Source organism: Hyphomicrobium sp., assembly GCF_003987855.1.
Classification (GTDB): domain Bacteria; phylum Pseudomonadota; class Alphaproteobacteria; order Rhizobiales; family Hyphomicrobiaceae; genus Hyphomicrobium_B.
In genome coordinates this window covers 113,535-159,685 of sequence record NZ_RXIZ01000006.1, presented here as the reverse complement: position 1 = coordinate 159,685, position 46,151 = coordinate 113,535, and the positions used below count along the sequence as shown (strand labels likewise).

The 46,151-nt window shown below is 59.6% G+C and carries 46 protein-coding genes, 2 tRNA genes and 1 pseudogene (1 of these 49 only partly in view); 36 read left to right on the top strand and 13 right to left on the bottom strand.

Annotation, left to right across the window (positions count from 1 at the left end):
• Nucleotides 1-511: pseudogene (locus EKK30_RS05200) on the bottom strand (hypothetical protein); the annotation flags it as partial.
• Between the two features lie 386 nt (nt 512-897).
• On the opposite strand from EKK30_RS05200, the gene EKK30_RS05195 reads away from it, so the two are divergent.
• From EKK30_RS05195 to cueR, 15 genes are all read left to right on the top strand, one after another.
• Entirely contained in the window at nt 898-1,254 is a 357-nt protein-coding gene (locus EKK30_RS05195) for a hypothetical protein (protein ID WP_290981273.1), read from the top strand.
• A gap of 144 nt (nt 1,255-1,398) precedes the next feature.
• Nucleotides 1,399-2,841, top strand: coding sequence for a multicopper oxidase family protein (locus EKK30_RS05190; RefSeq protein ID WP_290981270.1), 1,443 nt, complete (start codon nt 1,399-1,401; stop codon nt 2,839-2,841).
• A gap of 33 nt (nt 2,842-2,874) precedes the next feature.
• On the top strand, nt 2,875-3,315 hold the full coding sequence (locus EKK30_RS05185) for a DUF411 domain-containing protein (RefSeq protein WP_290981267.1): 441 nt from the start codon (nt 2,875-2,877) through the stop codon (nt 3,313-3,315).
• A gap of 25 nt (nt 3,316-3,340) precedes the next feature.
• A complete protein-coding gene (locus EKK30_RS05180) occupies nt 3,341-3,958 on the top strand; it encodes a DsbE family thiol:disulfide interchange protein (protein WP_366927320.1) in 618 nt (205 codons plus the stop codon).
• Complete coding sequence (locus EKK30_RS05175) at nt 3,955-4,107, top strand: hypothetical protein (RefSeq protein WP_290981264.1); 153 nt, start codon at nt 3,955-3,957, stop codon at nt 4,105-4,107. The genes EKK30_RS05180 and EKK30_RS05175 overlap by 4 nt, the downstream gene beginning before the upstream one ends.
• The gene (locus EKK30_RS05170) at nt 4,104-4,484 is read left to right on the top strand and encodes a hypothetical protein (protein ID WP_290981261.1); all 381 of its coding nucleotides are present in this window, start codon (nt 4,104-4,106) and stop codon (nt 4,482-4,484) included. Before EKK30_RS05175 ends, EKK30_RS05170 begins: the two co-directional genes overlap by 4 nt.
• Nucleotides 4,485-4,488: 4 nt before the next feature.
• Nucleotides 4,489-5,178, top strand: a complete 690-nt coding sequence (locus EKK30_RS05165) for an SCO family protein (protein ID WP_290981258.1) — start codon at nt 4,489-4,491, stop codon at nt 5,176-5,178.
• 2 nt (nt 5,179-5,180) lie between these two features.
• A complete protein-coding gene (locus tag EKK30_RS05160; RefSeq protein WP_290981255.1) occupies nt 5,181-5,981 on the top strand; it encodes a DsbA family protein in 801 nt (266 codons plus the stop codon).
• Nucleotides 5,982-6,004: 23 nt separating this feature from the next.
• The gene (locus tag EKK30_RS05155) at nt 6,005-8,209 is read left to right on the top strand and encodes a protein-disulfide reductase DsbD domain-containing protein (RefSeq protein ID WP_290981252.1); all 2,205 of its coding nucleotides are present in this window, start codon (nt 6,005-6,007) and stop codon (nt 8,207-8,209) included.
• Between the two features lie 44 nt (nt 8,210-8,253).
• Nucleotides 8,254-9,999: a sulfite exporter TauE/SafE family protein gene (locus EKK30_RS05150; protein WP_290981249.1), complete on the top strand. Its 1,746-nt coding sequence runs from the start codon at nt 8,254-8,256 to the stop codon at nt 9,997-9,999.
• 19 nt (nt 10,000-10,018) lie between these two features.
• On the top strand, nt 10,019-10,396 hold the full coding sequence (locus EKK30_RS05145; RefSeq protein WP_290981246.1) for a hypothetical protein: 378 nt from the start codon (nt 10,019-10,021) through the stop codon (nt 10,394-10,396).
• Nucleotides 10,393-11,007, top strand: a complete 615-nt coding sequence (locus EKK30_RS05140; protein ID WP_290981244.1) for a class I SAM-dependent methyltransferase — start codon at nt 10,393-10,395, stop codon at nt 11,005-11,007. The genes EKK30_RS05145 and EKK30_RS05140 overlap by 4 nt, the downstream gene beginning before the upstream one ends.
• A gap of 82 nt (nt 11,008-11,089) precedes the next feature.
• On the top strand, nt 11,090-11,323 hold the full coding sequence (locus tag EKK30_RS05135) for a heavy metal-associated domain-containing protein (RefSeq protein WP_290981241.1): 234 nt from the start codon (nt 11,090-11,092) through the stop codon (nt 11,321-11,323).
• A gap of 12 nt (nt 11,324-11,335) precedes the next feature.
• Nucleotides 11,336-13,741 carry a heavy metal translocating P-type ATPase gene (locus EKK30_RS05130; protein ID WP_290981238.1) on the top strand — a complete coding sequence of 802 codons (2,406 nt, stop codon included), beginning with the start codon at nt 11,336-11,338 and terminating at the stop codon, nt 13,739-13,741.
• Nucleotide 13,742: 1 nt separating this feature from the next.
• Complete coding sequence (gene cueR / locus EKK30_RS05125; RefSeq protein WP_290981235.1) at nt 13,743-14,156, top strand: Cu(I)-responsive transcriptional regulator; 414 nt, start codon at nt 13,743-13,745, stop codon at nt 14,154-14,156.
• A 779-nt stretch (nt 14,157-14,935) separates the two neighbouring features.
• Here cueR and EKK30_RS05120 read toward each other — a convergent pair.
• A tRNA-Leu gene (locus EKK30_RS05120) sits at nt 14,936-15,021 on the bottom strand.
• Complete coding sequence (locus EKK30_RS05115) at nt 15,022-15,240, bottom strand: hypothetical protein (RefSeq protein ID WP_290981339.1); 219 nt, start codon at nt 15,238-15,240, stop codon at nt 15,022-15,024.
• Between EKK30_RS05115 and EKK30_RS05110 the strand changes: the two genes are divergently transcribed.
• Nucleotides 15,215-16,189 (top strand): complex I NDUFA9 subunit family protein, encoded by a 975-nt coding sequence (locus tag EKK30_RS05110; protein WP_290981232.1) that lies wholly within the window; start codon nt 15,215-15,217, stop codon nt 16,187-16,189. The genes EKK30_RS05115 and EKK30_RS05110 overlap by 26 nt on opposite strands.
• A 68-nt stretch (nt 16,190-16,257) precedes the next feature.
• On the opposite strand, the gene EKK30_RS05105 is transcribed toward EKK30_RS05110, so the two are convergent.
• Both EKK30_RS05105 and EKK30_RS05100 read right to left on the bottom strand, forming a co-directional pair.
• Nucleotides 16,258-16,545, bottom strand: a complete 288-nt coding sequence (locus EKK30_RS05105; protein WP_290981229.1) for a DUF1150 domain-containing protein — start codon at nt 16,543-16,545, stop codon at nt 16,258-16,260.
• 140 nt (nt 16,546-16,685) lie between these two features.
• Nucleotides 16,686-17,129, bottom strand: a complete 444-nt coding sequence (locus tag EKK30_RS05100; protein ID WP_290981226.1) for an Hsp20 family protein — start codon at nt 17,127-17,129, stop codon at nt 16,686-16,688.
• A 259-nt stretch (nt 17,130-17,388) separates the two neighbouring features.
• Here EKK30_RS05100 and EKK30_RS05095 point away from each other — a divergent pair, with 259 nt between their 5' ends.
• Together EKK30_RS05095 and pqqA are read left to right on the top strand one after the other, a co-directional pair.
• A complete protein-coding gene (locus tag EKK30_RS05095) occupies nt 17,389-18,072 on the top strand; it encodes a hypothetical protein (RefSeq protein WP_290981223.1) in 684 nt (227 codons plus the stop codon).
• A 150-nt stretch (nt 18,073-18,222) separates the two neighbouring features.
• Entirely contained in the window at nt 18,223-18,312 is a 90-nt protein-coding gene (pqqA, locus tag EKK30_RS05090) for a pyrroloquinoline quinone precursor peptide PqqA (RefSeq protein ID WP_045838205.1), read from the top strand.
• Nucleotides 18,313-18,383: 71 nt separating this feature from the next.
• Here the strand turns inward: pqqA and EKK30_RS05085 are convergent, their stop codons facing one another.
• From EKK30_RS05085 to EKK30_RS05065, 5 genes are all read right to left on the bottom strand, one after another.
• Nucleotides 18,384-20,201, bottom strand: coding sequence for an ATP-binding cassette domain-containing protein (locus EKK30_RS05085; protein WP_290981217.1), 1,818 nt, complete (start codon nt 20,199-20,201; stop codon nt 18,384-18,386).
• Nucleotides 20,202-20,263: 62 nt separating this feature from the next.
• Nucleotides 20,264-20,479 (bottom strand): YbdD/YjiX family protein, encoded by a 216-nt coding sequence (locus tag EKK30_RS05080; RefSeq protein ID WP_290981214.1) that lies wholly within the window; start codon nt 20,477-20,479, stop codon nt 20,264-20,266.
• Nucleotides 20,480-20,481: 2 nt separating this feature from the next.
• Nucleotides 20,482-22,533: a carbon starvation CstA family protein gene (locus tag EKK30_RS05075; protein ID WP_290981211.1), complete on the bottom strand. Its 2,052-nt coding sequence runs from the start codon at nt 22,531-22,533 to the stop codon at nt 20,482-20,484.
• Nucleotides 22,534-22,669: 136 nt separating this feature from the next.
• Nucleotides 22,670-22,745, bottom strand: a tRNA-Ala gene (locus EKK30_RS05070).
• Nucleotides 22,746-22,834: 89 nt separating this feature from the next.
• Nucleotides 22,835-23,215 carry a TIGR02300 family protein gene (locus EKK30_RS05065; RefSeq protein WP_290981208.1) on the bottom strand — a complete coding sequence of 127 codons (381 nt, stop codon included), beginning with the start codon at nt 23,213-23,215 and terminating at the stop codon, nt 22,835-22,837.
• A gap of 233 nt (nt 23,216-23,448) precedes the next feature.
• Here EKK30_RS05065 and aroA point away from each other — a divergent pair, with 233 nt between their 5' ends.
• Nucleotides 23,449-24,789 (top strand): 3-phosphoshikimate 1-carboxyvinyltransferase, encoded by a 1,341-nt coding sequence (aroA, locus tag EKK30_RS05060; RefSeq protein WP_290981205.1) that lies wholly within the window; start codon nt 23,449-23,451, stop codon nt 24,787-24,789.
• A gap of 2 nt (nt 24,790-24,791) precedes the next feature.
• Nucleotides 24,792-25,418, top strand: coding sequence for a (d)CMP kinase (gene cmk, locus EKK30_RS05055; protein ID WP_290981334.1), 627 nt, complete (start codon nt 24,792-24,794; stop codon nt 25,416-25,418).
• 20 nt (nt 25,419-25,438) lie between these two features.
• Here the strand turns inward: cmk and EKK30_RS05050 are convergent, their stop codons facing one another.
• The gene (locus EKK30_RS05050; RefSeq protein WP_290981202.1) at nt 25,439-25,687 is read right to left on the bottom strand and encodes a PepSY domain-containing protein; all 249 of its coding nucleotides are present in this window, start codon (nt 25,685-25,687) and stop codon (nt 25,439-25,441) included.
• Nucleotides 25,688-25,904: 217 nt separating this feature from the next.
• Here EKK30_RS05050 and aceE point away from each other — a divergent pair, with 217 nt between their 5' ends.
• The 16 genes from aceE (at nt 25,905) to EKK30_RS04970 (ending at nt 44,021) form a co-directional block, all read left to right on the top strand.
• Complete coding sequence (aceE, locus tag EKK30_RS05045) at nt 25,905-28,580, top strand: pyruvate dehydrogenase (acetyl-transferring), homodimeric type (protein WP_290981200.1); 2,676 nt, start codon at nt 25,905-25,907, stop codon at nt 28,578-28,580.
• 17 nt (nt 28,581-28,597) lie between these two features.
• Nucleotides 28,598-29,863 carry a 2-oxo acid dehydrogenase subunit E2 gene (locus tag EKK30_RS05040; RefSeq protein ID WP_290981198.1) on the top strand — a complete coding sequence of 422 codons (1,266 nt, stop codon included), beginning with the start codon at nt 28,598-28,600 and terminating at the stop codon, nt 29,861-29,863.
• A 9-nt stretch (nt 29,864-29,872) separates the two neighbouring features.
• Nucleotides 29,873-31,621, top strand: a complete 1,749-nt coding sequence (lpdA, locus tag EKK30_RS05035) for a dihydrolipoyl dehydrogenase (protein WP_290981196.1) — start codon at nt 29,873-29,875, stop codon at nt 31,619-31,621.
• A gap of 284 nt (nt 31,622-31,905) precedes the next feature.
• Nucleotides 31,906-33,627 (top strand): 30S ribosomal protein S1, encoded by a 1,722-nt coding sequence (rpsA, locus tag EKK30_RS05030; RefSeq protein ID WP_290981193.1) that lies wholly within the window; start codon nt 31,906-31,908, stop codon nt 33,625-33,627.
• Between the two features lie 179 nt (nt 33,628-33,806).
• Entirely contained in the window at nt 33,807-34,772 is a 966-nt protein-coding gene (gene sppA / locus EKK30_RS05025; protein WP_290981191.1) for a signal peptide peptidase SppA, read from the top strand.
• 33 nt (nt 34,773-34,805) lie between these two features.
• A complete protein-coding gene (gene ihfB, locus EKK30_RS05020; RefSeq protein ID WP_290981188.1) occupies nt 34,806-35,096 on the top strand; it encodes an integration host factor subunit beta in 291 nt (96 codons plus the stop codon).
• A gap of 41 nt (nt 35,097-35,137) precedes the next feature.
• On the top strand, nt 35,138-35,488 hold the full coding sequence (locus tag EKK30_RS05015) for a hypothetical protein (protein WP_290981185.1): 351 nt from the start codon (nt 35,138-35,140) through the stop codon (nt 35,486-35,488).
• A gap of 12 nt (nt 35,489-35,500) precedes the next feature.
• Complete coding sequence (locus EKK30_RS05010; protein ID WP_290981182.1) at nt 35,501-35,740, top strand: hypothetical protein; 240 nt, start codon at nt 35,501-35,503, stop codon at nt 35,738-35,740.
• Nucleotides 35,741-35,753: 13 nt separating this feature from the next.
• Entirely contained in the window at nt 35,754-36,404 is a 651-nt protein-coding gene (locus tag EKK30_RS05005; RefSeq protein ID WP_290981179.1) for a phosphoribosylanthranilate isomerase, read from the top strand.
• A 55-nt stretch (nt 36,405-36,459) separates the two neighbouring features.
• A complete protein-coding gene (trpB, locus tag EKK30_RS05000) occupies nt 36,460-37,701 on the top strand; it encodes a tryptophan synthase subunit beta (protein WP_290981176.1) in 1,242 nt (413 codons plus the stop codon).
• Nucleotides 37,702-37,703: 2 nt separating this feature from the next.
• Entirely contained in the window at nt 37,704-38,534 is an 831-nt protein-coding gene (gene trpA, locus EKK30_RS04995) for a tryptophan synthase subunit alpha (RefSeq protein WP_290981174.1), read from the top strand.
• A gap of 178 nt (nt 38,535-38,712) precedes the next feature.
• A complete protein-coding gene (accD, locus tag EKK30_RS04990) occupies nt 38,713-39,792 on the top strand; it encodes an acetyl-CoA carboxylase, carboxyltransferase subunit beta (RefSeq protein WP_290981171.1) in 1,080 nt (359 codons plus the stop codon).
• 30 nt (nt 39,793-39,822) lie between these two features.
• The gene (locus tag EKK30_RS04985; protein WP_290981168.1) at nt 39,823-41,172 is read left to right on the top strand and encodes a folylpolyglutamate synthase/dihydrofolate synthase family protein; all 1,350 of its coding nucleotides are present in this window, start codon (nt 39,823-39,825) and stop codon (nt 41,170-41,172) included.
• Nucleotides 41,173-41,405: 233 nt separating this feature from the next.
• Complete coding sequence (adh, locus tag EKK30_RS04980; RefSeq protein ID WP_290981167.1) at nt 41,406-42,926, top strand: aldehyde dehydrogenase; 1,521 nt, start codon at nt 41,406-41,408, stop codon at nt 42,924-42,926.
• A gap of 79 nt (nt 42,927-43,005) precedes the next feature.
• Complete coding sequence (locus EKK30_RS04975; protein WP_290981164.1) at nt 43,006-43,401, top strand: DUF779 domain-containing protein; 396 nt, start codon at nt 43,006-43,008, stop codon at nt 43,399-43,401.
• A gap of 20 nt (nt 43,402-43,421) precedes the next feature.
• Nucleotides 43,422-44,021: a cysteine hydrolase family protein gene (locus EKK30_RS04970; protein WP_290981161.1), complete on the top strand. Its 600-nt coding sequence runs from the start codon at nt 43,422-43,424 to the stop codon at nt 44,019-44,021.
• A 62-nt stretch (nt 44,022-44,083) separates the two neighbouring features.
• Here the strand turns inward: EKK30_RS04970 and trxA are convergent, their stop codons facing one another.
• Together trxA and addA are read right to left on the bottom strand one after the other, a co-directional pair.
• On the bottom strand, nt 44,084-44,416 hold the full coding sequence (trxA, locus tag EKK30_RS04965) for a thioredoxin (RefSeq protein WP_290981158.1): 333 nt from the start codon (nt 44,414-44,416) through the stop codon (nt 44,084-44,086).
• A gap of 96 nt (nt 44,417-44,512) precedes the next feature.
• Nucleotides 44,513-46,151 carry the final stretch of a double-strand break repair helicase AddA gene (addA, locus tag EKK30_RS04960; protein ID WP_290981155.1) on the bottom strand. It continues 1,946 nt past the right edge of the window, so 1,639 of the gene's 3,585 nt are visible here — the last part of the coding sequence; the start codon falls outside the window, past its right edge; its stop codon occupies nt 44,513-44,515.

The following is a 46,151-nucleotide window of genomic DNA, read 5'->3' as shown; positions in this document are numbered from 1 at the left end:
TCTCGTTGATCCAGTTGAAGGCGACGTTGAAGCGATCGGTGATGTCGTGTCCGACAATGAGCTTTGTCTCAAGCTCATGTTCTGTCCCCGCCGGACTTTCCGGCGTATCCGTCCGTCCGACGACAGAGAGGATATAGCGGCTTTCCGGCTCCTTCTGCTCGTATTCGGCATAGAGCACGGGATTGAAGAACGTTTCCTCTCTGAACAGCCGAACCCGATTCTCGAAACGGAAACTGGCGTAGTCGTAGTTCTCGCCGTAGGTCTTCGCGCCCTCAAGATAGACGGATGTCGTCCAGAGATCTGTGACGCCGTATTCGATTTCGAAGAGTTGCGCGGTGTAGTCCTTCTCGCCCTGTCCAACACGTGCGAAGTCGGAGAAGACCTCAATTTCGGTCTCCCCCTTCTCCTCCATGTAGTGATTGTAGAGCACGAAGTTGGCGTCGTTGCCGGCGCGCGCCGGCGCTGCGGCGGTTATGGCAGCCGCGGTGACTAGCGCACAGATCAACGCCATCACTTGTCGCGTTCGTTCCCTCAACCAGAGCCTCGCGCTTGACCGAACCAAATTGAAATTCGCATTCACGAATAAAATGTCTACAGTGCATGTCAACAATTATTGTTCACGGTGCTGCATAAATTGCGGTCATGGCGATCACGACGCCTCGTTCGTGGGGCCGCGTGCTCTCAGCGCGGTATAGGAACAAGAAACCGTGGATAAGGGTCATAGCGAACATTGATGACTCGACGTGGTGTCATGGGGATCACAAACGGGCCCGCCAGAGCGCCGGCCCCTATTGTCAAACTGACACTTTCAACCGGCAGCGGACCTCTATTTGATCCACCATCCCGCCGCGCGACGGCTTGTTATTGGCCCATTTTGGCGCCATACTGCGCGCTGCCATGAAACGCTGGTCGGCTCAAAAACTCGTCGCTTTGTGCCTTGCGGTCTTTGTCACCGTGGGGATGGGCGTTTCCGTCATTGAGGCGAGTGGCATGTCGGCAAAAATGCCGATGGTGGCCCACATGGTCATGTCGGGACACGACGGTTGTCAGGGCTGTCTCGGCAGCGGCGATGACGGCATGAAGACGATGGCCTGCCGAGCTGTCTGCGCGACGCCGGTCTTTGCGGTGCTCTCGGAGTCAGCGTCCGTTCCGACCGTTCAGAAACCCATTTTCAATGCGGCGCGCGATCCGCTCCTTCGAGGAAGAGAATCGCCGCCCGATCCTTACCCTCCGAAACCCACCGACATCGGCTGACGCCACGGCCGTCGCGCCTCTAGCGACCGCGCCGGGCGATTGAACGCGTGCGCGCCTGTTTTCGCAGGCAGCGGGCAACGTGGTGATAACAGATCATCAAGCGCCGACGCGTTCCGTCATCCACGATGATCGGAAGTATCGAACGTGAACACCGAATCCAATACCCGCGTGTCGCGCCGGAGTTTGCTCCAGGCCGGTGCCAGTCTTGCGTTAATCAGGGCGCTGCGGTCGCGGCCGGTGCGAGCCGATGTGCCAAACGGCTATCGGATCGTCGCAGCGCCAACCCGCGCGAGTCTCGCGGGCCTGGGCAATCCGCAAACCGAGGTCTGGGCCTACAACGGTACGGTGCCCGGTCCGGTCGTCCACCTGCGTCAAGGCGAACCGGCTCGCATCGTCATCGAAAACCGGCTCGAACAGGACACCACCGTCCACTGGCACGGCATTCGGCTGCCGAATGCGATGGACGGTGTGCCCGGCCTTACCCAGCCGCCGATCAAACCTGGCGAGAGCTTTACATACGCGTTAACGCCGCCTGACGCAGGGAGCTTCTGGTATCACTCGCACGCCAACAGCCTCGAGCAGCTCGGCAGGGGCCTTGCCGGGGCCGTCGTCGTCGAAGAGCGCGTCCCCGTCGCAGTCGACCGTGACATCCTCTGGTTCCTGGCGGACTGGCGCCTGACGTCTGAAGCCCACATCGCCTCCGGGTTCGGCAACCAGATGGAAGCGGCGATGTCTGGCCGGGTCGGCAACGCGGTCACACTGAATGGCATGGTGTCGGAGGAGGAACCGGTCCGCGCCGGCGAGCGCATTCGCCTCCGCCTCGTCAATGGGTCGCTCGCGCGCATCATGGCGCTGCGCTTCGAAGGGCATAGGCCCGTGATCGTGGCGATCGACGGCCAGCCCTGCGAGCCCCATGAGCCTGAAGGCGGCCGCCTTCTCCTCGGTCCCGCCATGCGTATCGACGTCGTGCTTGACATGCAGGGCGAGCCGGGGCGCCGCTACCGCGTCATCGACGATTTCTACGACGGCCTGTCGTATTGGCTGACGCAGCTCGCCTATGGAGAGAAGCCGCCGCTCCGCAGGCATCCTCTCGATGCGCCGCTCAACCTGCCACGCAATCCCTCTCCGGACCCCGATCTCGTCACCGCCGAACGTCACGAGTTGACGCTCCAGGGCGGCATGATGGGCGGCGGCACCATGATAGGCATGGGCGGGATGATGGGCGGTGGCATGATGGGCATGGGCGGCGGTGCCGCCTGGGCCATCAACGGGATGTCGATGATCGGCGACGGTCATGCCGGCATGGAACCCGCCCTCACATTCCAGCGCGGACGCAGCGTCGTGTTGAGTCTGCGCAACCAGACCGCCTGGTGGCACCCGATGCATTTCCACGGCCACAGCTTCCGGGTGCTCACCCGGAACAGTGCGCCGGTACCCCATCGTCAATGGCAGGACACCGTCCTGATGGCACCGAGGGACACGGTCGAGGTCGCCTTCGTCGCCGACAATCCTGGTGACTGGATGCTGCACTGCCACGTCATGGACCACCAGGTGTCCGGCCTGATGACCGTACTGCGCGTTGCCTGAAACCGAACTGTGATTACTCAATGGATAAAGAGCATGAACCGTACCACCCGCCTCGCCGGCTTCGTCGCACTGGTCGCGTTTTCGACGCCGGCAATCGCCGAGCCGATCCACGCGATCCTCTACAAGAACCCGCAGTGCAGCTGTTGTGAGAAATACGCCGCCTATCTGCGGCACAACGGCTTCGATGTTGAGGTGAAGCCGACCAACGATCTTGCCGAAATCAGCAGCAAGGCCGGCGTGCCGGAACGGATGGAAGGCTGCCACACCATGTTCATCAATGGGTATGTGATTGATGGCCACGTGCCCGTGGACATTGTCCGCAAGCTCCTCTCGGAAAAGCCCGCGATCGCCGGCATCACGCTGCCCGGCATGCCGTCTGGCTCACCGGGCATGGTCGGCGCCAAGACGGAGAAGTTCGTGATTTATGCCGTCACGAAAGACGGCAACGCGCCGACTGTCTACGCGGCGGAGTGATTGAGTACCGCATGAGGTCAACGCGATGACGCGCAACATCACAACAGACCGTACCGGAGAAATGGATAGTAGTTCGGCCGGCGTCGTCTCACGGCGCCGGCTGCTCTATGCCATCCCCGCCATTGGGTTCGGGGGGCTTGCCGCCATCTTCGCCTGGGGCATCGGACGTGATCCGAGCCAGCTTCCGTCGACGCTGGTCGGCAAGCCTGTGCCGAAGTTCAGCTTGCCGCCCGTCCAAGGCCGGACGCTGGGCTTATCGAGCCGCGACCTCTACGGCGAGGTCTCCCTCGTCAACGTCTTCGCCTCCTGGTGCCTCGAATGTCGGGCCGAGCACCCGCTCCTCCTGCGCTTGGCCCAGGACAAGACGGTGCCGATCCATGGCATCAGCTATAAGGACCGGCCCGAGGATGCCGCCCGGTGGCTGAACACACTAGGTGATCCCTATACCCGCACTGGCGCCGACCGTGACGGCCGTGTCGCCATCGACTGGGGCGTCTATGGCGTGCCTGAGACTTTCGTCGTCGGCGCCGATGGACGCGTCGCCTACAAGCAGATCGGTGCGGTCACCGAGCAGGCGTTGAGCGAGACGATCCTGCCGCTGGTCGAGCGGCTGCGCCGGCAGGCGAAGGGAGGCTCGCCATGAGATGGCTCTCCCTCGCCGTTGTCGCGTTCATGGCTGTGGTTGGGCCGCCCGAATGGGACGCGCCGGATATGGTCGCGTTCTTGAAATCGATCATCGCCGAGAAACTTGGCTGGTTTGCCGTCCTTTCACAGAAGGAAGATCTCTCATGACCAATTCGGATTCGACGGTCGTTTCATCCGGACCATCGCTCGAGTCACGCCTCGGCCATCTGGGCCGCGCTCTTCGCAGCCGGCGGGGCCTCATCGTACTCGCTGCCGCTGCGCTGGCTCTCGGCGTCGGCTTCAACTGGAGCTGGCTCGTGGCGGCTGGCATTGCACCCCTGCTTCTGAGTGCGTTGCCCTGCGCCGTCATGTGCGCGCTAGGGATTTGCATGACGCAGATGGCCGGCCGCTCGAGCCGGAGCGCGTCCGCCGCCCTACCGTCCGATCCGGCCGCTCCTTCGGCTTCGCTTCCGACGACCGGAACGTCGTGTTGCTCCCCGCAACCAGGCGGCGATCGGGCGTCCGCTGACGCTCCGACGCGGTGACGTCATGCATATCGTGGGTCCAGCCGTGGTCGCCGTTGCCTTGATGACAGCATTCACCGCGCCGGTTCTGGCGCATTCGCTGGAAGAGATCGACCAGAACCTCCGCGACAAGGAGCAATATTTCCAGCCGGTCGACAGCGAAGCCCCCGCCTTCACGTTGCAGGACGCGGACGGCCGCGTCGTCCGCCTCACAGACCTGCGTGGCAAGGTCGTCATCCTCAATTTCATCTACACGCACTGTCGGGACGTGTGTCCGCTGCACTCCGAGCGCATCGCCCAGATCCAGTCCATGATCAACCAGACTCCGATGAAGGCGATGGTCCAATTCGTTACCATCACGACCGACCCGAAGCGCGACAACGGCCAGGTGCTCCGCGACTACGGCAAGGCTCACGGCTTGGACCCGGTCAACTGGACCTTTCTGACGGCCTCACCCGGAGAGCCCGACAACACGACCCGCAAGATCGCCGAGGCCTACGGTCTCAAGTTCACCGCGGGCGACGATGGCACGCAGATGCACGGCATCGTGACCCACGTGATCGATCAGGACGGCCGAATGCGCGCCCGCTTCCATGGACTGCAATTCGAACCGCTCAATCTCGTGATGTTCGTCAACGCGCTCACCAACCGGGTGCAGGAGCCCCACGTGCACCACGATACGAGCTTCTGGAGCAAGCTGAAGGAGATGTTCTGATCATGCGAGATACACCCGATCCCTCATCTTCGTCAGCGGAGCAAGGCCGAGGCTTCCGAAAGCTGGTGACCGTTTCTCTCGTTCTGTCGGCGATATCGGTTGCTCTGTCCGCTCTGGCCTTGCTGTTTGCCACCGGCACGCTCCCGCTCCTGGGGCAAGCCAGCTTCGAGCGCCAGGCTCGCGCTTACATCCTCGCCAACCCCGAGACCATCGTTCAATCTGTCAACACTCTGCAGTCCCGTCAGGCTGCGGCGGAAGAAAGCGAGGGCACCGCCGCTTTGACGCAACGGCGCGCCGAAGTCTTCGAAGATCCCGCGTCCCCAATCGGCGCCAACGCGCACGGCGACGTCACGCTCGTCGAGTTCTTTGATTACAACTGCCCCTATTGCCGCAAGGCTGCGCCGATACTCGATGACCTCGAACAGGCCGACAAGGGATTGCGCCTCGTCTTCAAGGAATTTCCAATCCTCGGCGCCGGCTCCGCCTTCGCGGCCCGCGCGGCACTCGCAAGCCAGAAGCAGGGGAAATATCTCGCCTTCCACAAGGCCATGATGACGTACAGCGGGCAGATCACTGAAAGCTCGGCCATGGAGATAGCGACGAGTGTCGGTCTCGACGTCGAGCGTTTGAAAAAGGACATGAACGAACCTGCAATCGACGATCAGATCAAACGCAATCTCGCACTGGCGGAAGCCCTTCATATCTCGGGCACGCCGACCTTCATCGCCGGCAAGGAAATCGTGCGCTCCTTGGTCGACACCGACACGATGAAGCGCGTGATTGCTACAGCGCGCAAAGGTTAGAGCCGATGTCTGAGAGCTCTCGAATGAACGCGTCTACGGCCTTCTCGGCGGGGATGAACTTGTTTGTCTCTTTTTGCGCGCTTATCGATCCGAGATCAAAGAATTGGCGCGCGCCGTGCGCCTCGCGGATCCGCTGGCAGAACGCGTTTGCGCTGAGTCTTCTCCTCCTGGCCGCATTTCCGCAGATGGCGCAAGCGGCAGCGACCCCATGGATGGGCGATGCCCACGCTGTTGCCCGCTTGATAACGGCGGTACAAGCGACCGGCTCCGCGAAGACGATTGATGGAGGCCTCGAGATCCGACTTGCGCCGGGTTGGCATACCTATTGGCGCACACCCGGCGATGCCGGTGTTCCCCTCGGCATCGATTGGACTGGCTCCGAGAACTTGGCAGGCGCGAGGATTTCTTGGCCCGCGCCAAAACGGCTGGTCGTCTCCGATCTACAGAATAACGTTTACGAGCATCACGTCGTATTTCCCATATCGTTTGAACTAACGCAGCCCGGCGCACCCCTGAAGCTCCACGCGGCGGTCGAATATGCCGCCTGCGCCGAAGTGTGCGTACCCTATGCGGCGAACTTCGACGTCGTCGTGCCCGCCGGGCTCGCCACACCCAGTCCTGAGGCAACGTTGGTCGCTGAAAGCGCGGCGCAAATTCCCGGACCGCGCTCAACCGCCGGTCTGATCCTGCAATCGGCAACGGTCAGTCCTCACGAGCCGGATGCGATCCTGACCGTCCGTCTTCGTTCAAGCGGCAAACCTTTCTTGGCACCGGACATCTTTGTCGAGGGTTTTGACCGAGGCTCGGCCGGCAGCCCGAAGCTCAGTCTAGGCGCCTGGGGGCAGGAAGCGCTTTTCTCGATACCCATTCAGGGCGCGGACACGGCGTATCTTTCCGCGCGGCCTCTTACCTTCACGATCGTAGACGGCGGGCGCTCCGCTGAGTTCAGCGCAACGCCGAAAGTCGGCCGGCCGGCAAACAGCGACAGTGAAGTGTTTGTGATTTTCGCGGTCGCGCTCCTCGGCGGATTGATACTCAATGTCATGCCCTGTGTGCTGCCAGTTCTGTCGCTGAAATTGCTCGCGGTCGTCGGTCAGGCAGGCGCGAGCCGCCGGCAAATACGTCTCGGGCTCTTGGCGACGGCTTTGGGGATATTTGCGTCGTTCGGGCTTCTGGCCGGCGTCCTGGCCGGACTTAAGTTGGGCGGCAACGTCATCGCCTGGGGCATCCAATTTCAGTGGCCGTGGTTCGTGGCGGGAATGGCGGTGTTGACGACGCTTTTCGCCGCGAACCTCTGGGGTTGGTTGCCCATCTCCTTGCCTCAATTTGTCTATGCCGCCCTGCCGTCTGGACCAGCCGGTCAGCAGCATAAATTCCTGGGCGCCTTTCTGACGGGAGCTTTCGCAACTTTGCTGGCCACGCCATGCTCGGCACCTTTTGTCGGCACGGCAATCGGATTTGCACTCGCTGCAGGTCCTGGAGAAATATTCGCGGTCTTTTCTGCTCTCGCGCTTGGCTTTGCTTCTCCGTACCTCATCATCGGGGCATTCCCTGGCTTGGTTCGGTTTCTGCCCAAACCCGGACCATGGATGCTTGTCCTGCGAAGGCTTCTCGGGCTCGCCCTCGTCGGCACGGCGGCGTGGCTGCTTTTTGTGTTGGCCGAGCTCGTCGGCGCAAACATTGCGCTTATCACCGCGACGACGCTCGCGGCCGCGGTTCTCCTGCTGGCACTCCAATCCACGCGACAGTCATCGCCCACGGCAGCGCTCGGGTTGAGAGCGAGCAACGTTGCCCTCGTCGCGGTGGCCCTGCTCGCACCGGTCTTCGCCAATGCCTCATCCGCGGCTCCCCCGGACATCGCCACCAAATGGCGCCCTTTCAATCTGTCAGAAATCAAACGGCTCATCGCGGAAAGACGAGTCGTATTCGTGCACGTGACGGCCGCGTGGTGCCTGACCTGCAAAGTCAATGAAGCCACGGCGCTCGATCGCGAGCCTATTTCAACTCGCCTCTTCGGCACCTCGGTTGTGGCTATGCGGGCAGATTGGACAAAGTCGAACTCGGCAGTGGCTGCATATCTCCAAAGCTTTGGCCGTTATGGCGTCCCGTTTGATGTCGTCTACGGACCCGGACGGCCGAATGGAGAACCGTTGCCCGAATTGCTAACCGCCGATGTCGTGAACGGCGCCCTCGACCGGGCGTCGGCCACTCAGAACACCGCGAGGTAGCCAATCCAACGCTCGTCCGTCCCTGACACCTGAAAGAGTCGACCATGTCGAAAAAGTCATTGCGGGAAGTAGCATTGCAAATCCACGGGATGCATTGCGCCAATTGCGCGGTGCTGATCGAGCGCGAGTTCAAGAAAATTGACGGCGTTGCGCATGTTCGCGCGGATCATGTTACCGGCAGGGCCGAACTGCGTTGCTATCGCAAGCCGCCTTTGGCCGATCTGCAAAAAGCGCTGAAGGAGCACGGCTATACCCTTTCGCCACGATTTCCGAACAAAGAAAAATCGATCAAGCCGGTTCCCGAGAACACCCAGCAAAATTATCTCGAGATCGGCGTCATTTTCCTCGTGATCGTTGCCGCGTATCTCATCCTCAAGCAGTTGAATGTCCTGCCGACGCTCGCGATTTCGGATGACATGAGCTACGGCTTTGTATTTCTCATCGGCCTCGTCGCCGCGACGTCGACGTGCCTCGCGGTGACAGGCGGCTTACTTCTCGCGGTGGCCGCAAAATACAATGAACGCTTTCCGGATCTTTCCGGCGTCGAGAAGCTCAAACCCAATCTCTATTTCAATGCCGGAAGACTCATTTCCTACACTGTACTCGGCGGGGCGGTCGGCGCCATAGGCTCGGCACTGACGCTTTCCACACGCGCCACTGGCGTTGTCTCAATCGCCGCGAGCGTTGTGATGATCGTTCTTGGCTTTCAACTCCTCAAGCTGTTTCCGTGGATGCGCAGGTTCCAGCCGACGCTGCCGAAAGTTCTTGCACACAAGATTCACGATCTGAGCGTGAAAGACAGCAAGTTCACGCCACTTCTGCTCGGCGCCTCGACGTTTTTCCTGCCTTGCGGCTTCACGCAGGCGCTGCAACTCTACGTGCTTTCCAAGGGAGAGGCGACGACCGGCGCGCTCACCATGTTGGTGTTCGCGCTTGGCACATTGCCGACGCTCATGTCGCTTTCGCTCGTTTCGAGCTTTGCGAAGGGCAACTTTCAGCACTATTTCGTCAAATTTGCCGGCGTGTTGGTCATCCTCGTCGGCGCGTTCAATTTCAACAATGGCATGGCGCTTACCGGCATCAATATGGCTTCGCTGCTGAATCCAATCGGCGCGCGATCCAGGTTGGCGCAATCCGCCGTGCCCGCCCGGGTCGTGAACGGTAAGCAAATCGTTGATATGCAGGCCGTCGGCCTCGAATACACACCGGCGAACTTCAAGGTCGTTCAAGGCGTACCGGTCGAGTGGCACATAGACGGCAGCCAAGCCGTAGGCTGCGCACAGGTCTTGGTGGTTCCAAGCCTCGGCCTCGCGAAATACCTCAGTCCTAGCGCTCCGACCGTCGTAACGTTTGTGCCGAAAGAGACGGGTTCTATCGGATTCAGCTGCTCGATGGGTATGACGACATGGGGAGCAAGCTTCGAGGTTGTGCCCAACACCGCAGGGATCGTTCCTGCGAAGGTCGAGGAGACACCGTCGGCGAATGTACCCGAATGTAGCTCACCGAGCGCATGCGCGAACGTTCAGAAAGTTTCGCTCGATGTCTCCGAAGAGCGAGGCATCTATCCGCAGTCCGTCACGGTCAAAAAGGGCGCACCGGTGGAACTTACGATCAACGATCACGTGCCGCTCGGAGGCTGTATGTCCGTATGGGTCATTCCCAAATACAACGTTACGATCCCGATGGCCGTCGGCACGGTCAGGGCGAGGTTCACGCCGACAGAGACGGGCGTCGCGCAGATCACCTGCAGTATGGGCAGCTGGATGGCCGAAGTCGACGTAACCGACTAGACACCGCGAGGAGGCGCCGATGTTGTTTGCGATTGGGGACTATGTTGCCGGTGCCTTGATCGGCGTCGCGACCTCGCTTGCCGCGCGCCTTATCGTCTGGCCTGGGATGGACATGGTGATCGCCATGCTCATCGGAATGGGCGTGGGTCTCATTGTGCACGTCGTCATCGGGTTTTCGCTCGCTCCGATACTGGGAATGTTCGAGACGATGGTGCCCGGATCGTTGACAGGTATGTACGGAGGAATGCTGTTCGCGATGCGCGACTCCATGGCCGCAGGCTCGCGCACGCTACTTGCCGCGGGCGCCGTCGGTGCCGTCTTCGGTATCGTCGTGACCGCCGCCGTCAAACTTTATAACCGCGCTCTGCGCGGACCGGTGCTGGAGACCGGAAAATGACGGAACACGCGACGGATTTTGAGACGCAAAAGAAATGGGATAACGCGAGTAGGACGTTCGATATTGTTTCGTTTGCCGAAGATAAGAGGTTAGGCCCAGACAAACGGCGCATGCTCAGCAAAGTCCAGGGCAAGATACTGCATGTGGCAGCCGGCACCGGCAACGACTTCAAGTTTCTACCGCCAGGCAAGGACGTCATCTCGATCGACATAAGTCCGAAGATGCTGGAGCGGGCAAGGCCAAAAGCGGCGGCTTATGATGGACACATCGAGCTTCTCCAGGCGGACGTCCGTCAATTGGACGATCCTGACGATACCTTCGACACCGTTGCCACGGTCTTTACCTTTTGCTCGGTGCCGACCCCTATTGCAGGACTCGCCGAATTGCATCGCGTGCTGAAACCCGGTGGCCAGATTCTCATGTTCGAGCATGTCCGAAGCACGATCGGACCACTCGCCGTCATGCTCGATCTGATGACCCCGCTCACCAGGAAAATTGGACCGGAACTGAACCGCGACACTGTCGGCAATGTGCAGAAGGCGTGTTTCCGCCTCCGCCGCGTTGAAAACGTCTATCTCGACGTCGTGAAGATTATCGAGGCGATCAGGTAGAGGCCTGTTTCTAAGGCCTTGACCTTCCATCTACTGGAAGGCCTATCTACCTTCCAGCTGACTGGAACCCAGGGATTCACTCATGGACAAGCAGAAAGTCGAGACGGGCCAACTGACACTCGCGATCACCGGCATGACGTGCCAAGGGTGTGCCAACACCGTCCAAAAGGTGTTGTCGCGGGTCTCCGGCACCGATCACGCGGTGGTCGATCTCGGCACAGCACGCGCCATCGTCCAGGGAACGGCGCGGCCGGAAGCCCTCGTCGCTGCCGTTCAAGCCGCAGGCTTTGGCGCCCAACTGTCATCCAGCACATGAACGGACCCCACCATGAATGTTCGTGACACGATTGAGGCCGACACCCAACACGTCGTCTTACCCATCGAAGGGATGACATGCGCGTCCTGCGTCGGTCGCGTTGAGAAAGCGCTTGGCGCGCTGCCGGGCGTCGCGGCGGTCGTCAACTTGTCGAGCGAGCAGGCCGATGTGCATTTCGATCCCGCACTGACCGATGCGGATGCGCTCGCCGACTCGGTAGCTAAAGCGGGTTACGAGATACGCCGCGAAAAACGCGAACTCGCGATCTCCGGCATGACCTGCGCGACGTGCGTCGGCCGCGTCGAAAAAGCATTATTGGCCGTTCCGGGCGTCACCCGCGCCGAGGTCAATCTCGCGAGCGAAAAGGCAACCGTCGAAGGGATTTCCGGTCTGTTGCGACCGGCCGACCTCGTCGCCGCGCTCAAGCGCGCGGGCTATGACGGCGATCTCCTGACCGGAGACGATGCGCGCGATCGCCAAATCGAAGCAGCCGAGGAAGAACGTCAGCGCCGCGAGACATGGCGTGTGGCACTCGCGCTCCTGCTCAGCGCGCCCTTGTTGCTGTCCATGGTCGGAATCGTGCTGCCGGGATGGCTTGCCTTTGCGCTGGCGACGCCCGTGCAATTTATTATTGGGGGACGGTTTTACGTCGCTGCCTGGAAGGCCCTGCGTGCCGGAACCGGCAACATGGATCTACTGGTCTCGCTCGGCACCTCTGCGGCATATTTCTATAGCGTCTATTTGCTGCTCGCCGGACTGAAAGACGGACATCTCTACTTTGAGGCGTCCGCGGTCGTGATTGCGCTCATCAGCCTGGGCAAGTGGCTTGAGCTGCGCGCCAAGCGCTCGACGACGGCCGCCATACGGGCATTGCTATCGCTTCGCCCGGAGCGGGCGCGCATCGAACGTGACGGCGGCGAAATCGACGTGCCGGTGTCCGCTATCTCCCTTGGCGATGTCGTGGTTGTGAGGCCTGGCGAAAAGCTGCCTGTCGACGGCGTCGTTTTATCCGGCCGCAGCGATGTCGATGAGAGCCTGCTGACGGGCGAAAGCCTCCCCGTCGCCAAGACTGTCACCGACAAGGTCATTGGGGGTTCGATCAACGGCGGCGGGCTCTTGCGCGTAAGAACGAGTGCGCTCGGCGCGCAATCGACGTTGTCGAAGATCATTGCCCTTGTCGGGAATGCCCAGACGAAGAAGGCGCCGTTGCAGCGTCTGGTCGATCGCGTGTCGGCAATCTTCGTTCCGGTTGTCCTTCTGGTTGCGCTGGTGACATTTCTCGGTTGGTGGCTGATCGCCGGAGACTTTGGCGGAGGCGTCATAGCTGCCGTATCCGTTATGGTGATCGCGTGCCCTTGTTCGCTTGGCCTTGCAACGCCGACCGCCCTGATGGTCGGCACCGGCGCCGCGGCACGGGCCGGCATTCTCATCCGGGACATCGAGGCGCTCGAACGCGTGCACAAGCTCGATGCGGTGATTTTGGACAAGACTGGCACCGTGACCGAGGGAAAGCCGGCCGTCACGGACATCGTTCCCTTAGGAGTAAGCGAGCAGGAATTGCTTACCTTGGCGGCTGCGGCACAAACCGGAAGCGAGCACCCCCTAGCCCGTGCGGTGCTTGCCAAAGCGGCCAACCTGAAGCTGCCGTCGATCGAACATTTTCAAAGCCATGGTGGCCTTGGATTGACCGCGACGGTCGGTGGCGCAGAGGTGGCGATAGGCAATCGTCGCCTGATGGAACAACACGGTGTCAAATATGACGACCTGGCCGATACGGCGTCGAAGCTTGAGGAGCAGGGTCGAACCGTGATGTGGATCGGAGCGATTGATGCCGCGCCGAAGCTCTTAGGCATCCTTGCTGTCGCCGATCCCATCAAGAAGACCGCGCGTCTGGCAGTCGACAATCTTCTCAAGGCCGGTATCGAGACTATTCTCGTGACCGGGGACAACGAACGCACCGCGCATGCGATCGCCAGCCAGCTTGGCATTGCGAATGTCCTTGCTGGCGTCCTTCCCGCCGGTAAGGCCGTGGAAGTCGAACGTCTTCAGGCCGACGGTCGACATGTCGGCATGGTGGGGGATGGCGTCAACGATGCGCCGGCTCTTGCCGCGGCAGATGTCGGCATCGCGATGGGGACGGGCACGGATGTCGCCATGCAGACAGCGGGAATCACGCTCATGCGTGGCGATCCGTTGCTGATTGGCGATGCCATTGCGGTCAGCAAGGCCACGTACCGCAAGATACGCCAAGGACTCTTTTGGGCCTTTTTCTACAACGTCGTCGCCATGCCGGCCGCGGCATTTGGCTTGCTCAGCCCGATGATCGCAGGTGCCGCGATGGCGCTATCGTCCGTCACCGTTGTCGCCAATGCGCTTTTGTTGCGTCGCTGGCGACCGCAGGCAGGAGGCAGAGCGTAGAATGTCCGATCACATAGGCATGACCATCGGCGAAGTGGCTCAGCGTTCGGGCGTGCCGGCGAAGACAATCCGATACTACGAAGATGCAGGCGTAATTGGCCGCGCGCTGCGTGGCGAGAACAAGTACCGCACTTACAGTGACTCCGATGTGCAAACGCTGCGCTTTATTCACCGCGCGAGGAGCTTGGGCTTCTCCTTAAAGGAAGTCACCGACCTCCTCGCGCTTTATCGCAATCGGCGCCGCACGAGCCGTGAGGTAAAGAAGATTGCGCTGGCGCATGTCGCCGAAATCGATCGCAAGATCGCGGAACTGACTGCAATCAGAAAAACCATTGCCAATCTGGCGGAACGCTGCCGCGGAGACGACCGGCCAGACTGTCCGATACTCGACGAGTTTGAAGCCTTAGACCTTTGAAATCTCGACCCAAGTCCACGAGGCTAAAAGCTCCGTAAACTTTCTTTCATCAGGTCCATGCTGGCCACCATCGCGGTCGTTCTTCCGGACCGGCCCCGTGTGGAATCTCAGCATGCAAATTCGGTGGGTTCCGGTCCCGGCCCGCATCGAGAACGGCGACGACACCCTCTACAGCAAGCCACTACTTTCAGCGCCCGAGCCGAAAGCCCAGCGTGATTTACAGTACGCAAACAAATTCCTTGGCGGCCGAGCCCTGGACAGCAGGTGATTGCATCACTACAATCGCAGTTGGTGGTGTTGATTGCTAGCAAACATCGCCGTTCCCTGAGGAGCGCCGGTCATTTTCACGCGTGATCGGCGCTTTTTGCTTCGCATCGTGACCGAGGGAAAGGGCGGCAGTGCGAGCGAAGCCGAGCGTGCAAAGAAAGAAGCCGAGATCTTGCCAATGGCGCTAGGCGCGCTCTGGCTACGGAGACGGCGGCGAAGGTTTGTGCCTGTCCAGGCGGACTCTTGAGGGGATACAGGTGGACATGACCAGGCCTCCATTACATGGAGCCCGGTGACAGCCAGAGATGATCCGGAGAAGCAGACGGTCCAGCCCGAACGCTAGACCCGCTCCATTTAGTGTCGCATAGTCGTAATAAAGCATACCGCAACTGACACGGCAGAGCCCTTCCCAGCGGCTCAACACTAACTAAGAAGCTGACTAACTAACGGTCTATCTTGATGTCTCGCAAGACCCATGTTTCGGGCCTTTCGGCAGGGTTTACGGACGGGTGTGGTGCCCAGAAGAGGACTCGAACCTCCACGCCTTGTGAGCGCTAGTACCTGAAACTAGTGCGTCTACCAATTCCGCCATCTGGGCTTATGGGTGTGAGGTAAATTGTACCGCGCCGGAAGTCAATTGAGTGGTGATCGCGGCCAATGGACCGCTCCCATCGCCCGGCGCCACAGCCGTTTTGGCGGCTACCGCGGCTTTCCGAAGCTTCACAGTGGGTGCTTCGATGGGATAGATGATCCCTTGCTTGAAGAACTGAAGCGACGCGACGAGGATTGCGATGGCAGAGAACGGGAAACTAGCCACTGTTTTCGGAGGCTCCGGTTTCGTCGGGCGTCACATCGTGTGGTCGCTTGCGCGGAAGGGCTATCGCGTTCGCGCTGCGGTTAGAAGGCCTGACCTCGCGGGTTATCTGCAACCCATGGGGGTGGTTGGTCAAATATTTCCGGTCCAGGCAAACCTTCGATTCCCAGATTCGGTCGCGAGGGCTGTAGAGGGCGCTGACGTCGTCGTGAACGCGGTTGGGGTTCTTTCCCCAACTGGTGCGCAGACCTTCGATGCCATCCACACAGAAGGAGCAGGGCACGTGGCTCGCGCTGCCCGTGAGGCCGGCGCTCAGCGACTGGTTCACATCTCTGCGATTGGGGCTGACAAAGCCTCGCCCGCAAAATACGCGCAGACGAAGGCACTTGGTGAAGATGCAACGTTCGCGGCGTTTGCTCAGGCGATCGTTCTCCGACCATCGATCGTTTTTGGCCCAGAAGACGAGTTTTTTAATCGCTTCGCGGCTCTCGCGCGCATCAGTCCATTTCTCCCGCTTATCGGAGGCGGGCGCACCAAGTTTCAGCCAGTGTTTGCAGGCGACCTCGGGCATGCCGCCGCCTCAGCGGGGACTGGTAGCGGCGTCCCAGGGACGATTTACGAAATCGGCGGACCGGAGGTTTGGAGCTTCAAAGATCTTCTCAGGGTGATCCTTGAATATTCGGAGCGCAAGCGCCTGCTTCTGCCGGTGCCGTTCTGGGCGGCCAAGCTTATCGCCGCATTGACCTGGCCGCTCCCGAACGCGGTACGCCCGATGACTTTAGACCAGGTGAGATTGCTGCAGTCCGACAACATTGTTTCGGATAGCGCGAAGCGCGAAGGGCGGACGCTCGAGGCGCTTGACGTCCCGCACCCCGCGGCGATCGAAGGCATCGTCCCCGATTATCTGGAGCGCTTCCGGCCCCGCGGGCAGTACGCCAGCTACCATCCGTAAGCCCTGCCAACCATCGGGCCGCCGTTTAGCGGCCCTATGGGTGGGCTGAGCCCAGAAAACACCGCCCCTCAGTGCAGGGGAGCGATTGACAATTCGTCCTCCTGAGCGTGCCCAATGGCCGCTTGAAGCGTATCAGTTAGCGCAATCGGCGTACCGTCGGCGGCATGCAGGGAGAACAGCGGGATCCCCTTGGGCAGGCCTTCGATCTGAGGAAACATCTCGAGCGCTTCATCGGAGGTTAACGTCTTGATGTAAGCGACCTCGCCGCCACCGAGCCGTGCAAGCTCAAGTTCGCTCATAACCGGCCCGACGGTGTCGTGCAGATCGGGGACTTTCACTGTTGCCTTAGTATTCATGACGCTCTTCCTCCTTGTGTCGAGGTCGGGCTCTCGTCGCAGTTCAGTATGATAACCCTTCTAGGGGGTATCCCGATCCGCTCGTCTGCTCCGATCCTCCGACGATTCGGTCGCCGGCGCTGTGACGGGAAAGACTCAGGTTAGGGCTGGCTTTTAGCGGCGTTGGCAGTCCCGATCTCAATACGGCGCACGAGGCGTTCCGGTTCAAGCCGCTGGAGATCCACGGCAAGAAGTCCGTTCGCAAGCTGCGCGCTCTTGACTTCGATTCCATCGGCCAGAACGAACGTCCGGGAAAACTGTCGGGACGCGATGCCGCGGTACAAATAATCCCGAGACTTATCTTCCTGCTGCCTGCCTCGGACCGTGAGCTGCTTGTCTTCGAGCGTTACCTCAAGCTCATCGCGGGTAAAGCCGGCGACTGCCAGAGTAATGCGCAAGAGCTCCCCCGCGTCCGCCTCTTTGGCGATCCGTTCGATGTTGTAAGGAGGGTAGCCGTCGCCGCCTTTGGTGGCGCGATCAACCAACCTCTCGATTTCCTCGAAACCCAGGAGAAGAGGATTGGACAATGCTGTCAGACGAGTCATTTGAAGGTCCTTAAGTAAGCGACCGACGTTCCTATTAACGGATGCCCTCGGGCCATCCCTGTCGCCGGCCATTGGCCCGGCGACATAGGCAAGATATGGGGACCGGAGACTGCTCTTCAAGCATCCTGGCACGGTCGGCCGTGTCCGCGGAGCCGCAGGGGGAGGAAAATTACCAAGGTTCGGAATTCCGCCTTAGTACCGCCCGCGTGACCCGCGAAGACGCTCCGCCTTTTCAGCTCTATTTTCGCGTGGGGAATTCATGAAGCCCGTCACCGTCCTGCTCGCCTCGATGTTGTCTTTGCTCCCCCTGTTGCCGGCCGAACAGGCGGCGGCAGAGACTGCTGCCACGAAACCTGCCGGCGACTCCGGGAGCGTTCTCGGCGACCCGGATGGCCCGCTTACGCCGGAGGAGAAGGCGGAAAAGGATGCCCGCCAGGCCTGCAAGATCGACCTCTGTCGCGCCTTCCACTCAAAGGAATCTACCGGTGACATCGCCTGCCATGTGATCAAAAGCTGGCGCAAGGAGCAGTTGGTTAAGCTGGTGGGCAAGGTCAAGGTGAGTTGGCCATACGAAGGCGCGCATTGTTCCACCGACCTCAACATCAAGCGCGGGGACCTGGTGAAGGCGATGAGCGAGCCCAAAGCGGAGCTGCAACTCGCCCAGCATAAAGTCGTCTGCTCGATCGCCAGCGATAAGCAAGGCGCAACTGATTTCTCATTCGAGCTGGCGCCGAAGGTGTTTTTCGAGAACGGCAAAGCCGTAAAGGCGGAAGCGCACTGGGGTAAGATCGAGGCTCCAACTCTGATCAAAAGCGCTCTTTGGACTGCCACGGCCGCTGACAATACCGTGAACATTCTCTCGGGCTCGATTGTCGAAGAAGTGAACACCTTCATTGGCAAGCGCTGCGACGAGGTCAAAGATCAATGGGCGGCCAAACAATAGGGGGCATTTCGCGTCGCCCGAGTGCCAACTGTTATATTGTTATTAGGGTCGCTTATGGCTGCTTATCGGAAATTCGATTGGCCGGTTGCTGCCGAAGTCCTGTAGGAAGGCTGCCGTTGAAGCGTGGACTAACCAGTCTTGGAGGAACCCATGAAGACGTGGTCGAAGCCCGAAGTTCGTGAGCAGGAAGTTGGTCTCGAAGTGACCAGCTATCTTCCGGCTGAGATCGACCTCATCTAATCAGATGATGTCGGCTTAGGTCGAACTGGGAGCGACGACCGAGCATTCGGTCGTCGCTTTTGTTTGTGCGATCAGCCGGGATTTTCCAGCGCTTCGCGTCTTTCTTCAAGTTCGAGCCATAGGGTTTCCGCGGCCTCCAATCGAGCCTGGGCCTCTCCAAGCCGCGCGGTCGCCTTTTCGAAAGCGGGGCGGTCCTTGGCGAACAAGTTCGCGTCCGCGAGTTTAGCCGCGAGACTCTTGATCTCCGCTTCGAGCTTCGCGATCTCGTCCGGCAAGGTGGTGAGCGCGTGCTTGTCTTTGAATGACAATTTTTGGCGGGACTGCCGAGCAGCGGTCTCGGCGTTCGGGGGCGCTGAACCAGAGGATGTTGCTGGCGATCGTGGCTCCTTACGGAGAGTATCGCCTTTGCGCTGCGCCAGCATATCTGAATAGCCGCCGGCATATTCCGTCCATTCACCGTTGCCGGTGGGGGCTAATACGCTCGTGACAATACGATCAAGGAAATCGCGATCGTGGCTCACCAGCAGAATCGTGCCGGAATAGTCCGACAGCAGCTCCTGCAGTAGATCAAGGGTTTCGAGGTCCAGATCGTTCGTCGGCTCGTCGAGGACTAGGACGTTCGATGGTTTTGCAAGCGCTCGCGCCAACATCAGCCGTGCCCGTTCTCCTCCGGAGAGGACCCTAATTGGGGACAAACGCTGCTCGGGAAGAAAAAGAAAATCCTTCATATAGCTCGCAACATGGCGAGCCTTGCCGTTGATAACGACCTGATCACCTCTTCCGCCCGTCAGCGCGTCGGACACGGTCCAATTGGGGTCGAGTTCGTCACGCCGCTGATCGAGTGCAACGACCTCAAGATTGGCTCCGTGACGGATCGTGCCGGAGTCTGGTGTCTCCTGCCCTATCAGCAACTTGATCAGGGTCGTCTTGCCGGCACCGTTGGGGCCAACGATGCCGAGCCTGTCGCCTCGCATAATGCGAAGGTTCAACTCCTTGACGATGTTCAGGTCTGCGTAGCTTTTCGAGATGCCTATCGCTTCGACGACGAGCTTTCCTGAGGTGCTGCCTTCCGCGACATCGAGCCGAACGTTGCCGACCACGTGGCGTTGTTCGCGTACTTCCTGGCGCATGGTACGAAGCTCGCGGACGCGGCGAACATTTCGCTTGCGCCGCCCCGTGACGCCGCCGTGCATCCATTGATCTTCTCGAACGATTTTGCGATCGAGCTTGTGGCGCTCGATCTCTTCCTCCTCAAGCACCTTGTCGCGCCAGTCTTCGAAAGCGCCGAAGCCCTGGTCGAGCCGCCTCGTCTTGCCTCGATCGAGCCAAACGGTTGCCCGCGAGAGATTTTCCAAAAACCTCCGGTCGTGGCTAATCAGGAGCAGTGCTGATCGCATGCCGAGCAACGTGCTCTCCAGCCATTCGATGGCGGTGAGATCCAAATGGTTCGTCGGCTCGTCAAGAAGGAGCACGTCGGGCCTTGCTGCTATCACCCGGGCGAGAGCTGCACGGCGCGCTTCGCCGCCCGATAGTTTTTGCGGGTCCATCTCTCCCGTTAGCCCGAGTTCAGCGAGGAGATACTCGGCTTGATAGGGGTCGTCAGCTGAACCAAGACCTGCGACGACATAATCTCGGACGTTGGCGAAACCCGCGAAGTCCACTTCCTGCGGAAGATAGCGGACGCTGGCAGAGGGATGCACGAAGCGTTCCCCTTTGTCGGGATCGGCGAGACCGGCCGCGATTTTCAGTAGCGTCGACTTGCCGGAGCCGTTGCGTCCGACAAGGCAGATTTTATCGCCGGGCGCGACGGTGAGTTCCGCGCCTTCCAATAGTGGCGTGCCGCCAAATGTTAAGTGGATGTCTTTCAGGGTGATCAAAGGAGGGGCCATGGGCACCTCGTAGCTGGGGACGCGTATCGGATCAATCGCATCCTTGCTACGGCGACGTTTGGTCAGCAGCAGCGGCCGATTTTGGCGCCGTCATTGCCATAGCGGCTGGTTTGGCGTTCCCGAAAGAATTCTTCGTAAGTCATCACCGGTTCGCCCGGATGAATTTGGCGGCGATGCGTGACGTAGGCATTGTAGTCGGGAAGGCCCACCATCAGCTGCGCGGTCTGCGCGATGCGGCGCAGGAGCTTCGACACGCGGGGGAGGCGATTGGTTTCCATTCTTATTCCGCTGGCACCGTGGCCGCCTCTTGCGTGGATATCGCGGGATCAGCCAGTGCCTTCAGAATGGCCGCGATGCCGAAGCATCCCATGGCGATAACCAGAGCACCTAAAAGCGCGGTCAGCGTAGCATTGACGTGATCGTTGAAGATTATGCGATTCATGTCCGCGAGCGTCTTGGCGGGCGCGAGAACTTGCGCCGTTTGCGCGGCCTGCGAAAACTTTTCAGCGTGAGCCAAGAACCCGATCGCGGGATTGTGACTGAATAGTTTTTGCCAAGCCGCCGTCAGCGTGCAGATGCCGAGCCAGATCGCCGGGAGCCCTGTCACCCAGGCATAGCGTTCACGCTTCATCTTGAAAAGGATGATTGTCGCCAGCATCAGCGCAATGCAGGCGAGCATCTGGTTCGAGATACCAAACAGCGGCCACAAGGTGTTTATACCGCCAAGGGGATCAACAACACCCTGGTAAAGAAAATAGCCCCACGCCGAGACGGCGATTGCAGTAGCGATGATGTTGGCGCTCCACGACCTCGTCGCTTTAAACGACGGAATTGCAGTTCCAATCAGATCCTGGATCATGAAGCGCGAGACGCGAGTTCCGGCGTCGATGGTGGTCAGGATGAAGAGTGCTTCGAAGAGAATGGCGAAATGGTACCAAAAGGCCATCAAAGCCTTTCCGCCAATCGCATTCGAAAGAATTTCAGCCATGCCCACGGCAAGCGTTGGCGCGCCGCCGGTTCGGGAGAGAATGCTTGCCTCTCCGACATCGGCGGCGGCCTGCCTGAGAAGGTCGGGTGTGATGGTGAAGCCCCAATTCGAGATCGCGGTCGCGGCGGATTCGGGCGAAGTGCCGATCAATGCTGCGGGGCTATTCAGCGCAAAATAGATGCCCGGATCGAGCGTGGTGGCAGCCACCAGCGCCATGATGGCGACGAAGCCTTCCATCAACATTGCGCCGTAACCGATGACGCGCGCGTCCGCCTCGTTGTCGATCATCTTAGGTGTGGTGCCTGAGGAAATCAGAGCGTGAAATCCGGAGATGGCTCCACAGGCTATGGTGATGAACAGGAACGGAAAGAGCGAGCCGGAAAACACCGGGCCATTACCGTCGACGAACTTCGTCACCGCCGGCATCTTGAGATCTGGCAGAACGAGAAAGATTCCGATGGCCAGACCAATGATCGTGCCGATCTTCAAAAACGTCGAAAGGTAGTCGCGGGGCGCGAGGAGCGCCCATACGGGCAAAACGGAAGCAAAAAATCCGTATGCGATGAGCATCATCGATAGGTCTTCGCCGGAATAATCAAAGTAGGCCGCAAGCGAGGGGGCTTCAGCTACGTGGCGGCCATAAACCAGCGAGAGCATCAATAGCGCAAAGCCGAGCAACGACATTTCACCGATGCGGCCCGGCCGCGCGAAGCGGCCGTAAAGACCCATCAGGACGGCGATCGGGATCGTCATCGCGACCGTGAACGTCGCCCAGGGACTGTGGGTCAATGCTTTGACGACCACCAAGGCCAGGACGGCGAGCAGAATCATCATGATGACCAGAACGCCGAACATGGCGAGAGCCCCCGGAAGAGGCCCGAGTTCCACCCGGATCATTTCACCGAGCGAGCGCCCGTCGCGCCGAACGGACGCCCACAGCACGACGAAGTCCTGGACCGCTCCGGCAAATATCGCGCCCACAATCAGCCAGAAAGTGCCCGGCAGATAGCCCATCTGTGCCGCGAGGACAGGCCCGACCAGCGGGCCGGCGCCGGCGATGGCCGCAAAATGATGCCCAAACAGAACGGTCTTGTCCGTCGGGCAATAATCGAGACCGTCGTTGAAGCGGTGCGCGGGGGTCGGTCTGCCCGCGTCAAGCCGCACTACATCCCGTGCGATGAACCGCGCGTACGTGCGCTCGGCCAGGACATATGAGCAAATTGCAGCGGCCACGAGCCAGAACGCGTTGATCGTTTCGCCGCGGGATAATGCGATGGTGCCGAGCGATAAGGCTCCAAGCAGGCCGACTGCGGTCCAGACGAGCTTACTCTTGGTGATCGTCATTGTTCTCCGCGCTCGGCGCTTGCGATTACCGGGGGCTGGCCGCCCATCGCTGAGGCGAAACTACATTAAACGCGGCGCTTAGCCATCAATTGGGCAGGCCTCCGCTCGCGGCTGATCAGCCTAAATGGCGAAGGACTGGTGGAGCTAACCGGGATCGAACCGGTGACCTCTTGCATGCCATGCAAGCGCTCTCCCAGCTGAGCTATAGCCCCGAACCATCATGCCGACAGGGCTGGTACCTGCCGGAGATCCGCCTGATAAGTCGTCTTTGCAGAAACTGCAAGGACGTTCGACACCTTTATTAGGGCTCTTCGTCGCCCTCGCCGGCAGGGCCGCCGATGATGTTGGAGACATCGCCGCCCTCTTCCTCTTCTTCTTCAAGGAAGGTTTCATCGTCTTCAGTGGTGCCGGCGTCATCGGCCTCGACATCGACGAGCGCCTCTTCGCCCTCGACTGCCGGCAACTCGCCATCTGCATCGTCGACGACAACCGCCTTCTTGGCCTTTTTCGCTGCGAGATCGCGTTGTTCTGCCTGAAGGGCTGCCAGTGCTGCGGGCGACGACGCGATCACGTATTTGCTGCCGCAAAACGGACAGATGATCGGATCGTGCGCCAGATCATAGAAGCGCTCGTCGCAGTTCTGACAGGTGCGCTTCGTCCCGCGCTCTTGCTTGGTCGCCATCGGTCGTGCCTCGGTTATCGGAAATTCAAGGGAGCCCGTCTGCCATAGGCGGTGCTGCCTGTCAAAACGAAAAGGTGGGAGCATCCCCGGATGCGTCAAGACCTTTGCCACGGAAAGCTTGACCTCAGCTCCGCGGTGCCGTTGACAGAGCGCCGCGGTCGAGTGTCTATCCAGCCTTGGACCCCTGAAAATCCGTCGTCCGCGCTGCTTTTCAACGACTTGGAACGTCTGCCTTGAATCCTCATTCGATATCGAAGCCGCTTTCGGCCCTTAAGGCAGGCCCCCTGAAGGGGCGGGTTCGCGTTCCGGGCGACAAGTCGATTTCCCACCGCGCGCTCATATTCGGGGCTCTTGCTACCGGCACCACCCGGATCAGGGGGCTTCTGGAAGCCGAAGACGTCATCAATACCGCTCGGGCCGTTCAGGCTCTGGGAGCGGTAGCGGGCAAGCACCGCGACATCTGGGAGGTTCGCGGCCGTGGCGTTGGCGGCTTGCGTGCGCCAGAGGGGCCGCTCGATTTCGGCAATTCAGGAACGGGCACCCGCTTGATGATGGGCGTCGTCGCAGGCCATCCATTTACGGTCACGATGACCGGCGACGCCTCTTTGTCGCGGCGGCCGATGCGCCGAGTGTTGGCCCCGCTGCTCGAGATGGGGCTTGAAATCCTCGAGCCGGGAAAGGAGACGCTGCCGCTCACGCTCAAGGGCACTCATGAATTGATGCCGATCGTCTATCGGCTCCCCGTGCCTTCGGCACAGGTGAAGAGTGCCGTTCTGATCGCCGGCCTTCACGCGGCGGGAAAAACGACCGTCATCGAACGGGAGGCCACGCGAGACCACACGGAACGCATGCTTCGCCATTTCGGTGCGACCGTCGCGACAGAGGCGAAAGGGGAGGAAACTCACATCACCGTAGACGGTGATGCTGAACTTTCCGGAAAGGACATCCTGGTTCCAGGCGATCCGTCGTCCGCCGCTTTCCTGGCAGCGGCCGCGTTGATCGTGCCCGGCTCTGACATCACGATCGAAGGCGTACTCACCAACCCCACACGCACTGGGCTGTATTTGACCCTGCAAGAGATGGGCGGTGACGTGACGTTCGAGAATAGCCGCGACGAAGGCGGCGAGCCGGTAGCGGACATTCGGGTGCGTGCGTCGCGTCTCAAGGGCGTTCGTGTGCCGGCAGAACGCGCACCGTCGATGATCGACGAGTATCCTGTACTTGCCTCAATCGCAGCGTTCGCGGAAGGCGAGACTCGCATGGATGGGCTTGCCGAACTCAAGGTCAAGGAAAGCGATCGACTTCAGGCCACAGCGGCGGGGTTGGCGGTGAACGGGGCGAAAGTGCAGGTCGAAGGCGATTCGCTCATTGTAACTGGGGCAAGCGGCCTAAAAGGTGGCGGGCTCGTCGCTACACACCTCGACCATCGCATCGCTATGTCGTTTCTGACAGCGGGGCTTGCGAGCGAGGCATCCATTGTCGTCGACGATTCGACCATGATTGCGACTAGCTTTCCCGAGTTTAGGCCGCTCATGGAGCAGCTAGGTGCACACTATCGCGAGGATGGTCGGTGACATTGATCATTGCCATCGACGGCCCCGCCGCGTCCGGGAAGGGGACGCTCGCCAAGCGCATTGCGGCGCATTTCGGTTTGGCATGGCTTGATACGGGGCTTCTCTATCGCGCGGTGGCGCGAGACGTACTTGCGAACGGTGGAGACCTCGAGGATGTTGCCGCAGCCGAAGCGGCGGCGCGATCGGTCCTTGCGGTGTCTCTGAGCGATCCAAGCCTCCGAGGCCCGAAAGCGGGCGATGCAGCGTCAATCGTTGCAAAGTTTCCAGAAGTCCGGGCTGCGCTTCTTGACTATCAGCGCGCGTTCGCTGCTCAAGACGATGGTGCCGTTCTCGACGGGCGAGATATAGGGACAATCGTTTGTCCAGACGCGCATGTAAAAATATTCGTCACTGCCTCTGACGAAGCGCGCGCACGCCGCCGCTATCTGGAGCATCAGGCGCGCGGCGAAGATGTTGCTTACGAGGATCTCTTGGTCGACATTCGCCAAAGAGACGCGCGCGATCGGGACCGTGCCGCTGCACCTATGGTGGCGGCTCACGATGCACTAAGGTTGGATACGACCGAACTCGACCCTGATCAGGCATTCGATGCCGTGATTGAACTCATTCGATCAAAGATTGGTTCATAGCGCATTACGGGTTGATTGGGTCAGTCTCTGTCGACTTCTTCCTTCAGGAGTTCGCCCGTGTGCGGGTTGACCTCGAACTCCGTGATCACGCCGTTGCGCACGCCCTTGCCCTCCCAGTGCCCATCATCTGCCTGAAGGCCGGTAACGTTCGTGTAGCCCGCAGCTTCTAATTTCTGAATTACCTGGTCCTCGGGCATCCAATCGGCACCCGGAACGTCGCTATCGGCAAAGGCGGCTGCGCTTCCCGCCATGTCAAGCGCTACCGCCAAGACTAACGCTCTTCGCATCTCGCGTACTCCGACAGGGTTGTGGAACGTGGAAGCGCAACGGAAGCCGTCCCGCAAAGTTCCAGTCCCTTCACTCGTCGAAGGGCATTCCCGAGGCATCGCAAGATTCAAATTCCGTAACCACATCAACTTGGCAGTTTAAGCACCAGCATGCTTTTTATGCTAAGCCTAGCTCTCTAGGATCGCGGACAAGGTCGTCATGGGCAAAAACGAACAGAAGTCTCCCAAGGCTGATGATCCGGAGATGCAAGACTGGCGCGAGTCTATTTCTTCGGTCATTGCCTATGAGGGCACGGAACGAGCCGACGACATTCTTGAAGAAGTCGTGGAGCGCGCACGGGCGAGTGGCGCCGCAATCCCGTTCGCGTGGAGCACGGCCTACATCAACACCATCTCAGTCAAGGACGAGGCTCGTATTCCGGGCGATCGTGACCTTGAGCATCGCATAGCGGCGGCCATCCGGTGGAATGCGGCGGCGATGGTGTTGCGCGCGAATAAGGAATCAACAGAGCTCGGCGGCCACATCGCCAGCTATCAGTCAGCCGCTATACTTTATGAGACCGGCTTCAATCATTTTTGGCACGCGCCGTCCGAAGAGCATGGCGGCGATTTGGTCCTTATCCAAGGTCATTCCTCACCTGGAATTTACGCCCGCGCTTTTCTCGAAGGCCGTCTGACGGAAGATCAACTCCTTCAATTTCGCCAGGAAGTCGGAGGGCGAGGTCTATCATCCTATCCGCATCCCTGGCTGATGCCGGACTTCTGGCAGTTTCCCACGGTTTCGATGGGGCTCGGGCCGCTCATGGCGATCTACCAAGCTCGCTTTCTGAAGTACCTCCATGCTCGTGGATTGGCGAACACGGAGAACCGCAAAGTTTGGGTGTTCTGCGGCGACGGCGAAATGGACGAACCCGAGAGCCTTGGCGCAATCTCGCTCGCCGGACGAGAGAAGCTCGACAACCTCATCTTCGTCATCAACTGCAACCTCCAACGCCTTGATGGCCCGGTTCGCGGCAACGGCAAGATTATCCAGGAACTCGAACGCAACTTTCGCGGCGCTGGGTGGAATGTCATCAAAGTCGTCTGGGGCTCGCAATGGGACGAGCTTCTCGCACGCGATACGACGGGTAAACTCCGCCACTTGATGGAGGAGTGTGTCGACGGCGAATATCAAGTCTTCAAGTCGCGTGACGGGGCTTTCATTCGCAAACACTTCTTCGGGCGGTATCCTGAGACTGCGGCGCTCGTCGAAGATTGGTCTGATGAAAAGATTTGGCGACTGACGCGCGGAGGGCATGATCCTTCAAAGGTCTATGCTGCATACGCCGCCGCGACCGAACACAAGAACCAGCCGACATGCATCCTAGCCAAAACCGTCAAGGGATATGGCATGGGCGCGGCCGGTGAAGGAACGATGCTTGCACACCAATCCAAGAAAATGGATGTGGACGCGCTCCGTCACTTTCGCGACCGTTTCAAGGTGCCGGTCAGCGATCAGCAGATCGGAGAGTTGTCGTTTATTCGTTTCGAAAAAGGATCGCCAGAAGACGAATATTTGCATGCGATGCGATCGAAGCTCGGCGGATATCTGCCGCAGCGCCGGCGTAAATCGACTGCGCTCGAAGCCCCGCCGCTGTCGCTCTTTGAATCTCAGCTCAAGGGGTCAGATGGGCGCGAGATATCTACGACGATGGCATTCGTGCGAATCCTGACCGCGCTGATGCGCGAGAAGGAACTTGGCCGGCGCATCGTGCCTATTGTCCCGGATGAGAGCCGGACGTTCGGCATGGAAGGCATGTTCCGGCAGTTCGGGATCTTCAGTCAGGTCGGTCAGCTCTACCGCCCGCAAGATGCCGACCAGCTCATGTTCTACAAGGAAGACAAGTCCGGGCAGATGCTTCAGGAGGGCATCAACGAGGCTGGTGCCATGGCGTCCTGGATCGCGGCGGCGACCAGCTATGCGACTTCGAATGTGCCGATGGTGCCCTTCTACATCTTCTATTCGATGTTCGGCTTCCAGCGCGTGGGGGATCTGGCTTGGGCCGCAGGCGACGAGCGTTCGCGCGGGTTTCTTCTCGGGGGGACGTCCGGGCGGACAACTCTCAATGGCGAAGGCCTGCAACACGAGGATGGGCATAGCCACCTTCTGGCAGCGACCATCCCGAACTGCATCTCGTATGACCCGACGTTCAACTATGAGGTCGCTGTCATCATTCAGAACGGCCTCAAGCGCATGCTGAGCGATCAGGAGGACGTGTTTTTCTATCTGACGCTGCTGAATGAAAACTACGAACATCCCCCGATGCCCGCAGGCGTAGAGGATGGCATCATCAAAGGCATGTATCTTTTCCGCGAGGCCGCCAAAGACGCGAAGGGCCACAAGGTGCAGCTCATGGGATCAGGTGCGATCCTGCGAGAGGTCATCGCTGCAGCCGATCTGTTGCGGGACGATTGGGGTGTCGAGGCCGACATCTGGAGCGTCACGAGCTTCACCGAGTTAGCGCGTGAAGCCCGTGATGTCGAACGTTGGAACTTACTGCACCCCACCGAGCCGCCGCGAGTGCCTTACGTTGCGAAGATGATCTCCAGTCGCGGTGAAGCGCCGGTTGTTGCCTCGACCGACTATATGAAGCTTTATGCCGAGCAGGTGCGCCCTGCGGTTCCGAACAAGTATTCGGTGCTCGGCACCGATGGTTTCGGGCGGTCAGACTATCGCCGGACGTTACGGTATTTCTTCGAAGTGGATCGGCATTTCGTGACAATAGCGGCGCTGAAGGCACTTGCAGACGAAAACAAGTTACCCTCGATCAAAGTTTCGGATGCCATAGCGAAGTACGGCATCGATCCAGAGAAGCCCAACCCTGCCCATAGCTGAAACGCACAGGTTTGTTCATGCCGCTCGTAGACGTGAAGGTGCCGAACATCGGCGACTTCGAGAATGTGCCGATCATCGAGATCCAAGTGAAGACGGGCGATGAGGTCAACGCCGACGATACGCTGATCACGCTCGAGAGCGATAAGGCGTCCATGGACGTACCCTCCCCTGCGAAAGGCAGAGTAGCGGAAGTCCTCGTTGGAATAGGCGATAAGGTGAGCGAGGGGACCGCGATCTTGCGTCTCGATACCGGCGGCGAGACGCCAAATTCAAACTCTAATACAAAAAGCAAAAGCTTTGGCGTTGAGGCAACGGCGACGACGCCAAAGTCAATGCCTACCTCGCGTACGGAAGAACAAACTGCAGAAGCGTTGCCGCCGGCAGACTTCGGCTCGGTTTTTGCAACTCCGTCTGTGCGCCGGATTGCCCGCGAGCTTGACGTCGACTTGGCTAAGGTGAAGGGCACGGGCGATAAGGGCCGGATTACGAAGGAGGATGTGAAGGCCTTTATTGCGCGTAGTGGCGCACCATCATCAGGCGTAACCAGCGGTATCCCGGAAATTCCGGCGCAGGACTTCGCCAAATACGGGCCGATCGAGACCAAGCCGATGTCGCGCTTGAAGCGGCTGACAGGGCCAAATCTTCATCGCGCTTGGCTGAACGTTCCCCATGTCACCAACTCGGATGACGCGGACATCACCGAACTCGACGAGTATCGCAAAGAACTGGATGGAACCGCCAAGTCAAAGGGATATCGGGTAACGCTTGTCGCCTTCCTGCTGAAGGCTTCCGTGTCGGCCCTCAAAGAATATCCCGAGGTCAATGCCTCTCTGGCGCCGAGCAAGGATGCGCTCATTTTGAAGCGCTACTACAACATCGGTGTTGCAGTCGATACTCCCGATGGGCTCGTCGTGCCGGTAATAAAAGACGTCGATCGCAAGGGAATACTCGAACTCAGCCAGGAACTGACTGCGGTGTCAGCCCGGATGCGCGATGGCAAGATCACGCCGGCGGACATTCAAGGCGCGACATTCTCCATCTCAAGTCTTGGAGGCATTGGAGGGACGAACTTCACACCCATCGTCAATGCGCCGGAAGTCGCCATTCTCGGCGCGGTTCGGGCACAAATGCGACCGGTTTGGGATGGCTCAGTTTTCCAACCGAGATTGATGCTACCTCTTTGCCTCTCTTACGATCATCGCGTCGTCGACGGCGCGCTGGCGGCCCGGTTCCTGCGCAAGATCTGCGATGCGCTCGCCGACGTCAGGCAGCTGGTTCTGTAGGCTGCACACATGAGCAAGAAAGAAATCCGGGTCCCAGATCTAGGCGACTTCCAGAACGTGCCGATCATCGAAGTTCATGTGAAGCCTGGAGCGACGGTGACTGCGGAAGATCCGCTCATTACGCTCGAGAGCGACAAGGCGTCCTTTGACGTGCCCGCGCCGGAAGGCGGCAAGATCATCGATCTTCTGGTGAAGGTGGGCGACCAAGTTAGCGAAGGCACTCCGATCCTGACGCTCGACACCGGCGAGGTTGCGGCGGAGGCAAAGATCGGTTCGGCTTCGACGGAAGAGCCGTCGGAAGAGGTTTCAGTAAGCGAATACGCCGGCGACTCCGAACACGTATGCGATGTTCTCGTGCTCGGTGCTGGGCCGGGCGGCTATTCCGCAGCCTTCCGTGCGGCGGATCTCGGGGCAAAAACAATTCTGGTCGATCGGTGGCCGGCTCTCGGTGGTGTTTGCCTCAACGTGGGCTGCATTCCCTCGAAGGCGCTGCTGCACACGGCTTTCGTTATCGACGCTGCTGCGGCGATGTCCAAGCATGGCGTGACGTTCGCTGCCCCGAAGATCGATTTAAAGAAGCTCGCGGGGTATAAGGATGCCGTGGTCGGGAAGCTGACCGGTGGCCTGGCATCGATGGCCAAAGCGCGGAAGGTGACCACTCTGCGGGGAACCGGCACGTTCGTCGGCGCGCATCACGTGAAGGTGCGCTTCGAGGACGGGGTCGAAGAGACGGTGCGTTTCGAGAAGGCGATCATCGCTGCGGGTTCGGAAGCCGTGGCGTTGCCGTTCATGCCGGCCGATCCACGCATCGTCGATTCAACTGGGGCGCTTGAGCTTCGGCAAGTGCCAGAGAGGATGCTCGTCATCGGGGGCGGCATCATCGGTCTTGAGATGGCGACGGTTTATTCGACGCTTGGCGCTCGTGTTGATGTCGTCGAACTGCTTGACGGCCTTATGCCCGGTGCTGATCGCGATCTGGTCAATACCTGGCAAAAGGTCAACGCGCGGCGCTTCGACAAGGTGATGCTGAAGACTAAGGTGATCGGGGCGGAAGCGAAGTCCGACGGTATTCACATTTCATTCGAAGGTGAGAACGCGCCGATCGAACCGCAGCGCTATGGTCTCGTGTTGGTGGCTGTCGGCCGAAAGCCAAACGGCAAAAACATCGGTGCCGAGACTGCCGGGGTCATCGTCACGGATCGTGGCTTTATTCCCGTCGGCAAAGATATGCGCACGAGCGCGCCGCACATCTTCGCCATTGGCGACATTGCGGACGAGCCGATGTTGGCCCACAAGGCAGTGCATCAAGGGCATGTCGCGGCGGAGAATGCTGCGGGTAAAAAAAGCTTCTTCGATGTGCGGCAGATCCCGTCGGTTGCCTACACGGATCCGGAAATCGCCTGGGCGGGTCTGACGGAGACCGAAGCAAAGGCGCAGGGCGTTCCTTATAAGAAGGCCGTTTTTCCCTGGGCTGCCTCGGGGCGCGCTATTGCCAACGGCCGAGATGAGGGCTTCACCAAGCTGCTTTTTAACGAGGCGACGGACCGGATCATTGGCGGGGGGATCGTAGGGACGGAAGCCGGCAACCTCATTTCAGAGATCTGCCTTGCCATCGAAATGGGGGCTGATGCCGTGGATATAGGGAAAACGATCCATCCCCATCCCACGCTTTCGGAATCGGTCGGCATGGCCGCCGAGGTGGCGGAGGGGATCTGCACCGACCTGATGCCGCCGAAGCAACCGCGTCACAAGAGTTAAAGCCGCCGGCCCTTGCGTTTATACAGTGTCTTGGCTATATCCAGCGCCATTCGACATCGCTGTCGGGTTGGTCATGAGGAAGATCAGCCGGTTGGGTGCCCCATAGGGGTCCCGAATTTTGACCGGCGGGGCTGCGGCTCATCACGGCGATATCTGATTCAGAGACATCAGCGCCAATAAACCGGGCATCGCGTTCACGCGGGTCGGGCAAATGGCGTTTTCAACCATCAACGCAACACTCCCGGTCATGCGCCGGGGACATCGTCATCAACCTAGGAGACCTAATGTCAGCCGAAGTCGCCACTAAAGAACTCAACCCGTCGCGCGAAGACTTTGCCGCGCTCCTCGCTGAAAGCCTTGCCAAGGACGACCTGTTCGAGGGTTCCGTCGTCAAGGGAAAGATCGTCGGCATCGAAAAGGACATGGCGATCATCGACGTCGGCCTGAAGATGGAAGGCCGCGTCGCTATGAAGGAGTTCGGCCTCGGCGGAAAGCCCAGCGAGCTCAAAGTCGGCGACACCGTCGAAGTCTACCTTGAGCGCGTGGAAAATGCGCTCGGTGAAGCAGTCCTATCGCGCGACAAGGCTCGCCGCGAAGAGAGCTGGACTCGTCTGGAACGTCTCTACGAAAAGGGCGAGAAAGTTACCGGCGTGATCTTCAACAAGGTCAAGGGCGGGTTCACTGTCGATCTCGACGGCGCGGTGGCATTCCTTCCGGGTTCGCAGGTGGACATTCGTCCGGTTCGCGACATCGGGCCGCTAATGCACCAGCAGCAGCCCTTCCAGATCCTCAAAATGGATCGCCGTCGCGGCAATATTGTCGTTTCTCGTCGTTCGGTTCTCGAAGAGAGCCGCGCCGAGCAGCGTACCGAGATCGTCGCCCGGCTTGCCGAAGGTCAGATCATCGACGGCCTCGTCAAGAACATCACCGACTATGGCGCGTTCATCGACCTCGGCGGCATCGATGGCCTGCTGCATGTCACCGACATGGCTTGGCGTCGCGTCAATCATCCCTCTGAGATTCTCAATGTCGGCGACACGGTGAAGGTGCAGATCATCCGCATCAACCCGGAGACGCAGCGTATCTCGCTCGGCATGAAGCAGCTTCAGTCCGATCCGTGGTCTTCCATCGAGTCGAAGTACCCGATCGGTGCGAAGGTGAAGGGCACCGTCACGAACATCGCTGATTACGGCGCGTTCGTTGAGCTGGAACCGGGCGTCGAGGGTCTTATCCACGTCTCGGAGATGAGCTGGACGAAGAAAAACACCCATCCCGGCAAGATCGTCTCCACCAGCCAGCAGGTCGAGGTTCAGGTTCTCGAGGTTGACCCGCAGAAGCGGCGTATCTCGCTTGGTCTGAAGCAGACCCAGGAAAATCCGTGGGATTCGTTCCTCACGCAGCACCCGAAGGGTTCTGTGGTCGAAGGTCCGATCCGTAACATCACGGAATTCGGTCTGTTCATCGGTCTCGATAACGGCATCGATGGCATGGTGCACCTGTCGGATCTCGATTGGCAGAAGCCGGGCGACGAGGTCATCAAGGACTACAAGAAGGGCGACAACGTCAAAGCTGTCGTCCTCGACGTCGATGGCTCGAAGGAGCGAATCTCCCTCGGCATCAAGCAGCTTGCCGGCGACCCGGCGGATGCGATGGCGAAGTACAAGAAGGGCGATACCGTCACGAGCACGGTCACGTCGGTCAGCGAAGCCGGCATCGAGGTCAAGATTGCCGACAGCGAGCTCACCTCGTTCATCAAGCGCGGCGATCTCTCTCGCGATCGGTCGGAGCAGCGTCCTGAGCGCTTCAACGTGGGCGATAAGGTCGATGCGGCTGTGATCTCGGTCGATAAGGCAGCACGCCGCATCGCCGTCTCGATCAAAGCCCTGGAACTCGCTGAAGAGAAGCAGGCCGTCGCTCAGTATGGCTCGTCCGACTCGGGTGCTTCGCTCGGCGACATCTTCAAGGCGGCCATCAAGAAGCGCGAGGGCGCCGAGGAGAACGAGTAAGCTCGGGATCCGGTTCGATGATTATCAGGCGCGCGGCAGCTTCTGTCGCGCGCTTAACTTTTGTATGAGACGCCGCAGGCATTCCCGTTGCTCGCGGACCAAACCTTGCCTACGTTCCCGCAGAATACCGGCGCCGATCCCGTTCTTCCCAGCAGCGTGGCGCAGAAGAGGCTCACTAGATGCTCGAAACGGAAACAGTTCTAGATCGCCGGAAACTCCGCCGGTCGGTGTCGATCTGGCGCGGGGCCGGCCTAGCGGCGGTCGCGGTCGCCCTCGGTGCGCTGGCGCTGGGCAACAATAAGCTTGCCTCCCTGGCCGGCGAAAAGCAGATCGCCCGCATCACCATAGAAGGTACGGTCACCGAAGATCGCGACCAGCTCAAGATGCTCAAGGATATCGCCGACGATAGCAGCGTCGCCGGGGTCTTGATGTTTGTGAACAGTCCCGGTGGCACCACGACGGGTGGCGAAGCTCTCTACGAGGGGCTGCGGCAGCTTTCGAAGAAGAAGCCGATCGTTGCCCAATTCGGCACTGTAGCGGCTTCCGCCGCCTATATTGCGGGCCTGGCGACTGATCACATCGTCGCCAGAGGCAACTCCATTACAGGTTCCGTGGGGGTTATCGTGCAATGGCCGGAGGTGGTCCAGCTCCTCGACAAAATCGGGGTCAAGGTCAACGAGGTGAAGAGTGGGCCTCTCAAGGCCTCGCCGTCGCCTTTTGAGCCTCTGGACGACGCCAGTAAGAAAGTTGCTGAGAATATGGTCAGCGACGGTTTCAAATGGTTCGTGGGGCTGGTCGAAACTCGCCGGGGGGTCAAGGCGGCTGACATCCCAGGTCTGCTCGACGGGCGCATTTTCTCCGGCCGGGAAGCCCTTCAGGCAAAACTCGTCGACGAGATCGGGGGGGAAGACGAAGCCGTCAAATGGCTCAAAGACGTAAAAGGCGTGCCTCAGACCGCCAAAGTGGCGGACTGGAAGCCCGGTTCGGGCAGCAATTATGGCTTCGCCGGCATGTCCGCGGGGATTGCAGGCTGGTTGCTTGGGCCGGCAGCAGCGGATGCAACAAATTTTTTGCTTCGTGATCGGACGATTTCAACTCTCGGACTTGACGGTCTTCTCTCAGTTTGGCACCCTTCTGAAAAATAACGATAATTGTCTATCGGTGCTGGGGAGCGAAACGTGATCAAGTCCGAGCTGGTGCAAAAAATCGCGACTGCCAATCCGCATCTTTATCATCGCGATGTCGAGCGCATCGTGAATGTCATCTTCGATGAGATCGTCGATGCGCTTTCGCGCGGGGATCGTGTTGAACTCCGCGGTTTCGGCGCATTCACGGTGAAACATCGGGCATCTAGGCAGGGAAGAAATCCCCGTACTGGGTCGACTGTCGCAGTTGCGGAGAAGTTCGTTCCATTCTTCAAGACTGGCAAAGAGCTTCGCGACCGGCTCAACAAACTCAACGGCCACTGAGCGCAACGCTCAGTTCCGGCGAATGCCGAAAGAGGTAGGTCATGTTCAGGCGCATTCTGTCGCTTCTTATCGGCTTTCCGATCGGTATCCTGCTGATTGCTATCGCGGTTTCCAATCGCCAACCGGTGGATCTGATACTCGATCCGTTTCGGCCTGAAACTCCGGCGCTTTCGATCGAGCTGCCATTCTACATTTACCTGCTGGCAGCCCTGGTTGTCGGCGTCGTTCTTGGCGGGGTGGCTACTTGGATGGGGCAGAGCCGCTGGCGTCAAACCGCACGAACGCAGGGCCGTCGTGCTGCGCGCTGGCAAGCGGAAGCCGATCGCCTTTTGCGCGAGCATGAGGCGCCTGCCCAGCCGGCCAATCGTGCGCTTGCGGTCTCTGGCCGCTGATCCGGGACGAATATGACTTTCGATGCTCTAACGCTGTTCGGCCTCGTGGCTGTCAGCCTCATGCTCCTCTTCTATGCGTTCGAAGACAGCAGCCCATGGTGCATTCTTGGGTTCGCGATTTCTTGCGCTCTTGGCTCGACCTATGGATTTCTTCAGGGCGCGTGGCCTTTCGGGCTGGTTGAAGGCGTTTGGACCTTCATCGCATTGAAACGCTGGCAAAAGCGGCGTCTCACTGGTACTCCGACGGCCTGAAACATGAAGTTCCATGAGCATAATCACGAAAATCTGCGGGATCACGAGCCAGGACGCGTTGGACGCGGCCATCAGCGGCGGTGCGGACTGCATTGGTCTCGTGTTTTTCTCGAAAAGTCCGCGGCACCTCGAAATATCGCAGGCAAGTGATCTCGCGAACCGCGCGCGAGGCAAAGCGAAAGTCATTGCCCTCACTGTCGACGCCAGCGACGATGCGCTTGCAGAGATCGTGCAGCTGGTAGCGCCCGATGCGTTACAGCTTCACGGTTCGGAGACACCGGAACGGGTCGCGGTCATCAAACGGCGATTTCAGCGCGAGGTGATCAAGGCCATTCCGGTCGCCACCGCCGATGACGTGGCGAGAGCGCAAGACTATAGAGGCGTTGCGGATCTCATTCTTTTCGACGCTAAGGGCGTTTCGGGCGGTGATCTGCCGGGAGGTAATGGGCGTACATTCGATTGGTCGGCGCTTGATGGCTGGTCGGCAGAAATTCCGTTTATGCTATCTGGCGGGCTCAACCCGGAGAATGTGACTGCAGCCATCGCGCGTACGCATCCTGCTGCCGTCGACGTTTCCTCCGGTGTAGAGTCCTCTCCGGGCGTCAAGGATCCACAGCGCATCCATCGCTTTCTTCAGGCAGCAAAGACCGCTAAGCAAATCTAGACATTCCATCTCCTTCTGGGGCGACGGGCAAAGCGAGGCCGTTACGGCAAACGACATGGCAACCAAATCACAAAAAACGGCGGAAGCCGCTCTCAACAGCTTTGCTACTGGCCCCGACGATCGTGGCTTCTTCGGCATCTTCGGCGGCCGCTTTGTCGCCGAAACGCTTATGCCCCTCATCCTCGATCTTGAGCGCGCCTATGAGACGGCAAAGAATGATCCGGAGTTTCAACGCGAACTCGATCATCTCAGTCTTCATTACGCCGGCCGGCCAAGTCCGCTCTATTACGCCGAGCGCATGACCGCCGAACTCGGCGGCGCCAAGATCTATTTCAAGCGCGAAGAACTCAATCATACCGGCTCGCACAAGATTAATAACTGCCTCGGTCAGATCTTGCTTGCGCGGCGCATGGGTAAGACGCGGATTATCGCGGAAACTGGCGCCGGCCAGCACGGCGTGGCGGTTGCTACGGTGTGTGCGAAGTACGGCATGCCCTGCGAGATCTATATGGGTGCCACCGACGTCGAGCGGCAGGCGCCAAATGTTGCGCGCATGTCGTTGCTGGGGGCAAAGCTCAATCCCGTAACGTCAGGCGCCGGTACCCTGAAGGACGCGATGAACGAAGCATTGCGTGACTGGGTAACGAACGTTCACGACACGTATTATCTCATCGGCACGGCTGCGGGTCCGCATCCCTATCCGGCGATGGTTCGCGATTTTCAAGCGATCATCGGCAACGAAGTTCGCGCCCAGATGATGGAGGCCGAGGGGCGGCTTCCGGACACGCTTGTCGCCTGCATCGGTGGTGGCTCGAACGCGATCGGCCTTTTTCACCCATTCCTTGATGACAAAGATGTTGCGATCTATGGCGTCGAAGCTGGCGGCCACGGCCTTAATGTCGAAAACGGTCACGCCGCTTCAATGACGGGCGGATCGCCGGGCGTTCTGCATGGAAATCGCACCTATCTCCTGCAGGATGGTGATGGTCAGATTCTCGAAGGACACTCGATTTCGGCGGGCCTCGATTATCCCGGCGTCGGCCCGGAGCACTCTTGGCTCAAGGATATCGGGCGCGTCAGTTACGTCGCCATAACGGATAAGGAAGCGCTTGAAGCTTTGCAGTTGTGCACGAAGCTCGAGGGGATCATTCCCGCGCTAGAGCCTAGTCATGCGCTGGGCCTTGTTATCAAGCTCGCGCCGAAGCTGCCGAAGGACAATCTGCTTGTGATCAACCTGTCCGGCCGTGGTGATAAAGATCTGTTCACCGTCGCGAAGCACCTGGGCATGAAGATCTGACGATGACCAAACACGAAACCCGTATTGACGCGCGATTTGCGGCGCTCAGGAAAGATAAGCGCCCGGCGCTTATCACGTTTGTCACCGCGGGCGATCCCGACTTCGAGACGAGCAAGGCGCTTCTGGACGATCTCGTGGAGGCAGGCGCTGACATCATTGAGCTTGGGATGCCGTTTTCAGATCCGATGGCCGATGGACCGGCGATCCAGGCGTCCTCGCAGCGGGCCCTCAAAGCCGGTCAGAACATGCACAAGACGTTGCAAATCGTGCGTGACTTTCGGGCGCGCGATCAAGCCACGCCTATCGTTCTGATGGGTTATTACAACCCGATTTACGTGTACGGCAACGAACGCTTCATAAAGGATGCCAAGGCCGCAGGTGTCGACGGTCTGATTGTCGTCGACGTGCCGCCGGAAGCGGACGACGAGCTATGTCTGCCGGCTCTGAAGGCGGGCCTCAATTTCATCCGCCTAGCTACGCCGACAACCGATAAGGAACGGCTGCCTGCGGTTCTAAAGAATACCTCCGGGTTCGTTTACTACGTCTCGATCACCGGCATCACCGGTACCGCCGCGCCCGTCGTGGCAGACGTTCACAATCAAGTGAAGAGGATTAAGTCGTCCACGCCACTTCCGGTTGTGGTTGGTTTCGGCGTGCGGTCGGGGGAGCAGGCCCGGGCAATCTCGAAGGGTGCAGACGGCGTGGTCGTCGGTTCGGCTATTGTCTCGACGATCGAAAAGTCTTTAGGATTGAAGGGTGAGCCGACTTCGGACACGCGCAAACGCGTCACTGAGCTTGTGCGCGAATTAAGCTCGGCCCTAAGCGCCGACTAGCGCTTTTCCCCGATAGGCTCTATTGGATACGGCCTTCGGTGACCCCAGGTGTGGGGCACAAACTAGCGCCGGGTCCGCCGCTTCGCGCTAACACCGAGAGGGCTGCAAGGGGCGCCATCGTGCCCGCATTTGGATGCGGTAGGCACGCCTATGTCGGCTTATGAGGAGCCAAGAGGACGTGAACTGGATCAATAACGTCGTCCGCCCGAAGATTAGCGGGCTTTTGTCGACGGCGAAGCGTGACGTGCCGGACAATCTCTGGGTGAAATGCCCGGAGTCGGGCCAGATGGTCTTTTACAAAGACCTCGAGGCTAACCAGTTCGTTGTGCCTGGCTCGAATTATCATATGCGTATGGGATCGCAGCAGCGGCTCCAATACCTGTTCGATGGCGGCGAATATCGGACTGTTGCGGTTCCATCAGTCCAGCAGGATCCGCTGAAGTTTAGGGACGGTCGCAAGTACACCGATCGCCTCAAGGACGCGAAGGCTGAAACTAAGCTCGAAGATGCGGTGCTTGTTGGCGAAGGCCAGCTCGAAGGATCGCCGATCGTCGCGGCCGCGCAGGATTTCCGCTTCATGGCCGGATCGCTCGGCATGGCTGCCGGCGAGGCGATCATCGCTGGAATGCTGCGCGCTGTTGAGCTCAAGACGCCCTTCATTCTTTTTGCTGCTTCGGGTGGCGCGCGCATGCAGGAAGGCATCCTGTCGCTCATGCAGATGCCTCGCACGACGATTGCCGTGCAGCGCCTGAGGGATGCGCGGCTGCCTTACATCGTCGTACTCACCGACCCGACGACGGGCGGGGTAACGGCGTCCTACGCCATGCTAGGCGATGTGCACATTGCGGAACCTGGGGCTCTGATCTGCTTCGCGGGTCCCCGCGTTATTCAGCAGACAATCCGCGAGCAATTGCCCGACGGCTTCCAGCGGGCAGAATATCTGTTGTCGCATGGCATGATCGATATGGTCGTGCATCGCCACCAGATGCGCGAGACCCTTGCCAGGGTCTGCCGTCTTCTCATGAGCGGCGCAGAAGTGAAGCCGGCAAAAGAGCCGCGTAAGATGAACGGCAAGTCGCACGCGAACGGGTCATCCGTTGACAGCAACGTCATCGAAACGGCGGCGCGTGAAAGCGGTGTTATCGAGCCTGAGATCGTGCCAAACAGCCAACGTTTTGATCCTGGCAAGGCCGACAAGTCTAAGCGCGATGATGCGAGCGCTTCGGGGCCGCAAAAGGATGCCCCGCGAAGCGTCTAACGAACTCCAGAAAAATAAGCGGGGCACGCTATGACCTCGTCGACGACCCGGCGGACCAGCGACTCGCTTCTTGCCGACATGATGCTCCTGCATCCGAAGTTGATCGACTTGTCCCTCGGCCGTGTCGAGCGGCTGCTGGGAAAGCTTGGGCATCCTGAGAAGAAGCTTCCGCCCGTCGTTCATATCGCCGGCACCAACGGTAAGGGCTCGGTGACCGCGTACCTCCGGGCATTCACCGAGGCCGCTGGCAAGCGGGCGCATGTCTATACGTCGCCGCATCTCGTGCGATTTCACGAGCGCATCGCGCTGGCGGGAGCAGGCGGTAAAGCTCACGCGATCGATGAAGACTATCTTGTTGACGTGCTGACCCGCGTGCATGCCGTCAACGACGGCGATGACATCACTCAATTCGAGATCACAACCGCAGCGGCGTTTCTCGCCTTTTCCGAGCAGCCGGCTGACGTGCTCTTGCTGGAAGTCGGCCTGGGGGGACGGCTCGATGCAACGAACGTGATCGCTCAGCCCGCGCTGACCGTCATTACCCCAATTTCGATGGACCATGCCGAGAAGCTTGGACCGACGCTCGCTAAGATCGCTTTCGAGAAAGCTGGAATTCTGAAGCGGGCCGTTCCGGGGATCATCTCGCAACAGACGGACGACGTGCTTTCTGTGCTCGAAACGCGAGCACGGACAGTGGGCGCCCCGTTGACCGTGTGGGGTCGTGATTACGATGCCTATGAACAGGCCGGGCGCCTCATCGTACAACGCGAAGACAGGCTGCTGGACCTCCCGCTTCCAGCGCTCATTGGGCGCCATCAGATTGTCAATGCCGGAACCGCCGTTGCCGCCGCGCTCGTCCTAGGTGAGACCGTGCCTGCTCTCTCAGTCGATGAGCGCGCCCTCGAGACGGGGTTGCGTACCGTGGAATGGCCGGCGCGTATGCAGCGTCTGACCTCTGGCCCTCTTCCTGAGCTCTTGGGGGACGAGACCGAGCTCTGGCTCGATGGGGGACACAACCCGGCAGCGGGCGATATGCTCGCCGACACGCTTGCGGCGCTCGATGAGAAGTCTCCCAAGCCCGTTTACCTCGTCGTCGGCATGATGGGCGGGAAAGATGCCCTCGGCTTCCTGGCGCCTTTCCGCGGCCTGGTGCGGGCGATCTATACCGTGCCGATCCCCGGCGCGCACGAAGCCCCGCACAGCCAGGAGGACCTCGCCGAATTGGCCCGCGGGGCAGGTATGCAGGCCCTGGATCGCAAAAACGTGATTGATGCGCTGCAAACGATTGCAGGACTTTCTGCTGGTCCTAAGCGCGTCTTGATCTGCGGATCGCTTTATCTTGCTGGTCACGTCCTTTCCCTTCAGCAGGGTCTGCATTAAGTTCGATGCAAGACCAAAGGCCGACTTGGCCTAGGTCAATGGTGAGGATCGTATTCGACTTATTTTGGGGTTCGAAGGGCTAGAAAATACGCTAGCTTGCGCCCGGCTATATCGATCTGACCGCTCGCTTCAATGCGGTCTATCGGACGATCGGGTCCCAACACCGAAGATACGCGATTTCCATCACCATCAAGAAGATCGCCCACAGGCGTCATTTCCCGGAGGAGACGATTATGCAGCACGTAGCTATGGACAAGCTCAAAGGCCGGCAAATCATCAAGCCGCGCTACGATAACTTCATTGGCGGCAAGTGGGTCGCGCCGGTCCGCGGGCAATATTTTTCCAATGTGACGCCGATCACGGGCCAACAAGTTTGCGAGGTCGCGCGCTCGACGGCCGAGGATATCGAGCTCGCGCTCGATGCGGCTCATAAAGCTCGTGTGTCCTGGGGCAACAGTTCGCCGGCGGTGCGGGCACGCGTGCTCGCGAAGATCGCCGATCGGATGGAAGAGAACCTGGATATCATCGCGCTCTGCGAAACGATCGACAACGGCAAGCCGATCCGCGAGACGACGCACGCCGACCTTCCGCTGGCCATCGATCATTTCCGCTATTTCGCGGGCTGCATCCGTGCCCAGGAAGGCTCAATCGCAGAGATCGATCACGACACCGTCGCCTATCATTATCATGAGCCGCTCGGCGTGGTCGGACAGATCATCCCGTGGAACTTCCCGCTCTTGATGGCCGTGTGGAAGCTTGCACCAGCCCTCGCCGCAGGCAATTGCGTGGTGCTGAAGCCTGCGGAACAGACGCCTATGTCGATCATGGTGCTCATGGATCTCATCGGCGATATTCTGCCTGAAGGCGTCGTCAACGTCGTCAATGGCTTTGGCATTGAAGCGGGTAAACCGCTCGCTCAGAACAAGCGCATTGCGAAGATCGCATTTACCGGCGAGACGACGACGGGTCGCCTCATCATGCAATACGCGTCGGAAAACATCATCCCTTGCACGTTGGAGCTTGGCGGCAAGTCTCCGAACATCTTCTTCGCCGACGTCATGGATGCGGATGACGAATATTTCGACAAGTGCCTCGAAGGCTTCACCATGTTTGCCTTGAACCAGGGCGAGGTGTGCACCTGTCCGAGCCGTGCGCTCATTCAGCGTTCGATCTATGAGAAGTTCATGGCACGTGCTCTGGAGCGCGTCGTGAAGATCAAGCAGGGGCACCCGATGGATGCCTCCACGATGATCGGCGCTCAGGCTTCGAACGATCAGCTCGAAAAGATCTTGAGCTACATCGAGATCGGCAAGGGTGAGGGCGCTCGGGTGCTTACAGGCGGTCGTCGTGCCAATCTCGGCGGCGAGCTTGCAAGCGGCTACTACGTTGAGCCGACGGTTCTCGAAGGCCACAACAAGATGCGCGTCTTCCAGGAGGAAATCTTCGGACCGGTCGTTTCGGTCACGACGTTCGAAGACGATGATGAAGCCCTCGCGATCGCCAACGATACGCTTTATGGCCTCGGTTCCGGCGTTTGGACCCGCAACGGCACGCGCGCATATCGCATGGGTCGCGGCATCCAGGCCGGACGCGTTTGGACGAACTGCTATCACGCTTATCCGGCGCATGCGGCATTCGGCGGCTACAAGCAGTCGGGCATCGGCCGTGAGACGCACAAGATGATGCTCGATCACTATCAGCAGACGAAGAACATCCTCGTCAGCTACAGCCCGAAGGCGCTCGGCTTCTTCTGATGCGTCCTTAGTGTGTAGATTTGGGGCATGCGCCGTGTTCCGGTGCATGCCCTTTTCGCTTTTCAGCAGGAGATGACTGATGGTCGATCGCGTCACTGCGACACCGGACACGCTCAAGCTCATCAAGAAGCTCGAAGGTATTCACGGCCCGCTTCTCTTCCATCAATCCGGCGGGTGTTGCGACGGAAGTGCGCCAATGTGCTATCCGCGCGGAGAGTTCAAGGTAGGCGCACAAGATGTCTACATGGGCGAGATCGGCGGTCAGCCGTTCTACATGGGCCGGTCGCAATTCGAATATTGGCAGCACACGCACTTGATCATTGACGTCGTTCCGGGAAGAGGCTCCGGTTTTTCGGTCGAGAGTCCAGAGGGTGTCCGATTTCTTACCCGATCCCGGATCTATTCGGACGCGGAGACCGACGAACTCGATTCACTGGGTCCACCGCCGACAGGCGTCGAGCATCCGCCCATTTGATCGAGAAGGAAACCTGACCAATGGCAGCTTCACGCACCCTGCGCGATATTACCGGAATGGGCGAGACGCCTGCGCGTGTCGGCAATTCGGCGCTCGTTTTGATCGATTGTCAGAACACGTATCGCGAAGGCATCATGCAGCTTGAAGGCGTGGAACCCGCCCTCGAGCAATGCCGCGACCTCCTTTTGCGTTATCGGGAGGCTGGCAGACCCGTCATTCACATCCAGCATGATGAGGGTCCGGGTACGCCCTACGATGTCCGCGAGCGGATCGGCGCCATCGCTGACGTCGTGGCGCCAAGAGAGGGTGAGGACGTTGTTGTGAAGACTTATCCGAGCTCTTTCGAGAAGACGAACCTAGATGATCTGCTGAAGGCGCATGGAGTTGAAGATATTGCGCTGGTCGGTTTCATGACGCACGTTTGCGTAAGTTCGACGGCGAGAGCCGCGTTCAACCATGGTTATCGGCCGACGGTGATCGGAAATGCGACGGCAACGAGATCACTGCCGAATCCTTCAGGCGGTGTGGTGTCTGCCAAGACCTTGCACGAAGCGAGTCTCGCGGGCCTCAACGACATCTTCGCAGTCGTAGTGTCTAGCGCCGATCAAATTCCAGACTGATCCGCTTAAACGAAAAGCCCCGCGGTAATGCGGGGCTTTTCTTATTCGAAGTTCGACTAGACTTAAACGGAAGCGGAGACGCTCGAGTTGATCCAGTCTTCGAGCTTCTTCTTCTGAACGATCGCGCCGGTGTGCTGAGCTGCGACTTTACCGTCCTTGAAGACCAGCAGTGTCGGCATAGCACGAATGCCATAATGGCCGGTCACCTGAGGGTTTTCGTCGACATCGACTTTGACGACCTTCACTTTGCCCGCCATTTCCTTGGCGACTTGGTCAAGGGCCGGAGCCATGGCCTTGCACGGACCGCACCACTGGGCATGAAAGTCCACGACAACAGGTTCGCTGGACTTCAAGACTTCGGCTTCGAAGCTTGCATCTGTCACTGCGCTAGACATCTGATTATTCTCCATTTCCGGGCTGGATTTCATCACCAGACCCGTTTGCCTCGGTTGCGGGCAATTCAAAAACCGACCCAAGAAGTAGGGATTGGCTCAAACAGCGTCAAGGCTCCCCAAATCCAGGCTCCAAAGGCGGGTGGTAAAAGCGTCGAGAACGTTGGCAGGAACTTCCATGAGTCGCGGCCCATCCGTCCAGAGGAGTGCGGCGCGGACAAGCTTATCGGGATAAATTTCGCTTAGCGCCAAGCGGTAGGCGGCCAGCTGATAAAGATAAGCGTCTGCAACTTGATGCACTTCCGCGGGCGGCGGTCGGTTCGTCTTGTAATCGACGATCAGGACTTCGTCGTCCGTTATAGCGATGCGATCAATCTGCCCGGAAAGGTCGAGCGCTGGGCCCGCTCCGGAGGGTCGAGGGATAACGGCAGCCAGAGGCGCCTCGGCGACGCTTCCCGGTCCAAAGATTGCGTGGAAGCGGGGGTCTCTTAGAACCGCGAGCGTTTCGCTGACTATATTGGCGCGGATTTTTGTTCCAAGCGCTGCACCGCGTTTCTCGACAAACGACGTGGCGATTTCCGCCCAACGCTTGGCATCGACCTCGGGTAGATGCTGAAGGAGAGCGTGGGTGATCGTGCCGCGAAGAAAGCGGTCCGCGCCTCCTGACGCAAGCGGCGACGGGTTGTCGTTCGTCGATCCAGCATCACGTTTCGGCGGGAAGGATGGCTCGCCTTCTAAGTCCGGCGCATAGGGCTCAAGGCGCGATGGCGCGAGCGGCACCGATAGTTTTGGCTCTGCAGGGGCCCGTGTGTTGGCGAAGTCGGGCCGGGCGAGCGCTTGGCCGGCGACGCCTTTTTCATGTTTTGGCTTTTCAGGAGCTGCCACTTGTGGCGTTTCCCGACGCCAGATTTTCTTGCCGTTGTCGCCGACAATCTCTGTCATTGTTGGAGTGAGCGCGTCCGACATGAGCTCATACCAGCAGCCAGCAGCCCTGCCCTTCTTCCCTTCGAACCCAGAAATGTAGAGCCTGTCTCTCGCTCGGGTCATCGCGACGTAGAGCAGACGATTGCGCTCCTCCGCCTCTCGGGCGTCCTTCTCTGCGCGCGCGTTCGCCACCGCCGGAATTTTAGATGTACCCTTGACGGTCCAGACGATCGGCTGCGGAAGCTCTTCCGGACCGCCGAGGTCAAGCTTTATCAGCCGCGAGACGGCATCTTCGCCCGAGGCGGTGGTGCAGGTATCGGGAAGAAAGACAATCGGCGCTTCCAACCCTTTAGCACCGTGGACTGTCATGACGCGAACCTCGTCCCGACCATGGTCCATGTCGCGTTTCACCTCAGGATTGGCAGCGCGGAGCTTTGCCAAGAACTGGGTCAGCGACGGCGGATCACTTTCATCATAGGACAGGGCGAGATCGAGGAATTCGTCGATCACGTCTGCCGCTTCAAGTCCAAGGCGATTGAGCATTCGTTCGCGCATGCCATCCCTCTCCAGGATGCCGGCGAAGAATTCGAACGGGGGCATGAAGTCGGCTTTCGCGCGCCACCGCTTCAACGTCTCCGTTGCGAATGCGAATTCAGGCTTGTCGCCAGACCTGTCAATCAACGCGCGCCACAGCGTTTTCGCGCCGCGTTCACGCGTGATCGCGAGAAGGTCGTGATCGTCGAGATCGAACAGCGGGCTCTTGAGAACAGTCGCGAGCGCCAGGTCGTCTTCCGGCAATGTCAGAAAATCCCCG

What these genes read in the sequence shown, in the direction of transcription:
- EKK30_RS05195 (WP_290981273.1), top strand. Translation starts at nt 898, where the DNA reads ATGAAACGCTGGTCGGCTCAAAAACTCGTCGCTTTGTGCCTTGCGGTC.
- EKK30_RS05185 (WP_290981267.1), top strand. Translation starts at nt 2,875, where the DNA reads ATGAACCGTACCACCCGCCTCGCCGGCTTCGTCGCACTGGTCGCGTTT.
- EKK30_RS05180 (WP_366927320.1), top strand. Translation starts at nt 3,341, where the DNA reads ATGACGCGCAACATCACAACAGACCGTACCGGAGAAATGGATAGTAGT.
- EKK30_RS05175 (WP_290981264.1), top strand. Translation starts at nt 3,955, where the DNA reads ATGAGATGGCTCTCCCTCGCCGTTGTCGCGTTCATGGCTGTGGTTGGG.
- EKK30_RS05170 (WP_290981261.1), top strand. Translation starts at nt 4,104, where the DNA reads ATGACCAATTCGGATTCGACGGTCGTTTCATCCGGACCATCGCTCGAG.
- EKK30_RS05165 (WP_290981258.1), top strand. Translation starts at nt 4,489, where the DNA reads ATGCATATCGTGGGTCCAGCCGTGGTCGCCGTTGCCTTGATGACAGCA.
- EKK30_RS05160 (WP_290981255.1), top strand. Translation starts at nt 5,181, where the DNA reads ATGCGAGATACACCCGATCCCTCATCTTCGTCAGCGGAGCAAGGCCGA.
- EKK30_RS05155 (WP_290981252.1), top strand. Translation starts at nt 6,005, where the DNA reads ATGAACGCGTCTACGGCCTTCTCGGCGGGGATGAACTTGTTTGTCTCT.
- EKK30_RS05150 (WP_290981249.1), top strand. Translation starts at nt 8,254, where the DNA reads ATGTCGAAAAAGTCATTGCGGGAAGTAGCATTGCAAATCCACGGGATG.
- EKK30_RS05145 (WP_290981246.1), top strand. Translation starts at nt 10,019, where the DNA reads ATGTTGTTTGCGATTGGGGACTATGTTGCCGGTGCCTTGATCGGCGTC.
- EKK30_RS05140 (WP_290981244.1), top strand. Translation starts at nt 10,393, where the DNA reads ATGACGGAACACGCGACGGATTTTGAGACGCAAAAGAAATGGGATAAC.
- EKK30_RS05135 (WP_290981241.1), top strand. Translation starts at nt 11,090, where the DNA reads ATGGACAAGCAGAAAGTCGAGACGGGCCAACTGACACTCGCGATCACC.
- EKK30_RS05130 (WP_290981238.1), top strand. Translation starts at nt 11,336, where the DNA reads ATGAATGTTCGTGACACGATTGAGGCCGACACCCAACACGTCGTCTTA.
- cueR (WP_290981235.1), top strand. Translation starts at nt 13,743, where the DNA reads ATGTCCGATCACATAGGCATGACCATCGGCGAAGTGGCTCAGCGTTCG.
- EKK30_RS05110 (WP_290981232.1), top strand. Translation starts at nt 15,215, where the DNA reads ATGGCAGAGAACGGGAAACTAGCCACTGTTTTCGGAGGCTCCGGTTTC.
- EKK30_RS05105 (WP_290981229.1), bottom strand. Translation starts at nt 16,545, where the DNA reads ATGAATACTAAGGCAACAGTGAAAGTCCCCGATCTGCACGACACCGTC.
- EKK30_RS05100 (WP_290981226.1), bottom strand. Translation starts at nt 17,129, where the DNA reads ATGACTCGTCTGACAGCATTGTCCAATCCTCTTCTCCTGGGTTTCGAG.
- EKK30_RS05095 (WP_290981223.1), top strand. Translation starts at nt 17,389, where the DNA reads ATGAAGCCCGTCACCGTCCTGCTCGCCTCGATGTTGTCTTTGCTCCCC.
- pqqA (WP_045838205.1), top strand. Translation starts at nt 18,223, where the DNA reads ATGAAGACGTGGTCGAAGCCCGAAGTTCGTGAGCAGGAAGTTGGTCTC.
- EKK30_RS05085 (WP_290981217.1), bottom strand. Translation starts at nt 20,201, where the DNA reads ATGGCCCCTCCTTTGATCACCCTGAAAGACATCCACTTAACATTTGGC.
- EKK30_RS05080 (WP_290981214.1), bottom strand. Translation starts at nt 20,479, where the DNA reads ATGGAAACCAATCGCCTCCCCCGCGTGTCGAAGCTCCTGCGCCGCATC.
- EKK30_RS05075 (WP_290981211.1), bottom strand. Translation starts at nt 22,533, where the DNA reads ATGACGATCACCAAGAGTAAGCTCGTCTGGACCGCAGTCGGCCTGCTT.
- EKK30_RS05065 (WP_290981208.1), bottom strand. Translation starts at nt 23,215, where the DNA reads ATGGCGACCAAGCAAGAGCGCGGGACGAAGCGCACCTGTCAGAACTGC.
- aceE (WP_290981200.1), top strand. Translation starts at nt 25,905, where the DNA reads ATGGGCAAAAACGAACAGAAGTCTCCCAAGGCTGATGATCCGGAGATG.
- EKK30_RS05040 (WP_290981198.1), top strand. Translation starts at nt 28,598, where the DNA reads ATGCCGCTCGTAGACGTGAAGGTGCCGAACATCGGCGACTTCGAGAAT.
- lpdA (WP_290981196.1), top strand. Translation starts at nt 29,873, where the DNA reads ATGAGCAAGAAAGAAATCCGGGTCCCAGATCTAGGCGACTTCCAGAAC.
- rpsA (WP_290981193.1), top strand. Translation starts at nt 31,906, where the DNA reads ATGTCAGCCGAAGTCGCCACTAAAGAACTCAACCCGTCGCGCGAAGAC.
- sppA (WP_290981191.1), top strand. Translation starts at nt 33,807, where the DNA reads ATGCTCGAAACGGAAACAGTTCTAGATCGCCGGAAACTCCGCCGGTCG.
- EKK30_RS05015 (WP_290981185.1), top strand. Translation starts at nt 35,138, where the DNA reads ATGTTCAGGCGCATTCTGTCGCTTCTTATCGGCTTTCCGATCGGTATC.
- EKK30_RS05010 (WP_290981182.1), top strand. Translation starts at nt 35,501, where the DNA reads ATGACTTTCGATGCTCTAACGCTGTTCGGCCTCGTGGCTGTCAGCCTC.
- EKK30_RS05005 (WP_290981179.1), top strand. Translation starts at nt 35,754, where the DNA reads ATGAGCATAATCACGAAAATCTGCGGGATCACGAGCCAGGACGCGTTG.
- trpB (WP_290981176.1), top strand. Translation starts at nt 36,460, where the DNA reads ATGGCAACCAAATCACAAAAAACGGCGGAAGCCGCTCTCAACAGCTTT.
- trpA (WP_290981174.1), top strand. Translation starts at nt 37,704, where the DNA reads ATGACCAAACACGAAACCCGTATTGACGCGCGATTTGCGGCGCTCAGG.
- EKK30_RS04985 (WP_290981168.1), top strand. Translation starts at nt 39,823, where the DNA reads ATGACCTCGTCGACGACCCGGCGGACCAGCGACTCGCTTCTTGCCGAC.
- adh (WP_290981167.1), top strand. Translation starts at nt 41,406, where the DNA reads ATGCAGCACGTAGCTATGGACAAGCTCAAAGGCCGGCAAATCATCAAG.
- EKK30_RS04975 (WP_290981164.1), top strand. Translation starts at nt 43,006, where the DNA reads ATGGTCGATCGCGTCACTGCGACACCGGACACGCTCAAGCTCATCAAG.
- EKK30_RS04970 (WP_290981161.1), top strand. Translation starts at nt 43,422, where the DNA reads ATGGCAGCTTCACGCACCCTGCGCGATATTACCGGAATGGGCGAGACG.
- trxA (WP_290981158.1), bottom strand. Translation starts at nt 44,416, where the DNA reads ATGTCTAGCGCAGTGACAGATGCAAGCTTCGAAGCCGAAGTCTTGAAG.